The organism is Mycobacterium uberis, assembly GCF_003408705.1.
Lineage (GTDB): Bacteria > Actinomycetota > Actinomycetes > Mycobacteriales > Mycobacteriaceae > Mycobacterium > Mycobacterium uberis.
Window position 1 is genome coordinate 57,672 of record NZ_QAYL01000025.1, and the last position, 57,671, is coordinate 115,342.

At 57.0% G+C, this 57,671-nt stretch carries 36 protein-coding genes and 14 pseudogenes (1 of these 50 only partly in view); 19 read left to right on the plus strand and 31 right to left on the minus strand.

The window, feature by feature from the left end; genetic code table 11:
* Nucleotides 1-740 (plus strand): annotated as a pseudogene (locus MUBE_RS18385) (alpha/beta hydrolase) (its annotated part extends 298 nt beyond the left edge of the window); the annotation flags it as partial.
* Nucleotides 741-825: 85 nt separating this feature from the next.
* Here MUBE_RS18385 and eccE read toward each other — a convergent pair.
* From eccE to MUBE_RS16045, 13 genes are all read right to left on the minus strand, one after another.
* On the minus strand, nt 826-1,833 hold the full coding sequence (eccE, locus tag MUBE_RS12535; protein ID WP_116540778.1) for a type VII secretion protein EccE: 1,008 nt from the start codon (nt 1,831-1,833) through the stop codon (nt 826-828).
* Complete coding sequence (mycP, locus tag MUBE_RS12540) at nt 1,830-3,215, minus strand: type VII secretion-associated serine protease mycosin (RefSeq protein ID WP_207801712.1); 1,386 nt, start codon at nt 3,213-3,215, stop codon at nt 1,830-1,832. Before mycP ends, eccE begins: the two co-directional genes overlap by 4 nt.
* Nucleotides 3,216-3,253: 38 nt before the next feature.
* Nucleotides 3,254-4,669: a type VII secretion integral membrane protein EccD gene (gene eccD, locus MUBE_RS12545; RefSeq protein ID WP_116540817.1), complete on the minus strand. Its 1,416-nt coding sequence runs from the start codon at nt 4,667-4,669 to the stop codon at nt 3,254-3,256.
* Between the two features lie 179 nt (nt 4,670-4,848).
* Nucleotides 4,849-5,718, minus strand: coding sequence for an ESX secretion-associated protein EspG (locus MUBE_RS12550; protein ID WP_116540780.1), 870 nt, complete (start codon nt 5,716-5,718; stop codon nt 4,849-4,851).
* A gap of 10 nt (nt 5,719-5,728) precedes the next feature.
* Nucleotides 5,729-6,019, minus strand: a complete 291-nt coding sequence (locus tag MUBE_RS12555) for a WXG100 family type VII secretion target (protein WP_116540781.1) — start codon at nt 6,017-6,019, stop codon at nt 5,729-5,731.
* A gap of 33 nt (nt 6,020-6,052) precedes the next feature.
* Entirely contained in the window at nt 6,053-6,349 is a 297-nt protein-coding gene (locus MUBE_RS12560; RefSeq protein ID WP_116540782.1) for a type VII secretion protein EsxS, read from the minus strand.
* A gap of 65 nt (nt 6,350-6,414) precedes the next feature.
* The gene (locus MUBE_RS12565; protein WP_116540783.1) at nt 6,415-7,362 is read right to left on the minus strand and encodes a PPE domain-containing protein; all 948 of its coding nucleotides are present in this window, start codon (nt 7,360-7,362) and stop codon (nt 6,415-6,417) included.
* Between the two features lie 141 nt (nt 7,363-7,503).
* On the minus strand, nt 7,504-7,701 hold the full coding sequence (locus MUBE_RS12570) for a PPE domain-containing protein (protein WP_116540784.1): 198 nt from the start codon (nt 7,699-7,701) through the stop codon (nt 7,504-7,506).
* A 2-nt stretch (nt 7,702-7,703) separates the two neighbouring features.
* Entirely contained in the window at nt 7,704-8,012 is a 309-nt protein-coding gene (locus MUBE_RS12575; protein ID WP_116540785.1) for a PE family protein, read from the minus strand.
* 36 nt (nt 8,013-8,048) lie between these two features.
* Nucleotides 8,049-12,038 (minus strand): type VII secretion protein EccCa, encoded by a 3,990-nt coding sequence (gene eccCa, locus MUBE_RS12580; RefSeq protein ID WP_116540786.1) that lies wholly within the window; start codon nt 12,036-12,038, stop codon nt 8,049-8,051.
* Entirely contained in the window at nt 12,038-13,681 is a 1,644-nt protein-coding gene (eccB, locus tag MUBE_RS12585; RefSeq protein ID WP_116540787.1) for a type VII secretion protein EccB, read from the minus strand. The genes eccCa and eccB overlap by 1 nt, the downstream gene beginning before the upstream one ends.
* On the minus strand, nt 13,678-15,540 hold the full coding sequence (gene eccA / locus MUBE_RS12590; protein WP_116540788.1) for a type VII secretion AAA-ATPase EccA: 1,863 nt from the start codon (nt 15,538-15,540) through the stop codon (nt 13,678-13,680). Before eccA ends, eccB begins: the two co-directional genes overlap by 4 nt.
* A gap of 490 nt (nt 15,541-16,030) precedes the next feature.
* On the minus strand, nt 16,031-16,315 hold the full coding sequence (locus tag MUBE_RS16045) for a hypothetical protein (RefSeq protein WP_116540789.1): 285 nt from the start codon (nt 16,313-16,315) through the stop codon (nt 16,031-16,033).
* A gap of 174 nt (nt 16,316-16,489) precedes the next feature.
* Between MUBE_RS16045 and MUBE_RS19140 the strand changes: the two genes are divergently transcribed.
* On the plus strand, nt 16,490-16,624 hold the full coding sequence (locus tag MUBE_RS19140) for a hypothetical protein (protein ID WP_279386736.1): 135 nt from the start codon (nt 16,490-16,492) through the stop codon (nt 16,622-16,624).
* Nucleotides 16,625-17,473: 849 nt separating this feature from the next.
* Here the strand turns inward: MUBE_RS19140 and MUBE_RS18390 are convergent.
* The gene (locus MUBE_RS18390; protein WP_243633046.1) at nt 17,474-17,746 is read right to left on the minus strand and encodes a class I SAM-dependent methyltransferase; all 273 of its coding nucleotides are present in this window, start codon (nt 17,744-17,746) and stop codon (nt 17,474-17,476) included.
* Between the two features lie 223 nt (nt 17,747-17,969).
* Here MUBE_RS18390 and MUBE_RS12605 point away from each other — a divergent pair, with 223 nt between their 5' ends.
* Nucleotides 17,970-18,341: a hypothetical protein gene (locus tag MUBE_RS12605; protein WP_133297116.1), complete on the plus strand. Its 372-nt coding sequence runs from the start codon at nt 17,970-17,972 to the stop codon at nt 18,339-18,341.
* A 421-nt stretch (nt 18,342-18,762) separates the two neighbouring features.
* Here MUBE_RS12605 and MUBE_RS16050 read toward each other — a convergent pair whose 3' ends face one another.
* The gene (locus MUBE_RS16050) at nt 18,763-18,924 is read right to left on the minus strand and encodes a hypothetical protein (protein ID WP_165849856.1); all 162 of its coding nucleotides are present in this window, start codon (nt 18,922-18,924) and stop codon (nt 18,763-18,765) included.
* 1,376 nt (nt 18,925-20,300) lie between these two features.
* On the opposite strand from MUBE_RS16050, the gene MUBE_RS16415 reads away from it, so the two are divergent.
* On the plus strand, nt 20,301-20,582 hold the full coding sequence (locus MUBE_RS16415; RefSeq protein ID WP_207801714.1) for a hypothetical protein: 282 nt from the start codon (nt 20,301-20,303) through the stop codon (nt 20,580-20,582).
* A 485-nt stretch (nt 20,583-21,067) separates the two neighbouring features.
* Here the strand turns inward: MUBE_RS16415 and MUBE_RS12620 are convergent.
* Together MUBE_RS12620 and MUBE_RS12625 are read right to left on the minus strand one after the other, a co-directional pair.
* Nucleotides 21,068-21,644, minus strand: a pseudogene (locus MUBE_RS12620) (VOC family protein).
* A gap of 799 nt (nt 21,645-22,443) precedes the next feature.
* A pseudogene (locus tag MUBE_RS12625) lies at nt 22,444-23,104 on the minus strand (AMP-binding protein); the annotation flags it as partial.
* A gap of 74 nt (nt 23,105-23,178) precedes the next feature.
* Here MUBE_RS12625 and MUBE_RS18395 point away from each other — a divergent pair.
* From MUBE_RS18395 to MUBE_RS20510, 3 genes and pseudogenes are all read left to right on the plus strand, one after another.
* Nucleotides 23,179-23,599 (plus strand): annotated as a pseudogene (locus tag MUBE_RS18395) (DNA polymerase domain-containing protein); the annotation flags it as partial.
* Nucleotides 23,600-23,651: 52 nt separating this feature from the next.
* Nucleotides 23,652-24,638, plus strand: coding sequence for an ABC transporter substrate-binding protein (locus MUBE_RS12635; RefSeq protein ID WP_116540791.1), 987 nt, complete (start codon nt 23,652-23,654; stop codon nt 24,636-24,638).
* Nucleotides 24,639-25,040: 402 nt separating this feature from the next.
* A pseudogene (locus MUBE_RS20510) lies at nt 25,041-25,214 on the plus strand (allophanate hydrolase); the annotation flags it as partial.
* Nucleotides 25,215-25,867: 653 nt separating this feature from the next.
* Here MUBE_RS20510 and MUBE_RS19145 read toward each other — a convergent pair.
* A complete protein-coding gene (locus MUBE_RS19145; protein ID WP_116540793.1) occupies nt 25,868-26,122 on the minus strand; it encodes a hypothetical protein in 255 nt (84 codons plus the stop codon).
* Between the two features lie 340 nt (nt 26,123-26,462).
* Between MUBE_RS19145 and MUBE_RS12650 the strand changes: the two genes are divergently transcribed.
* From MUBE_RS12650 to MUBE_RS12665, 3 genes and pseudogenes are all read left to right on the plus strand, one after another.
* Nucleotides 26,463-26,759, plus strand: a complete 297-nt coding sequence (locus MUBE_RS12650) for a hypothetical protein (RefSeq protein WP_116540818.1) — start codon at nt 26,463-26,465, stop codon at nt 26,757-26,759.
* A gap of 1,111 nt (nt 26,760-27,870) precedes the next feature.
* The gene (locus MUBE_RS15235) at nt 27,871-28,050 is read left to right on the plus strand and encodes a hypothetical protein (RefSeq protein WP_133297118.1); all 180 of its coding nucleotides are present in this window, start codon (nt 27,871-27,873) and stop codon (nt 28,048-28,050) included.
* Nucleotides 28,051-29,280: 1,230 nt separating this feature from the next.
* Nucleotides 29,281-29,946: pseudogene (locus MUBE_RS12665) on the plus strand (2Fe-2S iron-sulfur cluster-binding protein).
* An 18-nt stretch (nt 29,947-29,964) separates the two neighbouring features.
* Here MUBE_RS12665 and MUBE_RS18405 read toward each other — a convergent pair.
* Both MUBE_RS18405 and MUBE_RS18410 read right to left on the minus strand, forming a co-directional pair.
* A pseudogene (locus tag MUBE_RS18405) lies at nt 29,965-30,315 on the minus strand (flavin reductase family protein); the annotation flags it as partial.
* Nucleotides 30,316-30,794: 479 nt separating this feature from the next.
* Nucleotides 30,795-30,923, minus strand: coding sequence for a hypothetical protein (locus tag MUBE_RS18410; protein WP_341537709.1), 129 nt, complete (start codon nt 30,921-30,923; stop codon nt 30,795-30,797).
* A gap of 347 nt (nt 30,924-31,270) precedes the next feature.
* Here MUBE_RS18410 and MUBE_RS12675 point away from each other — a divergent pair, with 347 nt between their 5' ends.
* Nucleotides 31,271-33,106, plus strand: coding sequence for an acyl-CoA dehydrogenase (locus MUBE_RS12675; RefSeq protein ID WP_116540795.1), 1,836 nt, complete (start codon nt 31,271-31,273; stop codon nt 33,104-33,106).
* 182 nt (nt 33,107-33,288) lie between these two features.
* On the opposite strand, the gene MUBE_RS12680 is transcribed toward MUBE_RS12675, so the two are convergent.
* Complete coding sequence (locus MUBE_RS12680; protein WP_116540796.1) at nt 33,289-34,614, minus strand: acetyl-CoA C-acetyltransferase; 1,326 nt, start codon at nt 34,612-34,614, stop codon at nt 33,289-33,291.
* A gap of 192 nt (nt 34,615-34,806) precedes the next feature.
* Here MUBE_RS12680 and MUBE_RS12685 point away from each other — a divergent pair, with 192 nt between their 5' ends.
* Together MUBE_RS12685 and MUBE_RS12690 are read left to right on the plus strand one after the other, a co-directional pair.
* On the plus strand, nt 34,807-36,171 hold the full coding sequence (locus MUBE_RS12685) for a 3-oxoacyl-ACP reductase (RefSeq protein ID WP_116540797.1): 1,365 nt from the start codon (nt 34,807-34,809) through the stop codon (nt 36,169-36,171).
* A 458-nt stretch (nt 36,172-36,629) separates the two neighbouring features.
* Nucleotides 36,630-37,472: a MaoC/PaaZ C-terminal domain-containing protein gene (locus MUBE_RS12690; RefSeq protein ID WP_116540798.1), complete on the plus strand. Its 843-nt coding sequence runs from the start codon at nt 36,630-36,632 to the stop codon at nt 37,470-37,472.
* 64 nt (nt 37,473-37,536) lie between these two features.
* Here MUBE_RS12690 and MUBE_RS18415 read toward each other — a convergent pair whose 3' ends face one another.
* The 4 genes and pseudogenes from MUBE_RS18415 to MUBE_RS12700 all read right to left on the minus strand — a co-directional run bounded on the left by MUBE_RS18415 (nt 37,537) and on the right by MUBE_RS12700 (nt 40,361).
* On the minus strand, nt 37,537-37,707 hold the full coding sequence (locus MUBE_RS18415) for a hypothetical protein (RefSeq protein WP_165849846.1): 171 nt from the start codon (nt 37,705-37,707) through the stop codon (nt 37,537-37,539).
* A 270-nt stretch (nt 37,708-37,977) separates the two neighbouring features.
* Nucleotides 37,978-38,229 carry a hypothetical protein gene (locus tag MUBE_RS18420; RefSeq protein WP_165849847.1) on the minus strand — a complete coding sequence of 84 codons (252 nt, stop codon included), beginning with the start codon at nt 38,227-38,229 and terminating at the stop codon, nt 37,978-37,980.
* Between the two features lie 321 nt (nt 38,230-38,550).
* A pseudogene (locus MUBE_RS16065) lies at nt 38,551-39,081 on the minus strand (TetR/AcrR family transcriptional regulator); the annotation flags it as partial.
* A gap of 116 nt (nt 39,082-39,197) precedes the next feature.
* On the minus strand, nt 39,198-40,361 hold the full coding sequence (locus MUBE_RS12700) for a glycoside hydrolase family 3 N-terminal domain-containing protein (protein ID WP_116540799.1): 1,164 nt from the start codon (nt 40,359-40,361) through the stop codon (nt 39,198-39,200).
* 156 nt (nt 40,362-40,517) lie between these two features.
* Here MUBE_RS12700 and MUBE_RS12705 point away from each other — a divergent pair, with 156 nt between their 5' ends.
* From MUBE_RS12705 to MUBE_RS20515, 3 genes and pseudogenes are all read left to right on the plus strand, one after another.
* The gene (locus tag MUBE_RS12705; RefSeq protein WP_116540800.1) at nt 40,518-40,691 is read left to right on the plus strand and encodes a DUF2613 domain-containing protein; all 174 of its coding nucleotides are present in this window, start codon (nt 40,518-40,520) and stop codon (nt 40,689-40,691) included.
* 124 nt (nt 40,692-40,815) lie between these two features.
* Nucleotides 40,816-45,024, plus strand: coding sequence for an alpha-(1->3)-arabinofuranosyltransferase (locus tag MUBE_RS12710; protein ID WP_243633052.1), 4,209 nt, complete (start codon nt 40,816-40,818; stop codon nt 45,022-45,024).
* 909 nt (nt 45,025-45,933) lie between these two features.
* Nucleotides 45,934-47,312 (plus strand): annotated as a pseudogene (locus MUBE_RS20515) (lipase maturation factor family protein); the annotation flags it as partial.
* A gap of 68 nt (nt 47,313-47,380) precedes the next feature.
* On the opposite strand, the pseudogene MUBE_RS20520 reads toward MUBE_RS20515, so the two are convergent.
* Nucleotides 47,381-49,053 (minus strand): annotated as a pseudogene (locus tag MUBE_RS20520) (thiamine pyrophosphate-binding protein).
* A gap of 82 nt (nt 49,054-49,135) precedes the next feature.
* On the opposite strand from MUBE_RS20520, the gene MUBE_RS12745 reads away from it, so the two are divergent.
* Nucleotides 49,136-50,509, plus strand: a complete 1,374-nt coding sequence (locus MUBE_RS12745; protein WP_116540819.1) for an NADP-dependent succinic semialdehyde dehydrogenase — start codon at nt 49,136-49,138, stop codon at nt 50,507-50,509.
* Nucleotides 50,510-51,149: 640 nt separating this feature from the next.
* Here the strand turns inward: MUBE_RS12745 and MUBE_RS15240 are convergent.
* The 4 genes and pseudogenes from MUBE_RS15240 to MUBE_RS19555 all read right to left on the minus strand — a co-directional run.
* The gene (locus tag MUBE_RS15240) at nt 51,150-51,362 is read right to left on the minus strand and encodes an alpha/beta hydrolase family protein (protein WP_133297119.1); all 213 of its coding nucleotides are present in this window, start codon (nt 51,360-51,362) and stop codon (nt 51,150-51,152) included.
* 483 nt (nt 51,363-51,845) lie between these two features.
* A pseudogene (locus tag MUBE_RS20745) lies at nt 51,846-52,177 on the minus strand (ferritin family protein); the annotation flags it as partial.
* Between the two features lie 12 nt (nt 52,178-52,189).
* Nucleotides 52,190-52,733, minus strand: a pseudogene (locus tag MUBE_RS18440) (TetR/AcrR family transcriptional regulator); the annotation flags it as partial.
* Nucleotides 52,715-53,718 (minus strand): annotated as a pseudogene (locus MUBE_RS19555) (acyl-CoA dehydrogenase); the annotation flags it as partial. The pseudogenes MUBE_RS19555 and MUBE_RS18440, both read right to left, overlap by 19 nt.
* Before the next feature lie 218 nt (nt 53,719-53,936).
* Here MUBE_RS19555 and MUBE_RS16425 point away from each other — a divergent pair.
* Nucleotides 53,937-54,870, plus strand: a pseudogene (locus MUBE_RS16425) (phosphotriesterase family protein).
* Between the two features lie 89 nt (nt 54,871-54,959).
* Here the strand turns inward: MUBE_RS16425 and MUBE_RS12780 are convergent.
* Complete coding sequence (locus MUBE_RS12780; protein ID WP_165849861.1) at nt 54,960-56,141, minus strand: acyltransferase family protein; 1,182 nt, start codon at nt 56,139-56,141, stop codon at nt 54,960-54,962.
* Nucleotides 56,142-56,342: 201 nt separating this feature from the next.
* Here MUBE_RS12780 and pgfA point away from each other — a divergent pair, with 201 nt between their 5' ends.
* Nucleotides 56,343-57,629: a cell envelope lipid trafficking protein PgfA gene (gene pgfA / locus MUBE_RS12785; RefSeq protein ID WP_165849862.1), complete on the plus strand. Its 1,287-nt coding sequence runs from the start codon at nt 56,343-56,345 to the stop codon at nt 57,627-57,629.
* Nucleotides 57,630-57,671 lie beyond the last annotated feature (42 nt).

The window sequence follows — 57,671 nt, forward strand, 5'->3', positions numbered from 1 at the left end:
AGTCGTTCCCGCCACCAACTTGCCCCAGGTCTCGTCGCGGCAGGCCCATCTGTCCGCCGAGCGGGTTGCGCCCAGCACAGTGGACAACACCACGTTCTCCAGCAGCTTGACCGCGATCAACCCGGCGATGCGCGCCGACGGGCCGCGTCCCACGCTTTGCGCCATCCACGGCTTCATGGGATCGTTGTATCTGCTCAACAGACGGTTCTTCTCGCTACCTTGGTACTATCGGTCCGTCCGGCTACGCCATTCTTCTATATACGTTGTCTTTCTATAGTCCGCGGGCAAAAAGTTGTCACCGTTCAGTGATTTCAGTTACGTTGCCTGCAGTCTCAGCGGTTTTACCGAAGCGATAGCCCAGGTCGTGCATAACTTCCATTCCATCATCAACTATTTGCGCCACACCGGTGTCTACCGCATCGTGTTGACCGGCATATCGCTGGTTGGTTATACCCCAGCACTGCTGGCTGCTGTCGAGAACCAACTCGCTGCCACCATCCCCAACTGCCCTGTCGCCGCTCCCACAACAAATAATGTTGGACGAATGGCTACCAGCCAACTTACCCCTTCGGTTAGGACTGTGACTATCCAAGATCAGCCATGACGAGCTCGTTGTCGGGTTTTCTCTATCGCTGTCTCGCCAGCATCGTCAAATGATCATCGCCAGTCTCGGCGATCGATTGGCTGCAGCACTTCAGGCCGCAATGCTGTGGAAGTATTGGGGCCATTGTACGGTGCACTGACTCTCCGGGAACCACATACTGTACGTGAGTCAGTTAGACTACTTTGCGGCTGAATGAGCAGCTTTTTGCACCAGGGTCATATTCAGCTAGAGGTTTTAGGTCGCGGTGCTCGATGGACCCCCACCGCCGGAGCAGGCCAACGTAGCCGAGTCAGCAAGTCCGCTGCCATATCCGTATGTCCGTCCAGTCGCTGCGTGGACAACAGATCCAACACCGCCAGTGCCGGCCGGTGATTTCCGAGTTGCGAGGTCAATCCTGCTAACGGCGCGGTACCTTGCGGCGCAGTGTCGGTTAGAAACACGCATGCGGCCGCGATGGTGTTGGAATTGCTTGATCCAGGGCCGGCGATCTCTAGCACCGTCCAAGTCACACGCGCTGGGTATGACCGAATCGCATCCAACGTACCGGGCAATGCGTCATCGATACTAATCCGGTATGCTGCAAGGTAATCCGATCCATTCTCAATCCCGTACCAAGTCTCGTCACCTTGCTCAGTGATCAGCCGTGGGACATCGCCGAGCCCTGCCGTGCTGACCTCCCAACCAATTTCACGAAGGTGGTCGGCAAGCCGACGCGCCGCTGCCTGGGCGGTCTCCCGTAGCGGGATCCGCGACGAACGCGCCTGCAGCGCTGCCAGGTTTTGCTCCGCCGACAACGTCAGCCCGATCCAGGTATCGCACCGCGCACCATCAGACTCGTTGTTACGGCTGGTTATTCGGATCGTGTCTGCACGGATGCCATAACAGTTTAAATATTGAGCAATCAGTGGCAACGGAAGCACGTCTGATTCGCCGGCCGATGGCCCCATCCGCAGCAGCACAGTTGTCCGTGTAGTGGAGTCGGATTCGCTGACGGGCCGACTGCGGCGCCATATCATGGCTAATCGTCGGCGCAAGATGGTGGTCAAGTACAGTCCCCGCCACCAGCCAAACAGCACGATCATAACAAGCGCAGCGATGCCAAGTAACCAGTAGCTTCGGGTCGACCCCCAAGGGTACGCCATCAACGCAGGCACGACGGCCAGCATCGCCAACGTGATCCGGCCAGTTCCCGGCCACACAGCCGCCGAGCGTGATCGGTGCACGCTCACGGGGTGGGATCCTTTCGCCGGCGCGCGACAATCGCGGCAGTCGAGGCGACGGCAGCAACAACCAAAGCCAGCGCGGCAGTCCCGACAAACGCGACATTCCGTGGTGTGTTGTCCTTCGGCGCCGGCACCGGCGGAACAGTGACTGGCTTTACCGGCGCTATAGGCGACTCGTTGGGTGCGGGCAAGCTCCAGGTCAAGGCTGCCACCGGGTCCAAAATACCTGCGCCTACGACATTAGAGGGTACCCGGGCGCCGGTATGAGCAGTCGCGGTGATACGACGCAACACCTGTGTAGCGGTCAGTTCTGGATACCTGCTCCGCACCAACGCCGCGACTCCCGAGACGTAGCCGGCCGCGTAGCTGGTGTCATTCAGCGCGATCTGTTGGTCACGATCGTTAGGCAAGCCGTTGGCCAAACCTCCATTGTCGCGGTTGCTCACCGAAACGATGTTTTCGCCCGGTGCCGCAATACCCACCCAAGGTCCGGGCATGGTGAATTTCGATGGCTGCCCATCCGGTGTCAGTGACGCCACCGACAGCACATACGGCTGCCACCACGACGGAATGGAGACCGAGGTGACGCTCGCCCAGTTCCGTGGATCGTCTGGATGGCCCAGATCAGTAAGCGGGTTGGACTCGCAATTCATGCTCCCACCACCCGTTCCGGTCGACCCAGCATTGCCTGCCGCAGCCACGATCACGGCGTCCTTGTCCACCACCGCATAGCGGATCGCAGCGCCAAGCTCGGACTGGTCAATGGGCCGATCGGCGGGCAAGCAAGTGATCGCAGAGATAGTGATCACTCGCGCGCCGAGGTCTGCGGCATGCACAATGGCCCGACCGAGCGTGGTTACCTTGAGGGACATCTGCTCAAGCTGCGGATCACCACCCGGCGATCGCAGCGAGAACTTGGCGGAGGTCACCCGGATGGACAGCAACAGCGCCGCGGGTGCGACCCCCGAAAAACTATCATAGCCAGCAGGATCGGGTTGGCCAGCGACGATACCCGCGACTAGGGTTCCGTGTCCGTCGCAATCGATTAAGCCGTCGCTCGACTCTACATAGTCGCCGCCGCCCTCGACGTTGGGTAACCGCGGTCCTGGCCGTACTCCAGTATCGACGATTGCCACCAGTTGACCCTCACCGCGGGAAATTTGCCATGCTGCAGTAAGGTTCAGCATCGACTGATTGGACGTCACGATGCCTGGATCGGTGCCTGGAATGACTCCGGAGATGCTACATGGGCTGCGTTGTTGCATTGTCTGCACAGGTCCCGGTGCACCGCTCGGTGGTGACACATCGGGATCGACTACCGGCGGACTAATTGCGAGTGCCCGCGGACAGAATCCCACCAGCATTGCCTGGAAAACAACCAGAGTCATTGCGAAGCAATCTAGTCCAATTCGAAATCCAGCCCGCATCATTGATTGAGTACCCAGCTAAAAAGACCAACCAGATATGCCATGGCGGGGATCAGTGAAGCGTCAAGGCCAGAGGCGACTATACCCAGCAGGCGACGCAGTGGCAGCGAATAGCTATCCGGTGAGGCTATATGCGGATTGAGTGCTGCCACCACCCATGCCAACACCACCACGACGAGCACCAGTACCACAACAAAAGCTACAAAATAACGTCCCGTCGCAGTGTATAGTACCAACAGCACGCTGATGACCAGATACAGCTGGGCAAGCAGCCAGGTTTTACAGACGGCCGAATCCCACACTCGGGCACGCAACGTGGCTGTAACCGCGGTTGCCGCGACCACGTACCAACCCACACTGCTAACCGCCTCAGGCCGCAACGCGATCGCCACCGAACCCAGCATGCCCAGCAGTGCAGCAGCGGCGATGAAACCACTCTGATGAGCGTCGCTGATGCGCACCCGCCGCGGCAAATCCTCAAGCACCTGCAACGACGGCGCCGACGGAGTCGGATCACCCGGTGCCGGGATCACCGGCAATGGGAACCGTGCCCACAATGCGGAGAGCTGAGGCGCCTCGACGGTGACCAGGAGAGCCACCCCAATCAATCCGCAGCCAATGGTCAACAACGTTAGTTGCCAAAGCAATTCGGCTCCAGCCGCCAATGACACAGCCGCTCCGATAACCGCTGTTGCGGTGAAGAAAGCTACAATCCGCTCGCGTTCAGGGCCAGGAACGATCAAAGCAATTAGCGACCACGCGGTGACGCCGGCAGCGGCCAACAACACCTGCGCTGGCCCGAATCTGCCAGGTACCGCCAACGCTAAAGCGGCACCAATAGGCACCAATGCTGCTATAAACAACACCATCCCGATGTGCGCCGCACGTGACCTAAGCGCCAAACCACCCAATACGATGAGCACCGCGATCGCAGCGACTACGAGCAGTCCGGTCAGTGCACCAGTGACTGTCCGATAGGTGACACCCAGACCGGTTGTCGCGCTGGCCGCAGCGATCGCCGCGGCCAGCGCCCCACGTCGAATATACGATTGGCCCCAAGGCTTGAGCCGACAGGTCGAGAAGATCATCGCGGCGTCCGCGATATCCTCAACAATGCCAGGCGCCGCCGGACCGACTGGTACCGGCTGCAATGCGAGCAGATCACCGTCGACGACTCCAACAGTGTCAAGGCTGGCATCCAAGCTGAATGGCGCTCCACCGATGGGAGCCAAGCTCAGTTGTGAACTTGCGCCGACTGTCGATGCGGAATCGCTATCCGACACTACTGGGACCACCATGCGCTGTACTGCGGGCAGGATTTCGCGCAACGGCAATTCGGCGGGCAGAGCCATTTCCGTCAACCGGCTGTCCGCGAGAATGGCAACACGGACGATCGGCATGACGGCGCCGGACATCACCGAGCCCTCGTAAAATGCTTCTGCAAAGGCTCATGCCACATGTAAGACATCGCTTCTCTCTATCTATAACGGCCGCATAATCTACGCGGCCATGATTTCCGCTACTGCTGTGTAAGCCGACTATTTTTAAATTGCCGATTTCTTAGCTCTGGCTTGCGGCCCGCGTCGTTACCCGACTACGAAGTCTGGCCAGAGAAATCTCGAGACAACCGCTGGTCGGGAAACCAGCGGCCCGCTGGCAAGGTGCCAGTTAGCTGCTCAATCCCGACAGCGATGGCAAAAGGGACCCCTGGACTGAACGTAGACACCCACTCGCCGTCGAATGCGCGGGACGGACTGATCAGCACTCGGCCTGCGATGGTGTCAACGATGCTCATCCCAACCTCGGTGGTGGCATGCTCTCCGTCGCGGTGACAGCCAGCAACGATCTCAACATAACTCCGAGGATTAGAGAACACCGATTCCACCACCGGCCGCGCCGATTTTGGAATACCCAGGTAGTCAACAACTTGCGCTAACGAGGCACCAGACCTCAATCGTTCGTCGGCTCGGACACCAACCCGCATCGGTATGCTGAACTCGTCGAAACGCGCCGGTGACCGCTGTACCAGGCCGGCACTGAGAATCGGCACTAGTCCGAACGGGTCATCGATATCCATTGCGGTGAACGTGATCAGCTGCGCACTACGCAGCGCAACCACAGTCTTGCCGCTGACTCCAGCGCGCTGTGCGACCATACCACGTAGCAGCTCACTGCTACCAGCGGACGACGCAGGCCCCAAATAACGGAGATCGAGCCATCGATCGGGGAAGCACACCACCCTGATCCACTCGGCGACTGCCCGGTTGACAGAGCCGTCTGCTGCCAACAAACCCATCTGTGTCAGCTCAGCCTTCTGACGTTCAACAAAGGCGCCCCGTTCCGCAGCATCACGATACGGGCTGGTGATCGCCAGAACCCACGGGAAGCTGCCCGCTCCAATGACTTCCGCAATAAACCACGCATGATCGACCGTCAACTCAACTGCGTTGGGATCGACGTTCATCGATACACGATTAGCCACCCCATTTGGCGGCTTCGTTCTGGTCACGAGCGAGCATAGTCAGGATGTTGTTTTGATGGGTGCTGGCCATTGACTGATAGGCGTGCACCATGTTTTCCAGAGCCTGACTCCACTGCACCTGCCAGGCCTGGTAAGTCATCCCGGTTTCGCCCTGCCAGCCAGCCTGCAGCGCGGCCCGCTCGGCCGAGATATCGGTGCCCAGCCCCTGCAAAGTAGCAGCATAGGCTGACATGTTCCCGGCGTGGGTCAACATTGCCGAATAGTTGTACATAATTTGTGACATCACAAATCCTTTCAGTTAATTAGTCTGGTTGGATCACACGCCGCTAGAGTAGGTCGTGGCAGCCGCGGCATCGACAGCCACATACATACCTGCAGCCTCACCCATATGTTGCTGCGCAACCTCGAGCAAGGTGTTGACTTTTTCGGCAGCATCGACAAACTGAGCATGCGCAGCCTGATACGCCGCCGCACCCTCTCCCTGGTGAAAAGCCCGTGCCGATATCGCTTCCTGCTCGGCCTGACTAATGGTGTGACGCATCAGCGCCGCCTTAGTACCGAACGCTGCCTCCGAGGCGACCAGCTGTGGGATGTGAGCATCCAAAAGACTCATAACAATTGCCTCCCTTTGTATTGTAATTACTAACGAGCACGTGATAAAATTACGTTGTTAACTGTTCAAACCGTCTCTCTAACATAATTGTGCAGGTTGGGTTTAGCAGAATCTTCCGAACCCTGGTCCTTAGGTACCTGAAACCACCGGCACTGGTGGGCCGCCACCAACTCATCACCAGCCAGTATGGCCAGTCCGCCCGCTTGCAGTTGGGCACCTCGGCGGACTTCTTTGTACGCGGTCCCAGCAAATCCGAGCATTCCAACGCCCTGGCCGGACGCCATGACGTTTCCATGCGAACGCGACGCCCACTGTTGGAATCCAGATACACCAGATACAAGAGTTCGCCACCATAATCGCGCACCATGGCACGCTGAGACGCCGTTCCGGTCGCAGGAATGGTCGCTGCCCACACCGTAGCAGCTATAACTAATTACGCTACCCCGACGACCAGAAGCCAACGCCAATAAGTCCAGACTGCTAGCCAACGGCACCAAAAATGACGAACGTAAGATCAGGCACCAGGTCAGCCGACCAATAATGTTAAAGGACAGTTGGTAACCAATCGAAAACAACAGCGGACCGTGTGTCACCAGCACCGCTTCGGGATTGGTCAGGAATGCCTTAATGATCATTGTGGTGTTGGCAATCGGATTCTTCAAAAATTCATAGATGTCCTGGTGTACACAGAGGGACGAGTCCAGATATGCGTTCCACAGCGCCTGGAACAGCTGACAGATCCACGACACAGGGTCGTTGTCTGCGGCGTTGTTGATTTCCCTGACACCAGGATTCGGCATGACTGGCGACGCGGTGATGCGCAGCGCTGATATCAAAGCCACACCCGCGGCCATTTGATAAGCGGCTGTAGTGGCGACAACCTGAATCCACATCGACAGATAGTCGACCTCATTGAATGCAATCAGAATCGCATTGATCTCGATGAAATTCGTAGCCATGAATACTTCGTGAATAATGATGTGGTTGGTAGCCAACTCAATTAACATAGGCATCGTCAACTATACGCACTGGCATATGTCGTTGCTGCGGCCTCGTGCTGAGCGGCGACCTCCGCTCTAGCTGCACTGGCCTGCTGCGACCACAACAGACAGGTAAAATACATGCTCGGCCACATATCGCTCGGCACTAGATCCCTACCGTACCCATACCGGGAAAACCTCAGTACCGCACTGAATTCTGCTGCTACCGAGCAGTATTCGGTACTCAGCTTTTCTCATGCAACGCTTGCTCCATGCGGCGGCGGTAGCCAGCATCGATACCTGCCCGGCATCGGCGCTCAACAACACCGAATGCACTTCCGGCAGCGACGCCATCCAGAAGGTCGCGCTCATTGTCAGTCGCCCGCTATCCCATACGTCGAAGCCGCAACGACATCACCGATTTCATAACTTGCGTGAGTTTCCCCCACACTGATGCCAGCGCGGCCCAGCTCTTCAGCACCTTGAGCTGTCGACACAGCGTGTTTTTGGCCTTGAGCGCTGAACGCGGTGGCGATCTGTACCGATACCGGATCCGCTGTCGACGATACCATCGCAGTGATCCGTGGAAACGCGGCGGCACGCGTAGCTACCAGCCGTACCATCAATGCCTCTACCGCTGCACTGGTCACGGCTAGCCCCTCAGGAACTACTCGCAACGTCATGACTAAACACTCCTTGTTATCGCGTTTTAACAATCATCAGCAGAACCCGCCATCGCTGACCCGTTCTGGCACCGACTCGCCGACCAGCGGATTGACCAACTGTATATACATCGGACTATCGCTGTCGCCCAACAGAATCGCCCTTCCGGCCGGTAGCCGGCTAAATTGCTGGCCCCGAATCTTACCACTGCAGGCCGGATTACCCGCCAACATCAGCGTAGTTGCCTGCAAATCGTTCAAGCGTCGCAGCAGCTGATTAGTCATCAGCGCATGTCCCGATCCAGTAGCACGCCCCGTGACGATCACCCGCAACCCCAAATCACCAGCCTGGCCGAGTATTCCGATGAGGTTAGTCCACGGCCGCTGTCCGACATATGGACCGCTCATCGCCGGTGAATCCGGTACCTGGTCGACATCGTCGATGAGCAGGTAATGGATGTGGCCTTTAAACGTCCAGCGGGATAATTCCGCTGCCGATAAACCTGCCGATGGCCGCCGTGCTTCGATGAGGTTGGCCAGCCCAAGCATCGCCGGTATGACCCGATCGATGTTGGTGGTGTATTCATTGTCGGGAAATAGCGGCTCGTCCACGAGATGCAGCCGACGATCGAGCACAGTAAACGCCACCTGGTCGGGAGAAGAGTGTTCGCGGATCGTGCGGATAATGTGCCGTAGCAGCGTGGTCTTACCAGACTTACTGTCTCCGAACACCATTAATAACGGGTTGGTGGCGAAATCTACGACGACTGGTGCTAGATCCTCTTCACGCTGACCTATAACCACTTGTTCCGGACCCCGATAGAGGGCACCGACAGCATCAGGCGCAAGGTTGGTGGGCAGCAACCGTACCGACGGCGCAGCTAAGCCAGCATAGCGAGCATTGATCACAGCCACCTGGTCTAGCTGTGGAGTCGCGAATAGAAAATGCTCGGCTGCCATAGTCAACCCGCGGCCAGGATGGTCATGCGGGACAGCGTCGGCCGGGCGACGCAGCGTGCCAACCACTCGCACATTGCTGTCCCGAGCATCATGTAGTTTGAGCTCCAATCGCAGCCCAAGCCCGTCCCGCATCGCCAACGGCACCTCTAACCAGCTCTGCGTAGTGATAACCACATGAATACCATACGCCAGACCGATATTGACGAGCTCAGTCACCTTGGCCAACAACGGGTTACGTGTATTGAACTGATCTGTGTTGTCACGACCGAAAGCATAAAGGTTGTCGATGACGAGGAAGACCTCGCCGAAACCATCATCGGGCGCCGAGCCACTGCTCTCCTTTTCCCGGAATACCTCCCGCTGCTGCCGCGACAGCAGCAACTGCTCGAGTTCGCCGAAAGTGCGACGGATTCGTTCGGGTTCTAGTGCCGATGCAACGCTACCGACATGCGCTAGATCCTGAATCGCTCGCAGCTGTCCGCCACCGTAGTCCAGACAGTAGAACGTCACGTCATGCGGCGAATGCAGACTCGCGGCCGATAGGATAAAGGTCTGCAGTGCAGTCGATTTACCAGATTTGAGACCGCCGTGGATTACCATATTTCCGGCCGACGAGGTGGCATCAAATATCAACGGTTCGCGGCGCATTTCGAAAGGTTTGTCGATCTCGCCGAGCGGCCAACGCCACTGTCGTTGCGGCACTCCGGCACTAGCTAGCATCGCGGTCAGCGAGATCGAATCATCAAGCGGCGGCAGCCATAGCTTCGGAGCCCGGGGTCCATAGCGCGCCAACTGCTCGCCGATTGTCGCAATCAGCTTGCGCGGTGGGGCGACCAACTCATCGTCATCTTCGTTAAGGATCACGATGGAGTGATCTGGCTCTACCGCTCCGGCAGTGAACAGCTTTGGTTCTAGCGTCGCTTGCACCACACGAGTCTTGGTTAATTGTGGAGGCTCGTAGATACCGTCAACGTAGGTGCTGCGGAACTTGATCGGCGCTGCGCCGGGCGCCGGCACCAAAAAACCCATGCCCTTGTGTTCTTTGCCCGACTCGATGTGATAAGCGTCCTCCACACCGATGATCTGGCGGGAAACACTGGCACTGGCCACCTTCAACCCGATTCGGTATGATGTGTTCTTGTCGATGTCTTTGATCTTGCCGACGTCCAGCGTCTGAGAAGCGAACAAGATGTGGATTCGGAAGGAACGGCCCTTGCGTGCCACGTAGTCGAACAGCTCCGCGTACTCCGGATGGTCGGCCAGCATTAGGGTGAACTCGTCAGCTACCACGAACAGTGTAGGGATCGGTGGCAAATCGACTGCGCCGGCCGCTATTGCATTTTCGTATTCGAGAACTGAGTTGAACGCACTACCTTGAACCCGGCGGCCGGCTTCGCGCAACAGTGTCTCCCGGCGGGCCACTTCACCGCGAAGTGTGTCAGCAAACCGTTCGGCCAGCGACTTCTTCTCCGCCATATTCGAGATCACCGCAACAACCTGCGGGAAGTTCCGGAAACTGTCGGCACCGGCCTCACCTTTGAAGTCAGCGTAAATTACGATCAGCCGGTCCGCCGAGTGAGTGGTTAACAGTGACAACAGAATCGACATTAGAGTCTGCGACTTACCAGATCCTGTCATTCCGATCATCAGGCCGTGAGGACCCATGCCGCCCTCGGCTTCGTCCTTGAGGTCGAACATCAGCGGTTCACCCGTGCCAGTAACACCGATCGGTATGCGTAGCTCGTCGTCGCGGCGTCGCGGCGCCCACAGTGCGGCCACATCCAGCCGTGACGCATCCGGAATTCCCAACAATGTCGTGAAGCTGGCGCCGCAGGTAGCCGCCGAACGCAGCCCGGTGTGCGTCGGGTTGGAGTCCCACCGCGACAGCCGGCGGGCCAGGTGGGCAGCTTCGTCGGCACCGAGTTGGTCGGCGGTGTCGATATAGGGCTGCCAGCCACCGGTCTGCCAGCGTTCAATGGCACCATGCACGATATGCAGGATCGGTTGTTCGGGATCCGAATACTGTTCGCGATGCGGCGGTGTAGTGGAGCAATGTACCACCGTGACCCCGGCTCGGCTCATCGCCAGCGGTGAGGCGTTCAGATCGTAGTCGGGGTCGTCGATCACAATCATCAGGTGGCGCAACGCATCAGCCGACGCGCCGGTGAACACCGGGCGGTCGGCAAGCGCGGCCCCCAGCAGCGAGACCAACTCGTCAGGGTCAGCCGATAAATAACGAGCTGAACCGACACCATCAAACTGACCAGGAATGTCGACGTGTGGCAACCATTTAATCCAGGACCAGTCGCTGCTCTCCAGATCACGGGTGGCCAGGGCCACCCCAAACAACGCCGGGTCGTGCCAGGTCACTGCCTGAGCGATCCAGGCACGCAACGCCGCACGCGCTTCATCCTTGGAGCTTTCAGTGTCACTAAATATAGTGATCCGCGAGACTTTACTCAGGTCGATTGCGGTCGGCACGTCACGAACAGTGCGCTGGGTGTCGAGTAGACTACGTAATGCGCTGTGCGACACCGGCTCGAGGTCAACCTCGTCCGCAGTGTCTTTGACTCGCAGTGCGACAACCAACGGTGCCTGATGTCGCCCAGCCCGCACGAGCAAGAAGTCGGAGTCATGCGGGTCCCGCTCCCACTGACGGCGGAATCCGAGCACGCTTGCCAACGCCGTCGGCTCAGGGTGGGACCACTGCGCAGCCGCGCGCTGCTCGGCGGCCTGGGTCCGGATGTTATCGCGAACCACCGACAAGTACCGCAGGTAGTCGGCCCGTTCAGCATCGACCTCCTCGGTACGCATCTTGTTGTCGTTGCCACGAAACAGCGAAGTAGCTGCCAACAGTAGCACGAACGGGAAGAACAGGGTCTGTGGCGAGATCAGCCGCATACCGGTGGCGACCATCGCAACAATCATGCCGACGATCAAGAACACCATCAGAATGGGCATCACACGCTGCAGCAGCGACGGCGGAATCACGCGAGGCAATTCGGGAGGCGCTTCAATGGTGATGGCCCCCTGGCGGCTACTCGGCGGAGGCAATCGCCGGCGTGCCTCGAAAATAAGTCGGCTCATCAGGGCTCTCCGTCTGCTGTCGTCGTCCGAATGGGCCTGGCATCAGACGCCAAGCCATCGTGTGCCAGCAGTGCGTCGGCGCGCGATAGCGTCGGACCGGCCGCGAACAGCGACAGTATTGACCAAGGGACGGGCACTGCAGGTGGTTGCAGGCCAAGAGCCCCAACAATTTTATCGTGCCCACCGGCGACTCCCGGTCCGATATCAGCTTCGGTGTCAATTCCATAGCGCACCCCGGTATCGGATATCCAGAACAATGACCCGGTGGCAGGCGCAAGCTCTCCGCCACCCACAGTTTGGGCGAAGTAGCCGGTGCCGGGCGCAAGCGCAACCCGGCTGGCCGTCAAGCCGTCTCCCTGGACGCTGGCGCTAACCAACTCGACGGCGTGCACTGTATCGGGCACCGGCAGTGCCGAACCGGACATCAGGCTCAGAAAGCTGGTAGCGGCCCCGGTCGACTTACGCCAATATATGCAGCTGACCGGATCACGGTCAGCGTCAACAAGACTGATCTGCTGGCCCGGATAACGCTCGGTGTCCAGCATCTGTGACACAGGCAACTTGTTCACCTCGTCGGCACCGAGCTGAGGTGGTTGCTGCAGCCCATAGGAATTGGTATTGCGCAGGATTCCGGCAAGTACCGGTGAGATACGCTGCAGACCATCCGGCAACACCGCGTAATACCGGACCGAATCGGATAGGTTCTTGTCCAGTGCCGCCAGACCGAAGGACATCACCACCGCTCCGATCGGTACGTGCACTCCAAAGCTCGGCGTGGCACCAGCATTCGGGATGGTGGGCGCGGTAAGCGGCGGTGCTTCGGGGATCGCGTTGAACAGCCCCACCGCGATAGCCCTTGGCGTATGTGCCTTAGAAACACCGGCACCAAATCCTAATGCGTCGGTCACTGCGTGGTCAGCCAAGTCGATTTCGCTACGCTTGCCATCCCACAGCAGCCAGGTGCTGCCGCCCCGCTCGGCCGGAGCGTCAACCAAAATGCCATGCGCAGGACCCAGCACGGCGGCCCGCGTGCCGTTGCTCTCAGGCGGGCCAACAATCACCGTGACGCCCGTGCTGTGAGCAACTCGCCCACCTTCACGGCTGACAACATCACATACCGTCCAGTTCGCGTCATGGGCGTTATTTTGCACCATCCGCTCCGGTGCTCCCGGAATACCGATCAGATTGCCGCGCGGGAAGCGGTTCAGCTCAATGCTTTTCACCGTTATAGGGTTGACTGGCTTACCGATAATCAGTCGAGCTGAGGTTAGGTTGAGCACTGGGTGCAGTTTGTCACCCACCCGTACATACAGTGCGGCGCTCGACTGATCGGCAAGCACCACATTGTTACCCACCGACCCATTGGGCCGCATGGAGGAGAGCACAAAGCACCCCAGCAGTCCAGTAATTGCCAACAGCGCGCCCATCAGCACCGCACGTGACTGTGCACGCAACGGATCGACAAACATCCGAGTATCATGCAAGGCGATACCGGAAGCGATCCGGCGTATCACGAACCGCCAGCCGGTCACTTGGTGACGGGTGACAAATCCACGGCGGTAGCCCACCTTGTCGGGATTCTCATTGACCGGCGTTCGCGAAGAGAACGAACGCCGTCCTTGATCCGACTCATTGGTCGTCATGCCGGTACCGTGAGTCCAAGACCGCGTAGCAGCGGCTCTACCGAACTCCGTACATCCTCGGACGTCACGGTCATGAGTTCTTCGTCGCTAAACTCAGCGGTACCAGCATGTTCCGAGTGGTCCAACCGGAATTCACGTTCTTCTTCGGAACGTTCGACGATGTTGCGGACAAATCGCCCGTTACCCGCGATGTCGAGGCTGCGCCGAGAAATTCCATTGGAATCAAGTGTCGACGATGTGGCCAATTTAGTGAACAAAACTTCCAACTCGTCGAGCGCGGCTTGCTCGAAGACGCTGTCTCGCTGTTCGGCCATCTTGTGCGCGATCTCAACCAGCTCATGTGATGCGTATGAGGGAAAATCGATATTGCGGGTGAACCGCGACCGTAGACCTTCGTTAGTGTCCAGGAACTTATCTAGATCAGCGCGATAGCCAGCTATAATCACGACTAACCGGTCACGATCGTTCTCCATCCGTGCTAACAAAGTGTCGATAGCCACCAAACCGAAGTCATTTTTAGCGCCCGTAGCCACCAGAGCATAGGCCTCGTCAAGGAACAGCACCCCGTCCAGTGCGCTGTCAATGACCGCGTTAGTCTTAGCCTCTGTCTCGCCGATATGCTGACCGATGAGGTCGACGCGATGTACTTCTCGGATATTCTCCTTCTTTAAAAGGCCTAAGCCGCAATAGATTTTGGCAACCACCCGGGCGATGGTGGTCTTGCCCGTGCCGGGTGGCCCAGCGAAGACGAGATGGTGGGCCCGTTGCGCTACCATAAGCCCACGCTGCTTGCGCACCAATTCCATAGTCACCGCACTCTTTAAGCGTGACACTTGGTTTTTGACCTCGTCCAGACCAATGAATTCGGTGAGCTGTTGCTCGGCCTCATGGAGTAGTATGGCTTTGCGTTCGTGGGCCGCGGGGTCGACGAAGTCTTCCACGCTGGGTTCGGTGTCTGGATCCCAGGGATCGGTGCGAGCATCGATCCGGGCCGCGGTAGTGGTCAAGATCCCAAAACTGGTGTCGGACAAAGCCTGTTCGATCTGTTCATCCTCCGGATGCGCTGCGTACAAATCCTGTAGTACCTCGCTGGCGGACTCCTCATCGATGTGTGCACGTAGCACCAGCGCTTTGGCTAACGCACCATCCACAGCTGCCACCGCGACCGGACCCGTAGGTTCCTCCAGATAAGACAGTGCCGGCGCAAACATGCCCAGCCGAGCTAGCGCGGTACCTAATACGATCTTGACGGCGTGCACATAAACCTCGCCGAGATTGGGGTCATTGACGATCGGCGTCAGCAGCTTGACGACATCTGACCAACGCCTAGCGCGATAGTGGATGACGGCGGAGACCCAACGGGCATTGCGCCAACCTGGCCGGCGGTCGATGATGCCAGTTACGATCTGGTCGGCTTCGGCATAGTGTCTGGGCTTCCCTGTTGACGCCAATGACGCCGCATAAGCGAGGTGGAAATCATCCGGGTCGGTGGCCCGGAACTGCAGGTACAGCCCAGTGTCATAGTGAAAGCTTAACGCGGTGGGAGCCAGCTCCACCTGGCGCTGCAGCATGCCCGCGGTGTCAACGGTACGCGAAATCGCTGCCAACACAGGCGTGGACACGTCGCCAGCAGCGGCTAATCCGGTCCAGGCGTCGCATTGATCATGAGCGATGCGGGTGAGTGCGGTGAAACCCGACCGAGCGGCAGCCAGGTCAGCTGGCCGCTGGCGATCGTATACCACAATGCCGAGTGTGCGGCAACAGGTAGCGAATCGGCTAACAACGTCGCCATCCACCTTGACGTGTGACCGAGCAATGGCAGACTGCACGCCAAGCTTGCCTGTGTCACTGTGTTTCACGTCCGCTTTGTCTCCCGTACCTAAGTATCGGCTAACCCGATCCGCCTGAAATTCGCATTGCATAAGATCACTGTCGAGCTGCTCATACCCGCTCGCTTCACAACTCAACTCCGGTTTCCGTGGCACCGATCAGGGTGTTATGCATTAACGTGTGGGCTGCTTTCACAGCGATATCGTCACCCAATAACCTTACTAAATATGATTATCATATTCAAAAGATTTCGTTCAGCTCTGGCCCTCCGCGCCAAGCTACCGTTGCTCAGCCTCCCAATGTACCGAGCCTCCTAGAAACCGCCAGTCCACTGCCGAATCCATCACCAGTCAGCATGGCCAATCCCACCGTCGCCTGACCGGCGTCACGAAGCATAGTTCCAGCAAAACCCAGAATCCACGCCTGTTGACCCAGCGCAATCGCTGCAGTGACCGACCTTTACCCAGCGGTACGCCCCAATCTGACTCAACCTGAACATCCATCTACATAAACTTGTCGCTATAGCCAAGCAGCTGGCTGGATGCGCCATCGCACCCAACTCCTGACGACAGCCGTCTCCGCAGCCACAGTACCGGGCGCAGGCACCTCTCTCTGCGTACTGATGCTCGCATCGATGCTGATGGACGCGCCCAACTCAAAGCCGGGAGGACCCACCGAACAGAGGTAACCAAAACTCCCTGGACCAACAAGCGGCAGCGTAGAAGCGCCCACCATGAGCACCATGGTTGGCGGAGCCAGGGCCGTAATCGGCGCGGAGGCAAAGGCGAGCACACCACTCAGCACCAGAGGTGCTAGTAACCACTGGCAGACCAGAAAATTGAGATGTCAATGTAGCGGCCACTGCGGCCGGAGCAACCTGAACCCCCACATATCAGACTGTAGTTGTACTACCACCCCGGCTAAATGTTGTGAAAATTCCAGTACATCTCTCCACAAAATTTCAGGAACCTCCAGGAAATGATTCGTCCACCAACTCAGCTCGTATGGATTGCCAGCGTCATCATCGGCAATGTCTTGATCATCGCTATTGGCGCCGCGGTCAGAGCTGTCCGGATTTTCGATTTGCAGCGCCAGATCAGCCTGTGGTGCTGATCGTTGATGCCACCACGCTAGAGACCGCCCGCTAAGTGGTCATCGTGGCGACCGCCTGGATCTACATCTACATACAGCCGGCCTTGATTTAGCGCAATTGGTGGGTATAGTCGCCATCTTGGGGCGATACTGAGCCCAAAGAAACTCGTAGCTATACATCGCATAGCTGATGGCCAGCCCCATCCAAGTCGGCATCACGGCCAACGTAATACTTTACACAGCGGCCCACGCTCTCTATGTTTTACCGCGATTCCCTCACTGTTGGTGCTAGCCCACATCAGCCACAGCACACACCAGCTAGACCACCACATCAGCAATTACCAGAAGCGTCATGGAAGAGACTCCTCATCGATAGAAGCGGACTCAACGATCGCGCCACCACACAACTGGTAGTCGGTGCTAAGCGCGGAAAAGCTCCGGCATGGGGGCACAATTCTCTCCTGAGTTCTCGCACTGGGGTAACAAAAACCCGACACTAAGCCACCCCGTCTCCTGGCAGCACTAACCACGGACTGGAGGTGACCATCAACCCAGCTTGGGCTTCGGGTCTGGCCATCAGCCGACCTGGCGCATATAACCTGCCAACGAAGTGCTGATTACAGCCCAACCTCGGGCGCCTAACCACTTGGTGGCCGATAGGTAAGCCATATAACACCGTGGCAATCTACGCAAACGGTACTATATTAATGTTCCGACGGTACTATATTAATATTATTATATTAAACCCACTGTTCCACAACTCTATAAAGCCAGTTATCGCGCAGACCGATCACGATCCCACAACGATCGGTACGCGGTTGGGTCCCCGGGCCGGTAAGCACCTAGCGTTTGAAGTCAATGACCTATGGATTAGGCCAACTCAAAAATTGCCGTCGCATTGTACCACGCCAGCCGGCAGGTGAGAGAGTCCAGTCCTGCCGCCAAGACGATCACCTGTCGCACATCGGCACTGACAGACAGCTCGCCGAAAGTACTCATCGAAGTACTTGGGTGCGCGCCCTGGAGGTTGATGAAATACTCGCCGAAGTCACTGGTTTTGAGTGGATGATCGGGTTCTTTGCCATCGAGAACGTCGACCGCGACACTACCAACGACACAACAAAATACTTTCACATAAGGCATCGACGGCCAGCGGATCAGGCCTCTGTACCTCCAATGCTCGCATGGTCACCACGAATAATACCACCGAGCTGGCACTTTAATACAGTCGAACCGACACTTGGAATGATATCCTACCTACTCATCACCCCAACTCACACTACAGATGTGACCGCAACATTTTCCCCTGCCCGGGACAACCACACCGGCCAACAGAGACGCAGCGGAGTAGTGAAGTCATGTGCTAGTGAGCCACGTTGTCGCTGTGCTCATAGGTACCGTATTGCCAGCCAATGTGGTTAAACCCGCCCCTTCAGCGACCGCCTTCTTTGGTTCGGTGCCGACGAACCAAAGATATTTCGACGCCCTGACCCGAGGCCACCGTCGACGCGATTGGCTACTCGATGAGCGTGGCGCCCCAGTCGGGCTCAACATGAACATTCATGTCTATAAACCCGTCGCCCGCCCCGCCCAACCCTACCCGCTGTCGTCGCCGCACTTGTGCCTGCTCGCACGGGCCGTCACCGCGGCTGCCCCGAGACCATCCGGCTCCGAGATCTTTCTCTTGGGACTGACATTCATCCCAAAGCCGAACCCCATGCCGGGAGGTGCCGCATAGCAAGACCGAAAACCCGTCCCACCCGTCGATGGCAGTGTCGGTGGCATAGAACCAGCAACAATACTCGACGCATGCCAAGGAGCGGACACCGAAACCATCGGTAGGGACACCGTGGGCGGGGCCGCTAGTCAGGGCTTCTCAGCAACCGGCCATGACATTTAGACGCGACAGCAACGGATGCTAACGTCGGTACCCGAACCAGGACCAGCGAACTCAACCAGCATGGCAAGGCCACCTCTAGACCCGGTCACGGAAATCGCTGCGCCGACCATCACCACACCATGTCTGCAGCTGACTCGCAACGCAATGTGATCTGGTCAGTTGAACGGCGCCGAGCTAAACAGGTACTGGAAAGCTGTCAGCGGATTTGTCCTTAAAATATTCGGCAAATTGTCTTGGAAATCCTCAAAAGTTCGAGGCTTCAAGCGGTCCAGTATATCACTTTACCCGGGTTTACATACGCGTGGTAGTCGAGCACGTTAACGGTGCTTTCGTCGGGGTCCCAATCGATCCTGACGTTCCATGTAATGTCGGGAATGACATCTCCTACCCAGTTATAGATCACCGGATCATACGCACCCATGGCGGTACCGCTGAGTTGTTATGCACTGAAGTCATCGCCCTAGTGGCAATGGCTAGTGCTTCATAATAACTCATCGTGACAGCACCCTGAATTCACGTCTGGCACGTACTGGATTGCGTTGAGCATAATCGGGTACGGTGTTGACCTCCAAGAAGCTGGTCGACACGAAGGCTCCATGGTAGGTCTTGGTTACCGTCCAGTTCAAGCGTGGCCGCCAACACCACAGCATTAGTCTCGTGTAGGGCAGTCTTTTCTGCGTTGGCCTGTGTAAACCACATCAGGCACGGGGCATGAACGAGCACAAACGATTCCACGCTTGGACCCTCTTACACGCTGGCCTGCACCGCTGCCAATAACGCGTCAAGTTATTGTGCCAATGCGGCATATTTAGCACTTAACAACTTCCATGTCCCTACCGTTGTTAGCAGGGGCCACGGTTCCAGATCGCTGCTAAGCAACGCTGAATACACCTCCGGCGGTAGAATCTATCCACATAGCGACGCCGACGAAGCTACCTGCAGACGGTCTCGCCACGCGTGATGCCGACCCGAGCGGTCAACCCATGAGCATTTACACCGGTGGCGACCAGACCGTTCAGTGTCCCAGCGTGGCGTGCCAGACTAGCGGATGCCTCGTCTTGACCTACCGATCCAGATCTCACAGCAACACGTTGAAAGAAAACTGCCGAACAGACCGCAGGATGAAGCTGGTTCGCAGTAGTCAATACGGGCTATCCACCGGTTGAATCACCGTTGTTCGACAGCTTCCCATAATAACCTCATCTGGCCGCGGAATCACTGCGACAAGAATCCGATGATAATCAACAGCGTGACATTCTCCGACAGTCGCCGCCCAGGATGTTATAAAGCGATGCCCTTGATACAGACTGCAGCGATCGGATACAGGTAATCACGGACAGTGTCGCCGATGTGCACTTTAGCCAACGATTCCTACCGGTACCAACCGAAGGCTTCCCGATCCGGTGGTCACATTCCAGATGACACCTGCAACGTTGTCACTAGCGTCATATCACCAGCTACCAGCATCCCCGTCACTTAATCCACCGATTAAGATGCGGTAAATATCAACCACGACCTTGCAGAAATACATCCCCACCTATAGCTACAATTTAATATCAAAATATAGTACTGCATCGGGCTTTCAGTTGTCAAATAGACTTGCGCATCCACGTGGTTCACCACGTGACAGAAGGCCGCTTTCTGAGCACCATTGCCGACGATGGCCACGACGAATAATAAGGCGAATAAAGTATTAAAGTACAGTGTGCACCCGTTTGACTGGGTGCAAGCTCAAGCGGCCACTGCCGACACGACTCTCTACATAAATCCTAGCCGACGCCGGGTTGCGCCAGTTTCATGATCACGTTAGCCGGACCGACCAGTAGCACCACACACACCAGTCCGTCGCGCAAACCGGCCAACGACTACCCTACAGTAGCAGCGCATTTCGTCGTCAGTGGCGTCAGACAAGCTGCCAGCGCCTGGCTGGCCGGCAACGTCAACCTTGAATCCAACCAATTGGTGTCGCTGCTCGACGAGCTCGCCGACCCCTACCTGTACCGTCCCCGTCTCACGCGAACAACGACATCTAACACAACCGCATCCTCGGCTCCAGCAGCCACAAACCTGTCCGGATGAGTCGCATGATGCAGTGCGCACCTGCGACCATCAGAATCGCCAAGGGAACCCCAACCAGCAGGGCCGTTATCACCAATAACCAGAGGTCATTGGGTCCAGCTATCATCAGGCTTAATCATGCGTCGCAGATCAGCAGCACCCTAGAGGTGGACGCAGCGAACGTAAGCAGCTGCCGGCGCAAGTATCTGATCAAGGCGATGGCCAATATGAACTCGACCAATTGAGATGTCGAATCTCACCCAGATAGCGGGCAAGTTATGGGCAATATCGCTCTGCGACAGTGTTATTGCGAGATATACAAATCCAGGGGACCAATATGATCGCACCACTGATTATCAGACTCAGTCGGATACGCCACATTCGGCTGCAGGCCACCGGATCCACCAGGTCGCTCAGCGGCCGCACCAGTCAAGAAACCAGCTCGTTCCGCTGCTCGAGAGACAATGCCGCGATCTGCGCATCAGTCAAAACACGATCAGTCATAGTTAGCGCTGAGCTACCGTGAGAGGCCGCCGGTAAGCAACCGTCTTCGATACAGACTGCACACCTATGTATACTGAACCGCTTTGTCCAGCAATAGAATTTCAGCGTAGTGCCATCGCGATTCTGTAAGTAGAACGACCAAAAGTGTACTCCTGGATGCACTGTCACAGAAACCTGTGTCTCGCTCTCGTCGTTATTGAGCACCAGGCAGACCCGCACGCCTTTGTCCTTAAGCCGTTGCCGGTACACGTCGAACTTCTCAGCAGATAGGTGAAACGCCAGATGGTTCATCGTGCTCACCGCGCTGGTGATGAGCAGCGATGCCTGCGATGATGCCCAGCGACGAGACGCTCAGGCGTCTCAGAAAGCCAGAATAATGCCACACAGTCCTCATTGCCGGTGTCGAAAAAGAAATGCTGGCCGTGCCTCCGGATAGATCGAGCAACTTAATCAGCAGAATGCCGAAGAAAGATGTTGCTATAAAAAATACACGGTACGCATCATGTCTGAAAACACCAGCGCGACATGGTTGATCCCGCCGAGATGGAACTCATTGTTGGTGTTATGCGGCTTGACCACCATTCGGCTCCCCTCGATCCGCGGTGAACTTAGAAACCTAGCTCTGGCCAGGTTCCACTAACATCAATTTCAGCCTTGCTCTAGAGATTCCCCGTGCACGAAACGCATACCACGCGCGAAAAGGGAGTGCCAGGCGTCAATCGCGACAGAACCTGGTGGCCGGACTAGCTGAGCGTTCGACACACCGCGGCCGACAAACATAAACAGCGATCGCCAACACCGTCCGAACCGTCATCATGTGCAAAGACATCCTCGCAACTACCATCGCTGGCATAGCCGCCGAAGCAGACCGTTCCATGGCCTTACAATACTTTACCACTACTACGACTCCAAGAAAATGATGGTCCGTCAGTTGGCCCTTACACTTTTGCAACGAGACCAAACTAGCGTGCACTTTCAATGACTTGACATGACCTGCTCAAACATGATGGTACATGCCAGGCCGCTGGGTTGGCCAGGCGTTACCGCAGTTAGCGATGGTCATGACCACTTCGGCTAGCACAGAGCCAAGATGTGCGCTATCTCGATCTCGTTTAGCGCCAAAACTGGAGTTCGAGTCCGCGGCCGGGGCTCTATTCAGGGTACAACTGCAGCGTACGTCTGGATCAAGCCATTGTTGCCGCGCGACATATCCCCGAGATCGCCACTAATGAATCTCGCAATTGTGCAGCTCGCGCTTGAGAAGCTTACCGGTGGGGTTACGTGGTCATTCTTCGAGGAAGATCACTTCCCGCGGCACCTTGTAGCGGGCCAGATGGTCACGGACATAGGTTTTGATCGCGTCCTCATCAATGGCGGCGTACTGCAAGATGCCACCAAGCGGCGTCAGTGTCCCCGAAGCATTGCGGTTGACCCCCCGGGGATTGCCTGGTCGTCCCGCTAGTCAGAATGATGACCGAGGTACGCTTAGCTATCTTAAGAACGGGCGCGGAACTGCTGCGCACGATGGGCTCCGCCAATGCCTCGTCAATACTATCAGACAGCTGGGATTCGTCAGAGTTAACACCAAGCGCCCCCAGCCTACCCGGCGGCGGCTCGGCCAAACTGACGGCCTAGGTGTATTCATCATCATAGATGATCACCTTGTGGCGCCCTCGTGCTCCGACACCTCTCTTGGATTTACGGACCGGAAAATTCGCTGTTGAGCAGAACATGCAGGCACCCGCCCGCGCAAAGCCGTAGTTCGCGATGACAAACCGGCGGTGGTTGCGCGCCAGGATGGCGATACCGTCCCCGCCGCAGACCCCTTTGGCAAGCAGTCCGTTGACTACCGCGTGAGCGGCCTGGTCGAGTTCCGTGTAAGTGCAGTGTCCCCTTTATCTCTTCTGTCGATGAACGTCGCGCTATGCGGAAATGGCCTTGCGTGCACCTCCAGCCGCATGACTATAATTGTCCCACTTTCTTATGCCAGCAGCCATCGCAGCATAGGTCAGCAACGGTTCGAACCTAAGCACGCCCGACGCGAACCCGAGGCGTTCATCATCGCCGCCGCGCCCAATACTGTTCACTGAAATCGGTACCCGGATGCCGGAGTGTTAACGACGCAATCGGGAGACTTGGCCTACTGCTGATGCTGGCCGAATAACTTGGGTCCCCCAGAGAAGACGTCTAAAGCGTCCGAAAAAACTGTAGGCCCCGGTAGCGGCCGGCGCCCAATCCTCAATACCACTTATCGAGATAGCTCGAACTAAAACCAGAGACGAGGCAATTACCAGGCTGGATGCGTGGCGCGACCGCTATTCCACCACAGCCGCCCGGTTATAGCCTGCCGATGTCTTAGTCAACGGCATGCGAGGGCCGAGTTCGATCTGGTATCGAGTCCGGATCAACCTGCAACATGCGCCGATCGACCTGCACCCATCTCAGGACGGCTAGTCGCCGATTACAACCAGTGGTGCGGCTACAAGCCGAAAACCTTTCGGAACCATCAAGCGGGACACCATAACTCGAGCTAGTCGCGCCGCCTATCGGGGCAGCTACGAGACCGCCACGCGATACGCTCACGCGATGCGAGACGGATGGGATCGGCGCGGGTTCCTGCAGCTCGCCGGCGCCGCAGGACTGCTGGGCATCGGGAGTTGCTCGTTACTCAAACGGCCGCCGGTGCCCCCCGGCGGTGAGGTGGTGACCATCACCCACCTTTTCGGTAAAACCGTCATCAAAGAGCCGCCCAAGCGAGTTGTTAGTGCCGGCTACACCGAGCAAGACGACCTGCTCGCAGTAGGAACTGTACCTATCGCGGTAACCGACTGGTTCGGTAATCAGCCGTTCGCGGTGTGGCCGTGGGCCCAACCTAAACTCGGCATCGCACAACCGGTGGTGTTAAATCTGGACAACGGTATCCCGGTCGACCAAATCGCCGGACTAAAACCCGACCTGATTGTGGCGATCAATGCTGGCGTGGACGCCGCTACATACCAGAAACTGTCGGCGATCGCCCCGACTGTCCCGCAGTCGGATGGCGACGCGTTCTTCGAGCCGTGGAAGGATCAGGCCACCACGATCGGACAAGCGATGTTTCAGGCCGATCACATGAAGTCGCTTATCGATACCGTCGATAAGCGGTTCACCGACATTGCCCAGCAGAATCCGCGATGGAAGGGTAAGAAAGTGTTGTTGATGGAAGGCACCTTACGGCAAGGCACTGTGGTCGCAACCATCGCGGGCTGGCGGACCGACTTCCTCAATGAAATGGGTTTGGTCATCGCCGACAGCATCAAACCGTTCGGCGACGATCATCGCGCGGTCATCCCACGCGATCACATCAAAACTGTGCTCGATTCCGCTGACGTGGTGATCTGGTTGACCGAGGGGCCAGATGGCCAAAAGACACTGCTGGCCGACCCCGACGTGGCAGCATCGCAAGCGACAGCACAAAACCGCCACATTTTCACAACTAAGGACCAAGCCGGCGCAATAGCTTTTTCGTCGACATTGAGCTACCCGCTGGTCGCCGACCAACTACCGGCACAAATCGGCAAGATTCTGGGGTAGTCTTAGCCAGATTACCTGCCTTTGAGCGTTTTCTAAGGCGTCTCTGGCAGTGCTCCAAAATCCCTCCCCATTCCCTCGTTCCTACCCTGATTCTGGCGTTACCGCCGAAGAAATTAAGCGTTACGGATCTGGCAATCAACCATGCGCAGGACCTATCTAAGGGGTTGGTCGTGACCAGTAACGTTCGCGACTATGGCGATCAAGCACATACGCTGCCGATACGGCAACACCGTTTAGGTATTGGCGTGGGCGGCTGTGTTGCGTACGGCAGCAGTGCCCAGTATGGGCAACCTTGCCCCGGGCGCCCGCACCGTACTGGTGAAGCTCGACGAACCCCACATCCAAGGAGTCATCCGTTAGTAGCTACACAAGCTACAGGTTACTCCGGAGGCAACTGCTCCGGCCGATCGCGGCGCCAACGTGATGATCGACGTCGTCTACGACTGCCCGAACCTCATCAAGGCGGTCGGCAATACTAAATTGACGACCACACAGGTCATCATCGCCCATATTGACATTTTGTCGCGGATTAGGTTCAGCGGGTTCGCACCAAGCTTCGTATGTAAGGCAAGGTAAATTTAGTAAGGACATCGAGCCGGCTAACAATCATCGACCCCGCCGCTGCCATTAGCTCATCGCACGCCTGGATACCCGCCGCGGGTATCACCACCCCGACATCAATAACCTTTTGTTGTTCTGGCCGTCGATCAAGCACACCTGAAGAAGCTAAAACCATCCGAATGTTCAATGGATTCAATTGATTCGGTGCCGGTTCTGACATACACGGCGATCCCGAGATCGGCGATCGTCCGAGTCAGAAACACGCCAATTAGGCCATCAAACACGGCATCATCTCGATGACGCGCGTCTGCAACCTAAAATGATGCAGCTCAAAATGACACAGCGCATTTGCGGCTACGAATTACGTTAAACTATTCGAGTGTGCTGTAAACGTGACACTAAGGCAGGTCGCGGTTGGACGCCGACTAAACGAAATCGTATAATCCGATTATCGACATCAGAGCATCACAAATACGCTACTCACTCTCAGCGATGAACACCAGTTTTGTCGCACATCTGATTTCAGCGACAAACGTTGTTGAGCAGCAACCGAACCCGATTGTCACCGGTGTAGTCGTTTCCAGACAACGCCAGCAGGCCATGATCCCAGCTATCGATATAGTGAGGTCAAGCCAACACAGTCGTAAGCCCAGCCTTCAATCCGGCAACTAATCGCCAAGGATGGCGACGACGCAGTGGTTCGTCTCGACCTGTTGGATGTTGACGTGAACAATGATGTCAACGTCAAGGTCGACCGTGTCCTCCTGGGTTATTAACGGCAAACGCTGCGATGAGCACACCGGCAAAGCGCTGACCACACCGCTGTGTGAAATCCGCTTGGGTCGTTCCAGCTGCCCGTGCATGTCACCAGCGAGGCCATCGAGGCTTCCTACTGCTGCCGGTGTATTGACGGTGCGAGTCACCAGTGCCTACAATGTCCCGACCGCAGACCAGGTACAGCGCATAATCATCACAAAGTAATTTCGGAGCGAAAACAATGAAGATGAATTCGTCGGGGTCACAAACTCCGCTGAATTCATTGAATCAACCACCGGACAACTACCCGCGGTGAGAACGGCAAACCAGGCGTCTGTTTCAACAACGCTATCATCCGGTCAGCAAGCTTGGTCTGACCCGATGAAGTTCCCAGTGATTCAACTCCCTAAGTTGCGCGATGTAGCCTGGCTCATATCAGGGCCGCGCTGCGGATAGCATCGGAGGCATAATTGTGATACATAACACCGTTTGCCGAAGGAGATTCGCTTGTCCGTCACCATTGAACTCGCCGAACTTCATGACCTCATCAGCAGAATGCGGCGGTCCGTAGCCTCATTGAAGGCGCGATACGGCGACAACCCCGCGATGCGTCGCATCACCATCGACACTGATCGGATCCTCAGCGATGTCGAGTTACTTGATACTGACATCTCCGAACTGGACCTGACTCGCGCCACCGTCCAGCAGTCGGGCGAGAAGATCGCTATTCCCGACACCCAGTACGACAGCGACTTCTGGCGTGATGTTGACGACGAAGGCGTCGGGGGCCATAGCCGGTCCTGACAACCAAGCCCCTCGAAAATCCGGAGGCGCTTTCTGTGTACCCTTCGACCGGGTAACGACCCCAATAGATTTAGCAGCCCGTCTTGCTACCGTCGTTTTCTCGGCTACCCGGGCCCAAGTACTACAGCTAACACTCCGAGCTGACCGGTGGTGACTGCCACCGCTGATAACCAGCTTCGATTTTTCTACGTTTATTCTTTATGCCACCATCCGAGCGTTCTCAGAGTAGCAGCTATTAAGTAGCTGAATATCACTACCTAACGCCGTTCTATTCGCTGTCTATCAGCTCCTCCCGCGAACCCGAAAACATTCATCTAGGCGTTTATTCTGATCATTTCCTGTGGTGGATTACGTTGGTAATATTGGCATTATCGTTCCTGCTTACGTTTCGACCTACCTGCTACTAGCTCAAGACTTGCTACGGGTCACAGCGCGACAATCATCAACCAGCTGTTCAGTGCCCGAACCGCACGCTCACGACACCTGCGAAACCCGTTTTCTTCTGATCAATATGTATTAGCCACCGACACTTCTTCTATTTGACACTAATGGTCTCAGTGATCAACAAATACGGTGCAATAGTGGCGTTCTATTCACCCTTCGATTTCGACTTCTGTTTGGGCAAAAATATTTTGGTGATAAATGTTCTTTTGTTGCGATAGCACACCATAGTATGCTATTCTTTCCGGCACGTTACTAGCGGCCAGATCGATCATTTGTCCAAACATCTAATTTGGTACTTTAATCTGGATGAAAGTCAACAAATTTAACACCAGAAAAATGCAATTAGTATGGGTACTACTAGGCACAGTTTAATTTATAAATTTATACATAAAATAGTAGCTAACTACACAATTAAATACATCAGATTTGTTGGTTGATAACCCATTTCAACAAGTATCAAGAAAGGGCTAGGTGAGATTTCATAATTGAGGTTGAACGCCACTACTATGACGTAGTGGTGATTAACGCCGGCTGCGTGGGACTACGGGCCGGTCATCTCGGTACGTAAACGGGGGTTGGGGGGTCGTGGTTCGGCCTGGAGTTGATCCACATCATGCAGCAGAAGGAGTACGCCAAACTCAGCGACTAGGAAGCATGGGTCACGGGCATGCGCCGAATGTACGATTACTGCGCTAATTTAAAGACGGTCTCAAGAACTGGGGAGCGAGTCGCCGGCGTGTTCGGCTACTGGCGCGAAAACGATCGGTTCGTCGTGTTCGAGACGCCTGCGATGATGCTGGCCACCGGCGGCACCGACAAGATATTCAAGGCGACCTCGAATTCCTAACATTACCGTGGTAACGGGCAAGTTTTGAAACTGAGAGTCGGCACACCCACAGTTTGTCTAATTTCACCCAACGGCATAGTGTAGCCCCAGCGTGAAGGGAATCCTGATCACCGGGATGCTCGCGGCGATGGTGGGATCCTGAAGAACTCAGATGGCAAGCGGCTCATGTTCGACTACATCCCACCGGTGTTCAAAGGCCAGTATATCGAAACCGAACATGAGGCCGACCAATAGCTCAAGAACAATGACCCCGCCCGTCGCATCCCGAACCTGCTGCCGCGCTATTAAATTGTGCATGGCATGCGCACAATATGCTGTAATGTCACAGCCGACTGAAGCATATCCCACACGGCGGAATTTACTTCGACATTGCATCCCGTTTGATACCCGCGGACATCAAGCGGGAGTTGCCGTCGATGTATCTCCAGTCCATGAATTTCGCCAAGGTCGACATCACCACGCAGCCAATGGAAGTCGAGCCCACCGGTCACTGGTCATCGGCACTATCGAAGTCGATGCGGATGCCAGTGCGGCGACAATTCCCAGTCTGTTCACCGCCGGAAAATGTTCCGGCTACATGTACGGCTCAAACCGGCTGGGCAACAATTCAATGTCTGATCTGCTGGTTTTTGGTCACAGCGCCGGCCTGGGAACCACCGACTACGTGCGGGTGCTTAGTAGCCGTCCGGCCGTCTCACCGGAGACTGTCGACACCACTGTCAAAACTCTTCGAGTGATCGAAAGGCGGCTCAAGTACTGGAAAATCCGTACACACTACACATGGACTTGCAGTATTTGATGAACGACTTGGTCGGCATCATCCGCAACCAGGAGGAGATAGCGCGGGCACTGATTTTGTTGAAAGAGCTGTAGGCTCTCTATCGGCACATGCTTCTTGTGAAAGGAGATTGGCAATACAACCAAGGCTGTAATCTTGCCATCGACCTGCGCAACAGGCTGCTGGTCAGCGAGTGCGTGACGGCGGTTGAGGCATCCACACCCTCGACAACCATCCCGATATGAACCCAGCTCGGCGCAAGACCTTGCTAGTATACTCGCGCAACTCAAAGCATCAACGGCGAAGCTGAAAGTTCGCACGTCAGCATCACCCGCGAACTCCAGGTACCTATGTGGCCCGACTTGTTAGAGCTCTTTGAGATCTCGAAGTTGGCAACTGAAAAGCTGGCCGAACACCCAGGGTAGACGGGCTAAATAATCTAGAACGCGAGGATGCGGGTTTGGCGCGGCGACGAAGGCGGTGGCGCACTCTGCAACTTCATCATCGAGGTCAACGAGGGCGAGATCGTGCTTGACACCAGTCTCCGACTGAAACAGACGCAGGCTTCTGATCCTGCTGGTGGGCTGGAACTTAACTTGCGAGGCAGGCAAGTGCGGATCCTGCTCGGTGGAGATCAACGGCAAGCCTAGGTTGATGTGCATGACTCGGATGCCGACCTGCAGCGAAGACAAAGTCGTCACCGTCACCCCGATGCGAACATTCCCGGCAATTTGCGATCTAGCTACCAACGTATCATTCAACTACCAGAAGACGTAGGAAAACCCATCGTGCACGCTGCCCACGGAACTACAGCCTGGCGAATGCCAGATGAAGCAAGTTGATGTCCAGGGCTCGCAGAAATTCCGCAAGTGCATCGAAATATTTCCCGTGCCAAAAACGTCTGCCACATAGTTATGAGATCATGAGAAAAATAAGCAGGCGTTCACCGGACTGCGATCCTTGAGGCGGATCACGGGGGCTGAATATGCATCCACTGAACCACGCAACCGACGTCAACAGGCATAGGAAATGCATTGATCCCGATGCTGAAAGAGCGGAGAGCCGACCGCAAGCACGCCCCTGTGGTGTGGTTGGGTAGCAAGTTGTTCCGTCGATAAGCGCCGATGGTGCTGACTTCACACGCCGAGCCGACAAAGCATACTGTGGTGGAATACAGTAAGAGCCGCGTCAGGATCCACGGTGACCTGGCTTACCCGCACGGCATAGACGATGGCGTGCTCACCAACCGAAGTCAACAAGCCGATTGTACTCTCTAAACCACAGACTGGCGGCCGTGATGAAGACCGCACCGGTGTCGTTGGACACCGTTTCCAAATCGGCGAGCCTGTCCCCGGTCTTGACAGGCCAACGTGCACACCACCTCGTCATAAACCTCGCCCAGCACACTGATGCCCAGCATTGGTACGGCTTTGAACTTGAGCCACGGTGTCGAAAATGTTCTGCACGCAAAACAACACCAGCGGCGGACACATCCAGGTGGACTCGCAATCCGCTCTTCCAGGCATTACGACCGTAGACCGAGAAAATCTGGTCGGACGGGTCTTCAGGCGAAGCCAACCGGGCAGCGATGCGGGCTTCCAGTTCGGCGAGCAGCGATAATATCGGTATGTGGGCGTCCAACCGTGGATTGAAGAAATACGGCATTGCAACTCGGTCAACTGCCTTCCGCAGTTGATGAGCGTGACGGGTGTTCCGTCAAAGACTGAATCCAACACATCAGGCGGGTCGCCCAGTAATGCCGCTCAATGTCTCAGCAAGGCACGGACCACACCGGACAGCGCGAGCGTCCCATTCACCAAATCATCCCGGGCAACTCAGACAACGCTGCCAACCACTGATTGGGGCCCTTCAACCACAGGTAGTCTAACTTGCCGTACCCAGCGATCAGTGAACCCCCTACATGTCAATTTGCCCACACCAGTCTACCTCGCCGTATGTTAGCTCTTCATCCAGCTGGCGTATAGCCACGGAAATGTGGACTGCTCGCCATAGCGATAGCATCTTTGTCTGCTTGAGGCAGCTCGACAAGCCGATGCGCTACCTTTAGCACCCTGCCCTTCGAGGCGTCGTACACATGACGGCCAGTCAGGTAGAAAAGCCCACCTTGTGGGCTGCCCCGCGGAAGCTAGTGCACAATAATTCTCCCATAAATCCACACACAGGCAGCGCCATGGTGTTGCGCACACTGATCATTTTGTACATAACCATCACACTCAGCAATCGCACTTGACAGGTGCGCCAAGTGTTGCGGAAAGGTCCTCGCTAACCAGTTGGTCAGTTAGCAAGCGTAATGCCGCTCATACCGACTTGCGTGAAACTACTTGATCGATATATCTTTATCAATACTATATTACTAATGGGTAACTTAATCTGATGAGGTACCCGACCTCTTTGGTGGTTTTCTCGACGAGGAGGACCATAGTGAGCCACTACAAAAGCAACGTCCGCGACCAGGTTTTTAATCTCTTTGAAGTGTTAGGCGTTGACAAGGTGTTCGGTACCGGTGAGTTCAGCGATCTGGATACCGACACCGCCCATGAAATATTGACGCAGGTCAGCCGTCTGGCCGAGGGACCCGTCGCTGCGTCGTTCGCTGAAGGTGACCGCAACCCCCCGGTATTTCACCCCGAAACTCATTCGATCACGCTACCGGAGTCGTTCAAGAAGTCTTGCAGGGCGGTGGCCGAGGCCGGTTGGAACAAGGCTGGTATCGACGAAGCGCTCGGTGGCATGCCGATGCCCAAGGCACTGGTATGGGCACTACACGAGCACCTTCTGGGCGCTAACCCGGCGGTATGGATGTATGCCGGCGGCATCGGCTTCGCTAACATTCTTTACCACCTCGGTACCGAAGAACAGAAGAACTGGGCTGTGTTGGCTGCCGAACGCAATTGGGGCTCCACCATGGTACTCACCGAGCCGGATGCCGGCTCGGATGTGGGTGCCGGCCGGACCAAAGCCGTTCAGCACAAGGACGGCTCTTGGCACATCGATGGGGTTAAGCGTTTTATCACCTCGGGTGACTCCGACGACCTCTTTGAGAATATCTTTCACCTCGTGCTAGCCCGCCCCGAGGGCGCCGGGCCAGGCACCAAAGGCTTGTCGCTGTTCTTCGTGCCCAAGTTCCTGTTCGACTCCGAGACCGGGGAGCTTGGCAAGCGCAACGGCGTGTTCGTCACCAACGTCGAGCACAAGATGGGTCTGAAGATCTCGGCCACCTGTGAGCTGTCTTTTGGCCAGCACGGCGTGCCTGCCAAGGGCTGGCTGGTCGGCGAGGTGCACGATGGCATCGCGCAGATGTTTGAGGTCATCGAGCAAGCACGCATGATGGTCGGCACCAAGGCAATTGCCACCCTGTCGACAGGATACCTGAACGCGCTTGAATATGCGAAGTCCCGCGTGCAGGGCGCCGACCTGACCCAGATGACCGACAAGAACGCACCGCGGGTTACCATCATACATCACCCTGACGTGCGCCGATCGCTGATGACTCAGAAAGCGTACACCGAAGGTCTGCGAGCGCTGTACCTCTACACCGCCACTTTCCAAGACGCGGCAGTCGCCGAGGTGTTACACGGCGTAGACGCTAAGCTGGCGGTCAAGATCAATGACCTGATGTTGCCGATAGTCAAGGGCGTAGGTTCCGAGCAGGCTTATGCAAAGCTCACCGAGAGCCTGCAGACCCTCGGTGGTTCGGGTTTTCTGCAAGACTACCCGATTGAACAGTACATCCGTGACGCGAAAATCGACTCGCTGTACGAAGGCACTACCGCCGTCCAGGCGCAGGATTTCTTCTTCCGCAAGATCGTCCGCGACAAGAGCGTGGCTCTGGCCTATGTGTCGCACCAGATCCAGCAGTTCGTCGACAGCGAGACTGGTAACGGCCGGCTTAAAAGCGAGCGCGAGCTGCTGGCCAAGGCTCTAGCCGACATCAAGGGGATGACAGCTTCGCTGACTGGCTACCTGATGGCAGCGCAGCAAGACGTCGCCAGCTTGTACAAAATAGGTCTGGGGTCGGTGCGCTTCTTGATGAGCGTTGGCGATCTGATCATCGGCTGGTTGCTACAGCGCCAAGCCGCGGTGGCCGTGCAGGCGCTCGACGCCGGCGCCACTGACGCTGAACGGTCCTTCTACGAAGGTAAAGTCGCGGTGTCATCGTTCTTTGCGAAGAACTTCTTACCGCTGTTGACCAACACTCGCGAAGTGCTTGAGACATTGGACAACGACATCATGGAGCTTGACGAAGCCGCGTTCTAGCCAACGACCGAGAAAACTGTAAAGTCACTGCGCTTCCCCGCTGAAGCGGGGACCTTACTTCTGATGGTCTCTAACTCTCTAAGGTGGAATCACTAGCCAGGCTAGGGCAGCTGGCGACCGACTAAACTACTGTCGGGTGGCAAACCCGGCGACGCCTAGCTTCGCCGCACTGACGATCGCCGCTAGGCTTCCAGGATCGCGGCCACACCTTGGCCACCGGCAGCACAAATCGAAATTAAAGCCCGCATGGGCTTGCCCGCCGCGCTGCCCTTCTGTTGTTCCTCCTTCTGCTCGGCAAGTTGCTTGGCCGTCTGCGCGAGGATACGCCCGCCGGTAGCCGCAAAGGGGTGGCCAGCAGCCAATGACGAACCGTTGACATTGAGCTTGGATCGATCGATAGACCCAAGCGCGGCATCGAGCCCCAGACGCCCCTTGCAATACTCTTCGGACTCCCACGCTTGCAGATGCGCCAACACCACAGAGGCGAACGCCTCGTGTATTTCGTATAGGTCGAAATCCTGCAAGCTCAGCCTGTTGCGGGCTAACAGCCGGGGCACCGCGTAGGTCGGTGCCATCAGCAAGCCATCATTTCCACTAACATAGTCAACCGCGGCAGTCTGAGTATCTACCAGGTAGGCTAGCGGGGTCAATGAATGTGCGGCAGCCCACTGCTCGGTGGCGAGCAACGCAACCGAGGCGCCGTCAGTCAGCGGAGTGGAATTGCCCGCCGTCATCGTCGCGTCACCGGCCTTGACTCCGAAAACCGGGCTCAATGTGGCCAACTTCTCCACATTAGAGTTAGGCCGCAGATTATCATCGCGGTAGAGCCCCAGAAACGGTGTGACCAGGTCGTCGAAAAAGCCCCGATCGTAGGCATCGGCCATATTGCGATGGCTAGCGGCAGCCAGTTCGTCTTGGTCGACCCGTTTAATCCCCATTTTCTTGGCGGTGATGGCCGCGTGTTCTCCCATTGACAGCCCAGTGCGGGGCTCACTATTTGCAGGTATCTCGACCCCGATGCTGGCAGGCAGCGCGCCCACCAGCTTCAGTCGTTGCACGTTGGACTTAGATCGGCGCAGCTTCAGCAGGTTGCGGCGCAGGTTGTCACCCAGGCCGATCGGCGCATCCGAAGTGGTGTCCACCCCGCCGGCAACGGCCACCTCATAACGGCCAGTTGCAATGCCATCGGCCGCGGCAATCGCTGCCTGCAGACCAGTTCCGCAGGCCTGCTGCATGTCGAGCGCAGGTGTGTATGGCGACAGGTGTGACCCCAGCACACATTCGCGCATCAGGTTGAAGTCCCGACTGTGCTTGAGCACGGCGCCGCCGATCACCATGCCCAATCGCTGGCCGGCCAGCCCAAATCGGTCCACCAGACCACCTAGAGCCGCCGCGAACATGTCCTGGTTGGTCGCCTCAGCGTAGGCGCCATCTGATCTCGCGAACGGGATGCGATTGCCACCCAGCACGGCAACCCTTTGTTTAGCGGGCGTGGGCCCAGAACTCATCTGAGACGTCTTGCTGGTTGCCGCAGAACTTGCAGAGGCCACTGATAATCTCCGTGTGTCGCCGGGCTTATCCATTTGGAAATCAGCTGTCAAGTGTCATACTACCCGCATGTTCTTACTTTCAAGATGAATTTTGTTTTTCCTCGATACAGTTGCCTCTCATATGGCACACCCAACACGGAAGGCAGCTCTGTGGTCCCCAAGCGCTCATCCGATCTGTTCTCACAGATTGTCAGCTCCGGTCCCGGATCGTTTGTAGCGAAACAACTGGGCATTCCGCAACCTGAAACACTCCGCCGCTACCGACCGGGCGATGCACCGCTATCTGGATCCCTACTGATCGGCGGTGACGGCAGGGTGGTCAAGCCGTTGCGTGTGGCGCTAGAGAAGCACTACGACCTGGTAAGCAACAACCTGGGCGGTTGCTGGGCCGACTCATTCGGCGGGCTTGTCTTCGACGCGACCGGTATTACGACGCCCGCTGGACTTAAAGGATTGCACGACTTTTTCACTCCCCTGCTGCGCAACCTTGGCCGCTGCGCGCGCGTCGTGGTCATCGGCACCACACCCGACGCGGCCACGAACACCGACGAACGGATCACGCAGCGCGCGCTGGAGGGCTTTACCCGCTCGCTAGGCAAGGAGCTGCGCTGCGGTGTCACGGCAGCGCTGGTGTATCTCTCACCGAATGCCAAACCGGCCGCTACGGGCCTGGAGTCCACCATGCGGTTCATTCTGTCGGCCAAGTCGGCCTACGTTGACGGCCAGGTTTTCTATGTCGGGGCGGCCGACTCCACTCCACCAGCAGATTGGGATCGGCCGCTGGATGGCAAAGTTGCCATCGTGACCGGCGCCGCACGCGGTATTGGCACTACCATCGCCGAAGTGTTCGCCAGGGATGGCGCCCGGATCGTCGCGATAGACATGGAATCCGCGGCCGAGACCTTAGCTGAAACCGCCAGCCGTGTTGGTGGTACCGCATTGTCGCTGGACGTCACCACGGATGATGCCGTCGACAAAATCACCGAGCACCTGCGCGACCATCACGGCGGGCATGCCGACGTCTTGGTCAACAACGCTGGTATCACCCGCGACAGACTGTTGGCCAACATGGACAATGCCCGATGGGATGCCGTCTTAGCTGTCAATCTGCTTGCTCCGCAACGCCTTACCGAAGGACTCGTCGGGAACGGCAGTATCGGCGAAGGCGGCCGGGTGATCGGCCTGTCGTCGATTGCCGGTATCGCCGGCAATCGCGGGCAGACGAACTACGCCACCACCAAAGCCGGGATGATTGGCCTCACCCAGGCACTAGCACCAGGGCTGGCCAAAAAAGGCATCACGATCAACGCCGTCGCGCCGGGATTCATCGAAACCCAAATGACGGCCACCATCCCGCTGGTCACCCGCGAGGTGGGGCGCCGACTGAACTCATTGTTCCAAGGCGGACTGCCCGTCGATGTTGCCGAGACCATTGCCTACTTCGCCAACCCAGCGTCAAACGCCGTAACAGGAAACATTATCCGTGTCTGCGGCCAGGCGGTACTCGGCGCGTAGCCCTATCGAGTCGTTCAACTCGGCGCTGAAAGGGAAGCCTCGCCTTTGATCGGGACGGTGTGCAACAAACTATGGTAACAGAAAACGGTTAGGATCCAACGATATCAATCAGTGAAAACGATTGTGTTGGCTAGTAAAACACCGTGAAACGACGTGGGTCACGTTGAGGTCAGCTCTTTCGGGTTTCTTGCGGCTTTTCGAAGGAGCATATCGCAGCGTTATCCGCTGAAATCCTATCAGCACCATACTGATTCATTTATCTCATGTGGATTCTTTGATCCTGCATGAAGATGCACGGGTACCTTGCGGGTCACGCAAAGTACGCATGATGTATACCTAATGTCAACACCCCAACAGCGGGTCACATATGATAATATCACTAAACTTGCTTCTTGGATCCTGTGCAAACTCAATGTTCTGTTGGTTCAGAAGGCATTTTCCCGTCAAGGAGAACACTAGTGAGCCAGCCAGGCAGCCTGAAAAATATACTGTGCGCGGCTGTCGGAGCATTACCGCTTCTGTCCCGGACAGACCAGCTGCCCAACCGAACGGTGACCGTCAAGGATCTATCCATAGACCACACAAACGTGGCGGCCTATGCGTCGGTTACCGGTCTGCGCTACGGCAATCATGTGCCACTAACATACCCGTTCGCGTTGACCTTTCCCGCGATGATGGCGCTGGTGACCGGATTCGACTTTCCCTTCGCTGCAATTGGATCAGTACATACTGAGAATCACATCACGCAGTACCGGCCAATAGCAGTGACCGACGTCGTCGGCGTGCGGGTGCATACCGAAAACCTTCGCGAACACCGAAAAGGTCTGCTGGCAGACCTGGTTACCGACGTCAGCGTCGGTAACGACACTGCGTGGCATCAGGTGACCACCTTCCTACACCAGCAACGCACCAGCTTGTCCGACGAGCCCAAACCGCCGCCACAGAAACAGCCCAAACCTCCCCCACCGAGCGCCGTTCTGCGGATCACCCCCGGCCAGATCCGCCGCTACGCCACCGTCGGCGGTGACCACAACCCAATCCATACCAACCGGATCGCCGCCAAGCTATTCGGATTTCCGACTGTCATTGCGCACGGAATGTTCAGTGCTGCAGCGATATTAGCTAACATCGAGGCTCGACTTCCGGATACTGTGCACTATTCAGTCCGTTTCGCCAAGCCGATAGCGTTACCTGCGACCGTAGGGCTCTACGTCGACGAAGGCGCTGGAAGCTGGAACCTCACACTACGCAATATCGCCAAGGGGTACCCTCACCTGACCGGTACCGTGCGAGGTGCGTAGCACGCTCAACCAGCACACTGGCCGGACTTCGGCATAGCACCACTGCGATCCCGAAGCAGTACCTTCAGTCTTTGCGCAACACCAGCGGTAGCAAGAAAACAAGAAATAGCCAGAGCGGTGGACAGACGAAGACCGGCGAGCCCTGGGTAACCCCAAATACCCCGGCAGCACTGGCCAGCGAGACCACCAGCACGTGCAGGTGCGTCCCGGAAAGACCGTCAATCGACAATATCAACCCTGCTCCCGCTACCGCATCGGTGGCCAGCGCCGGAGTTAGCGTTTCGCCGACCCCGATAGCCAGTCTGACCGTTAGAAATCTTCCGCCCGTTATCTAGTAATTGGGGCCACAAATGCAAATGAATGCCCACAACCGGCCCTGCGTCGAAAAGTGCAAAGACTAGCAGTCAGATTCATATCACGACGGCTAGCCGCGCCACTGCCACAATCGAGTTAAATGCCAGTCCCACCGCGAAGGACAACAACACTCATACCAGCTCGTGCGCGGTCAGCAGATACATCTACTCCACACCGAACCAGTCCAGAACAGGTCAATCAACCCGTGCTGATCGAAACTGATTGCGACGACACGGCTAGAAGTAATCATCGCGGCACACAGCTGCTCACTATACAGCAGGATCCGCGCGCTGAATAGTGCACCGTCCAGCGGAATAGCATAAACTGCATCGAGCCCGACCCCGGGTGGGGAGCTCCTTCGACTTAGCGATGCACCGGAGTCAACCAGCAGCGCTTGCAGCACGGTGTCGATGCTCTATGAAAACCGCGGTTCCAGATACCACGAGCAATGATTTACGCGAGTGACGACACTTCGGTGCTGCGTCGCAAGATCCACCACCCGACAGTTGTTAATGCGCCACCGATCAGCGGTCCCAGTGCACGGCAGACTGGACTGCTGGCAGTGACGTCGGCGAGTAAACAAACTCAAGGCGGGGGTATACGTCAGGTGCTAAACGAAGCGCAGGACGAGTGTTGGCGCCGAACCGACGATCCCGGTCAGCACTCCGACGATAACCAGAAGTCTTAGGTCACGGCAGCTGACCCGTCGGCTGGCAACGCGGAGATCCGCGGGTGCGCCCTTGAGTCCGTGCCAGAACATGTTGATCATCAAGCTCGAAGCCTTATCGACGTCGATATTGCCGGTCGTGAGCCAGGTGACCATTGCCTCACCAACGCTACGACCATCATCTTGTTATTCATGGTCGGTTCGCGGTCTGCTAGTGCCTGCCCGCATCAGCCCGACTACCAGCTCAGTGATCTGATTCTGATCGTGTGCCTCACGCACCGTCTAGGCGAACACTGGAGAACGCATCGCCTAAATGTGTACATCACGATCCAGAATGCCCAATTGGCATCAATAAAACGTGATTGTGCTGCTTAGCAAGTCTTTCGAGCTTTGCGTGAAGTCGATATCAGCGGGTGCCACAGCGATTGAATCGTTTCATATCACGGCTCAGACAGGCACCGAAAAAGCACTCCTTGGACCCGTAGTGTAGGAGATTGGCTCGAAGATCTGCGCTTCGGCGAGGAGAGCCTCCATTGAGGTCTCGTGGTAGCCGTTGACCGAGAACACCTTTACCACGACTTCGAACATTTGCTACTCGCGAAGAGCACATGGTATCTGCTGAATACCATCTGCCATCGCATGCTCCTTTAGCCCGACTATCCGACTCCAGAATAAGCAACGGTGCAGCTAACACTCAAGCCATGCTAGCGCCCGCACCCCTGGCCAGGGACCTTTATAGTGGCCACCCGCACAACTGAGGCGTCGACAGCCGGCATCGCTAATTCGCCCACAGACACCGCCTGCTCTAGCCGGTCTAAGACCGCAGGCACCGCCTCAGTGTTGACCCAAAGCGCGACATCGGTGCCGGCTTGCAAGGTGCGCAACACCGCGTCGACCACCCCGTATCGGTCAGAGATCGCGGCCATGCCGGACACATCGTCGCTAAAGACTGGGCCGTTGAAAGGCGGAGCCTCGTAGTTGGCACCGGTGCGCAGTAACTGCACCGCGGCCGAGCTCAGACTGGCTGGATCGTCGCCGGTCAACCCAGGAACCTGCAGATGACCGAGCATCACTCCGACCGGGGCATCGGATACCAACGTCCGGTAGGGAACCAGGTCGGTGGTTTGCAGGTCCTGCAGCGGCGGCGTGGTTACGCCACCGGTGTGCGAATCGCCCGAGCCATGCCCATGACCAGGGAAATGCTTGAGCACCGGCAGCAGGCCAGCGTCGCGCAAGCCCCGCGCATAGGCTCCGGCATAGGAAGTAACGACGGCCGGGTCGGAACTGAACGAACGGTCCCCGATCACGCTGTTGTCAGGGGCATCGATCACGTCGACGACGGGGGCAAAGTTGATGGTAATGCCCAGCTCGCGCATCTTGCGGCCACGGTCCAGCGCCATCCCGTAGACCTGGTCGACAGTGCTGGTTTGTGCCAGCATCCGGGCAGACGGCGCCGTCCCAATCAGTGACTTCAACCGAGACACCCGGCCGCCTTCTTCGTCGACGCTGACCGCCAGCGGTAGCGGCCCCACGCTGCGGGCAATGTCAGCCGGCGCCCCGTTGGTCAGCATCGACAAGTCGGTCTCGCTGCCGATCATGATGCCACCGACGTGATGATTGGTGACCACGTCCTTAGCGTCGACCGCATCGCGTACACCCACCATTAGCAGCTGGGCTAGCTTGTCGCGGATGGTTAGGGCCCCCGGCACGGATGCTGGGGAACCGCCGCACGCCAGTGGCGGCGGGGCGGCGGTCGGCTTGCTAGCTGCGGTCGATAAGGAGTTGGGAGCCTGTGCTGTGTCATGGCCACAAGCTGCGACCAACGCCGACACGGCAACAAGCACAACGAGGGTTCGCGCAAAAGCCATCGAAGCATGGTGTCATGGCGGGTGTTCATGCGGACACCGCCTCACCCGGCGCTCATTCGACATCCGCCGACCAGGTGCTGCGACGACCACGTTTATACTGGCCGAACTTCTGCTAGGTTGCCGCTAACTACGACCACACACCCCGAGGAGCGATCGATGAACCGGATCGTTGCGCCGGCCACCACGAGCGTAGTGGTTGGTCTGTTGCTTGGCGCGGCCGCGGTCTTCGGGATCACGTTGATGGTACAGCAGGACACGAAGCCGCCACTGCCCGGTGGCGATCCGCAGTCATCAGTTCTCAACAGGGTCGAGTACGGCAACCGCACTTAATCCGGCGACGATGCGGGCGGGTACCGCGGCACAGGAAAAAGCCGGGCATGCTAGCTCGGGCTCGGCCGCAGCGACCACTGAGGCAAGGCCGGCAAAAACACCGTCGGGCTCCTTGGCGGTGCCGGTGTCGCATTGGTGGTTGACGTTGGTCGGGACAGTAACGTTGGCGTTGACGTTCGCGCAATCCCCGGGACAGATCTCCCCCGACACCAAACTGGACCTCACCACCGACCCGCTACGTTTTTTGGCTCGCGCAACCAACCTATGGAACAGCGATCTGCCGTTTGGTCAGGTACAGAATCAGGCCTACGGCTACCTGTTTCCGCACGGCGCCTTCTTTATCATCGGCCAGCTATTGGGGTCGCCCGGATGGATAACCCAGCGTCTGTGGTGGGCACTACTACTCACAGCCGGTTTCTGGGGGCTGCTACGAGTCGCCGAGACATTGGGAATCGGCAGTCCGACATCACGCGCTATTGGCGCGGCAGCGTTTGTGCTATCACCGCGAGTGCTGACCACACTGGGATCTATCTCATCAGAAACCCTGCCGATGATGTTGGCGCCTTGGGTGTTACTGCCCACGATCCTGGTGCTACGAGGAACTTCGGACAAGCCGGTGCGGACACGCGCCGCACAGGCGGGACTGGCAGTCGCGTTGATGGGTGCGGTCAACGCGATTGCGACGCTGGCAGGTTGTCTACCGGCGGTGATCTGGTGGGCCTGTCACCGACCGAACCGCTTGTGGTGGCGGTATACTGCATGGTGGCTGGTGGCTCTGTGTTTGGCAACGCTGTGGTGGATGGTGGCTCTAGGGCTGCTGCACGGCGTCAGTCCACCGTTCTTGGACTTCATCGAATCCTCCCGCGTGACAACGCAATGGTCGTCGCTCGTCGAGATACTGCGCGGCACGGACAGCTGGACACCTTTCGTAGCACCAAACGCCACCGCAGGCGCGCCATTGGTCACCGGGTCGGTGGCCATCTTGGGTACCTGCCTGGTCGCGGCGGCCGGGTTGGCCGGGCTGGCCAGCCCCACGATGCCGGCCCGAGGACGACTGGTGACGATACTGGTAGTCGGGGTGGTGTTGATGGCCGCTGGTTACAGCGGTGGGCTAGGCTCGCCTTTAGCGCAGGCGGTGCAGGTGTTCTTAGACGCCGGCGGCGCACCGCTGCGCAACGTGCATAAGCTGGAATCGGTGATCCGAATCCCGTTGACACTGGGCATCGCCGAGTTGCTGGGCCGGATCCCGCTGCCGGGCAGTGCACCGGTGGTAGTGTGGCTCAACGCCTTCGCCCACCCTGAGCGCGACAAACGGGTTGCCGCGACAGTTGTGGTGTTGACCGCGCTGGTGGTCAGTACCTCATTAGCGTGGACGGGTCGGCTCACTCCGTCAGGCACGTTCAGCGCGATACCTCCGTACTGGCATGACGCCACCGACTGGCTGAGCGAGCACAACACCGGAACACCGACACCTGGACGCGTGTTGGTGGTCCCGGGCGCGCCATTCGCCACTCAGGTGTGGGGCACCAGCCACGACGAGCCACTGCAAGTGCTCGGCAGTAGCCCGTGGGGAGTACGGGACTCTATCCCGCTGACTCCGCCGCAGACTATCCGGGCGCTGGATTCGGTGCAGCGACTGTTCGCCGCCGGGCGACCGTCGATTAGCCTAGCTGATACTCTTGCCCGCCAAGGCATTTCCTATGTGGTATTGCGCAACGATCTGGATCCTGACACGTCGCGTTCAGCGCGCCCGATCCTGGTACACCGGGCCATTACGAGGTCGCCGCGGCTGGAAAAAGTAGCACAGTTCGGTGCACCGGTGGGCACCGGCATGCTCGCAGGCTTCGTTTCCGACAGTGGACTGCGCCCCCACTACCCTGCGGTGGAGATCTATCGGGTAACCGTTGGCGATGCGGACAACCTCGGCAAACCCTACTTCGCTGACGCTGACCAGCTCCCCCGCATTGACGGCGGACCCGAAGTGTTGCTGCGTCTTGACGAGCGGCGCCGACTCCTGGGCCAGCCAGCGTTAGGTCCGGCGCTGATGACTGCAGATGCCCAGATCGCCAGTTTACCACTACCCAGCTGGGCTGGGGTCATCATCACCGATACTCCGGTAGCACGTGAGACCGACTATGGCCGAGTAGACCAGCATTCGTCGGCTATCCGCACAGCTGACGAAGCCCGGCATACCTTTAACCGAATGCCCGACTATCCAGTTCCAGGTGCAGAGATGGTATTCGGCGGTTGGAGCGGTGGCCGAGTCACCGCGTCAAGCTCGTCATCGGATGCCACAGCGATGCCCGATGTAGCTCCGGCAACCTCACCGGCTGCCGCGGTCGACGGCGACCCGGCGACCTCGTGGGTATCCAACGCACTGCAGCCCGCCGTCGGGCAATGGCTGCAAGTAGATTTCGACCACCCAGTAACCAACGCCGTCATTACCATCACCCCCAGCGCGACTGCCGTCGGAGCCCAAGTTCGCCGCATCCAGATTGAGACCGTCAACGGCACGACCACGTGTGCGTTCGACGAGGCCGGCAAGCCGCTCACCGCGGCGCTACCCTATGGCGAAACCCCGTGGGTGCGGATCACCGCGGCCGCCACCGACGATGGGTCCTCCGGGGTACAGTTTGGCATCACCAACTTGACAATCACCCAGTATGACTCGTCCGGATTCGCCCACCCAGTCAATCTGCGGCATACCGCGCTAGTACCCGGGCCGCCGCCGGGGTGGGCGATCGCGAGGTGGGATCTGGGATCGGAATTGCTCGGCAGACCGGGCTGTGCCCCAGCACCTGACAACGTCCGCTGCGCGGCGTCGATGACGCTAGCACCAGAAGAACCCGTCAACTTCAGCCGCACGCTCACCGTTCCCAACCCGATCTCAGTGACACCAACCCTGTGGGTGCGGTCCCGGCAGGGGCCCCGGCTGGCAGATCTGATCGCCGCGCCGAACACCACCCGAGCCTACGGTGACGCCGACACGGTCGACATCCTTGGCTCGGCCTATGCGGCCACCGACGGTGATCCGGCCACATCGTGGACGGCACCGCAACGGGTGGTAGAGCACAAGACCCCGCCGACACTCACCGTCGTCTTACCGCAGCCCACCGAGGTCGCCGGGCTGCGGCTAGCACCCAGCCGGTCGACACTGCCCGCACACCCGACGATGGTGGAGGTCAACCTAGGCAACGGCCCACAAGTTCGAGAATTACGGCCCGGTGAACCACAGACACTCTCGCTGAAACCCTGGATCACCGGCACCATCACGATCAGCCTGCTCGACTGGCGTGACGTCATCGACCGCAACGCCCTGGGTTTCGATCAGCTCAAACCGCCGGGACTGGCCGAGGTCACGGTGCTCGGGACCAGCGGCAAACCGATCGCGCCCGCCGATGCCAGCCGCAACCGCATCCGTGAGATCACCGTCGACTGCGACCACGGACCAGTCATAGCGGTCGCAGGCCGGTTCGTACACACCTCGATCCGGACCACGGCGGCAGCACTGCTGGACGGCGAACCGGTCTCCGCAGTCCCCTGCGAACGCGACCCGATCACACTGCCGACAGGTCAGCAAGAGTTGTTGATCAGCCCTGGCACTGCGTTCATCGTGGACGGGGTTCAGCTCTCGACTCAAGACGGCACAAAATTGCCCAGCGCCAAAACCGTTTCCGCGAATACCGGCAGATGGGGTCCCAGTCACCGCGAGGTGCGCGCCCCCGCGTCGGCCACCTCCCGAGTGTTGGTCATGCCCGACAGCATCAACCCTGGCTGGGTGGCGCGCACCAGTACCGGAGTCCGGTTGATGCCTATCTCCGTAAACGGGTGGCAACAGGGTTGGGTGGTGCCGGCGGGTAACCTCGGCACCATCACGCTGACCTTCACCGCCAATTCGCTGTACCGACCGGGCCTGGCGGTGGGGCTGACATTGTTGCCTCTGTTGACTTTGCTTGCCTTATGGCGCAGGCGGAGCGGACACGCCGATAACACAGCCGTTCAACCATGGACGCCCGGGGCCTGGGCTACGATCGTAGTGCTAGCTGCTGGAGCGGTGATCGCTGGTGCAGCAGGGGGTGTTGTGGTCGGTGCCGCCCTCGGTCTACGGTACGCGCTGCGTCACCGACCGCGGTGGCGCGATGGCCTTTCCGTTAGCTTGAGCTCGGGTGGGCTGATTCTAGCCGGCGCGGCACTGTCCCGACAGCCATGGCGATCGGTCGATGGCTACGCCGGTCATTCCATGATTGTGCAACTACTGGCATTGGTTTCGCTTGCCACGTTGACCGCGTCCGTGGTGTCACCGAGGCACGACCGCACGGGTGAATCTACTTGATGAGCGGAGGAAACGCACATAACCTGCAATATTCGCATATCACTGAGCGGATTGCTATGATATACAGGGAGTTTATTTCTTTTAAGCTTGCCGATGAATAACATGGGCATGTTCTACGAGGCGGCAGAGGTGGGATTCGTTACATTGAGACAGATATTCTCGTGCCGCCTATAACAGGATAGCTGTAGATTCTGCATGATCCCAGATTTGGGTCGGCGACGGGAGTACCAAGCGTAGTCAAACAGTTGTCTTGGTGAGATATCTGCAAAGCAGATTTAGTTGCCGAGTAGACGATCGCGGCTTTGGAAAAATTCCTTGCCGCATTCCCAGATAGTGTGGGTCAACATCGATATCAAAGCTTCCTCGACCATCAATCCGACTGTCGATATCATTGAGCGGATGGGTAACATACAATCAGGTACTAGATTGGTTCGTTCTCCGATCGTTGTCGACGGAGCGCGGTGCATCTGCTGTCCAGACGGGTTGCTAACGCAGCAGGTACAGGCACGCTCCTGGCGTTCATGATGGCACAAACAACCCACATCCGGGCAGTTATCAAGTGGATGTTGCACAACAGTCACTGTTTACAATTGCCTGCACAACCTTGGGGTGTGCCTATCGTTGCACCGGCACTGGTGCAACGATGCACACTGGCACTGCCAAGCTCATGTCTGGACGATCAACGAACCAGCTACAACGCACACACTTCTTGACATAAATGTGGACAGTACCATTTCCGATCACGCGGATCTACTTCATATTCATAATGTTCTTAATTTCTTGAGGCTAGTGGTAGCGGCACTCGCCTTGTAATGTTAACTCCCGATTTGCGGGCTAGTTAATTGGATCTATGATCTCCGTCCGAGGAGTTGGGGTCAGGGGGTATAGTTTTCGGCACTCGAATATTGGCTGGGCGAATCGGTGCTCGAGCGTGATGTGGCCGCCATCTACCTTGTCGCATTCGTGGCGGCCGCGACGCAGTTTCAGGCGCTAATCGGAGGAGCACAGAATTCCGCTAGTGCCGCGATTTCTGGCTGGGCGGTCCTTCTGGAGATCACCAAGTATCTTTCAGGTCCGCTACTACACTAGGCTGCTCGCCTCTGTCTGCTGTTTTAGTACAGCGCTTCCAGCAGCGATCGTAATAGGAGCAGCCAACTTAGCGCCGCTGGGGCCGGCACTTTAAGTCCTCTACCTGTCAATCGTCAACTTCGGTCAAGTACGCTACCGGTTTAGCTGGGAACAGTTACTGCTAGCGGTCGAGTTTCTGGTGATCTTCCCTGGCAACGCCCACGTCACGCCCCGGTGCTGACGTTATGGATGGCGCGACTACTACTGTTCTGCTTCGAATTCAATACCGAACGGATCAAGATGCACGGCAATACCTGCTGGCGCAACACAACCTACTTATTCCGCTACAATAACACATAGCCAATACCGAGGCCGTCCAGCTGTTGTTACATAATCTACCCAAGCCACTACAACGAATCGAGTCGGCGGGTAAACATTTTGCTAAGAGCTCATCGTGCCATTTGGGTTGTTCACACCATAGTCGGTTGCCGGCGTGATCGCAGCAATTACCGTCATCATCCAGCTGTGGCTGGTGGTATCGAGCAACTTAGCCTGGCTCAATTGGCTGGCAATCACCCTAGCATGCAGCGCGATCTACCAATCTTATCTCCACCGATGGTCTGCAACCTAGTTGCCTAAGTAACTGTTGCTGCTGGCACCGCCATCGTCGTTCACCATCTTCATCGTCGTGGTTCTATCCTTAAGCTACTAGCCGGCGCACAACATAGGGTCATCTTGTCGAAGAATGAACATGTTGTTCAACTTATTTCACCTAGTGAACACCTACGGGGTTTTCGGCAGTATTGACCGCATCTGTCGGGAAGTGGTGGTCGAAGACACCCGAAAAGACAGCTATCGGAAAGCAGACAAGTCCGGAAGGAATACGAGTTCCAAGATAAACCACAGAGCAGTGCGTCGGCTGCTCCGTCAACGGGTGCACTACACATCTACGACTGGGTCGCCTGATGGAGTTCGATACCGTCCCACCGGCTACGCGCAGACATGGCTGAAGCCGTTCTTGCAGCGACTGCTGCAAGAACGCTCAGACAGTGGTGTATCTATTCTAGCGTAACACGAAACCTTTCCGGTATTACCACCCTAGGTATGTACGCGCACAGCTTTACAAGTATCGATTTACCAGCATAGCGGAACTGCGAAACAATCAGGCACAGTGGCATCGCACGTTGTTGGGTCCGCACCTCTGGCCGATGACGTTGCAGAATAGTCACGTCCAAGCAATAGGATGGAATCACAACGTTTCGTTGAGCTCGTCCAGTCGTTCGGTCAGTCACAAATTTTCCGAGTAGCCGACTAGACAACAGATATAGTGATACACCGTCATCGTCGAGTGCAGCCTTCAGCATGGGTAGCAATTAGTCTGCGCTATTAATAGATTTCCGCGTAGGCCACAGTGTTGGGATTGCCAAACCGTACATAATGCTGTGCATCGAATTCAAGATCCATCTTCTAACTCAATCAGGCCATATCCACCATCCTCCCAGATCAACACTACCAGCGGTATACGTTCCCGAAAGACAGTCTTAATATTCTGCGAATTCATCATGAACGCACCGTTACCAATAACTGCAAACACCTTTGATTCTGATTTGGCTAGATTAACCAAAAGTGCACTTGGAAAATAAAGGTATCTGTTGGACAATATGTTTTAAATAAGAGAGATTTTTTCTAATGTATCGGATACAACCACGCCATTCACATCTTGTTGACTTGGAAAATAAAGGTATCTGTTGGACAATATGTTTTAAATAAGAGAGATTTTTTCTAATGTATCGGATACAACCACGCCATTCACATCTTGTTGACGCCGATGTCCAGCGGTACAACTTCGCTGCATACCATTGCCGCATCAATAACGGTTATCACTCGCTGCGGAGCCAACGGTAACCTCGAATCATGTTTTCCCCAAGCGAATTCCCCAGCTATCAGACCGGATCTCAGCACCGTGTCGTCGTTGAAACGCTGTCTCGTTAGCTCGACCGTGAATGCGTAGAGAGAGGAAGTGATGTCGCCGATGGTCCCGACACTCACCGAATAGTGCACGTCGACCTCGGCCGGGAAACAATGCAGTTAGATGATCTTCTTGTAGCCCCGCGGATTGATCCAGACGAGGTCAAATTCCTGCAGCTTGTATCCGACCGCGATGATGACGTCGGTGTTGTCGAATCCAAAACTTACGTAGTCATTCCGCATGACCCCTATGGTCCCTAAACTGTCGGAGTGGTCACCGGGCATGACCCTCTTGCCGTGGAAGATGTTAGCCACACTAATGCCGAGTTCGTCGGAGAACCGCACCAGCGCCGCGGTCGCGTCGGCGTTAGCGGCGCCTGCCCGTACAGCGCGACCGGTCACCACATCATGCACAGTACATCGACATGGCTGAATAACAGTGTACCGGCGCAGAAGACGTTGCACAGCAACAGTTTCAATCCGTGTTAGTACACAACGTCAGTATCTGGATGTTCGGGCACGGCCAGATAAAACGCCGCCGAGCATTCGGTCTCGGCAAGCTTGAATGCTTTACGAAACATCTCCGGTAGGGCGCGTGTGCGGCGGGTACACCGGTAGTTCGGCAAGTGATCAGAGCAAACCCGACACCGGGTCGACATACTGGTGCGACTCCTCGAACTGGTAGTCTCGGCCGACCTGCGTCAAAATCGCGACCATCGGTGTGCTGTTGATGGTGGCGTCAGCGACACCGAGCTGCATGTTTATCGTGCCTGGCCCCGCAGTAGCAAAAAACCACGGCTGCACGACCGGTTACCGGCCTATACATCTCCGCCATGAATGTCGACGCTTGCTCGTGCCGGGTGAGCACATGCGAATGTGTGACACCGCCAATGCCTGCACGAAGCGTATGTTCTCCGCACCAGGAATCCTAAAAATGACCGAGAAACGTTCGCTTTCCAAGCACTTGACCATCAGTTGTGCGACCATGCTCATCCGACACCTCCCCAGGTCCACGATAATGGCAGGCTGGATTCAGACGTTTCATCAGCCAACCCTCGATGAAGGAGAGGTCAGCGTGTCGATCGCCACTATCAACCCGGCTACCGGAGAGACGGTAAAGACCTTTACCCCAACCACCCCGGATGAAGTCGAGGCTGCGATTGCTCGCGGCTACGCGCGGTTCGACGACTACCGTCACACCACCTTCGCTCAGCGCACCCAGTGGGCCAACGCTACCGCCAAACTGCTCGAAGCTGAAGTCGATCAAGCCGCCGCCATGATGACCCTTGAAATGGGTAAGACGCTGGTGTCAGCTAAAGTCGAGGTAATGAAGTGCGCCAAGGGTTTTCGTTACTATGCCAAGAACGCAGAAGCTATGCTCGCCGATGAACCGATCGACGCCGCCGCTGTAGGCGCATCCCAGGCATTCGCCCGCTACCAGCCGCTCGGGGTGGTGCTGGCCGTGATGCCGTGGAATTTTCCGCTGTGGCAGACTATTCGTTTCGCTGCACCGGCGCTGATGGCCGGAAATGTCGGCCTCCTCAAGCACGCGTCAAACGTGCCGCAGTGCGCGTTGTACCTCGCTGACGTCATTGCTCGTGGCGGCTTCCCGGAGGGTTGTTTCCAAACGCTACTCGTCTCGGCCAGTAGTGTCGAAGCCGTCCTACGCGATCCCCGGGTTGCGGCGGCCACCCTTACTGGTAGCGAACCGGCCGGCCAGTCGGTTGGCGCTATCGCAGGTGACGAGATTAAGCCCACCGTGCTAGAGCTCGGCGGCAGCGATCCTTTCATCGTGATGTCTTCGGCTGATGTAGATTCGGCTGTTGCCACCGCTGTCATCAGCCGGGTACAGAACAACGGTCAATCCTGCATCGCCGCCAAACGATTCATCGCCCACGCCGACATTTACGATCAGTTCGTCGACAAGTTCGTCGCGCGGATGGAGATGCTGCGGGTGGGTGACCCAACCGACCCAGACACTGACATCGGTCCGTTGGCCACCGAGTCGGTCCGCGCCGAAGTCGAACAGCAAGTCAACGCCGCCGCCACGGCAGGTGCGGTGATCCGTTGCGGTGGTAAGCGTCCTGACCAGGCGGGGTGGTTCTACCCGCCGACCGTGGTTACCGACATCACCAAGGACATGGCGCTTTATACCGAAGAGATCTTCGGTCCTGTCGCCTCGGTATACCGTGCTGTCGATATCGACGAAGCCATCGAGATCGCCAACGCCACGAAATTCGGATTGGGTTTCAACGCCTGGACACAGGACGTAACCGAGCAGCGGCGCTTCATCGACGACGTCGTAGCCGGTCAAGCCTTCATCAATGGGATGACGGCATCTTACCCCGAATTGCCGTTCGGCGGTGCCAAACGGTCAGGTTACGGCCGAGAACTGTCGGCTCATGGGATCCGCGAGTTCTGTAACACCAAGACGGTCTGGATTGCATAACGTGACCTAACCGCCCATCAGTTTACCCTCGGTTGTCGCATGATTCGAGAAACGCATTGACAACGTCGAGGAACAGTTCCTGTTCCTCGAGATATGGCGTGTAGCTGGAATGCTCGAATTTTGTGTACTGGACCCGCGAAATCCGCTGAAAAAAGGAGCGGCGCACAGGTCGGTCGTCTCGTCGTAGCACCCATCGACGACCGGAGTGGACATGGTAATCGGGGATCCGATTGACTATCAAACACGATTTCAATGAGCCCAATGATATAAAATTCATTGAGCATCGCCATAGCGTGGTAAAATACTTAATTGTCTTGTGCTAAGCCAAAACTAGTAATCGACTCTGACGAGTTGGGAATCACTCGGCATACATGGTGGTCGTAAAATATCTGTTGGGCGCTGAGCTACTACGCGGAATCTATTGTGCTGTTACTCTTGTGCATGCTCAATATTTTTCGCACGACAGGTGGAAGTTCGTACCGCAACTGGTTGATGTCGTCCACCCATAACAACATCGACGCAAATGTATTAGCAAAAATCATTCCCCAAAGTCCGTAAGACGAGCCTACGGTGTACTCGGCGGCAAGCATACATCCCTAGGAACTAACTCAACAGATAGCATTCATCGGCGATCCCGAGATCAGTAGATACGCAAGTCGACTCGTCGAGGAAAAAGTTCGACCTTCCAGAATTCTGGACCGGTATTCAGGAGGTAGGTTGATCGCTCTAACCCAATCTGATCGTAGTAGATAACTGCGAATGCGCGGTCGGACAGCCGAACGAGCCGCAGCAGGTAGTCGTGTGACACGCCCGGAACGCCGTGGAGAACGACCCCCGGTGCTTGTCTCCGCACTACAGCCTACTTCAAGCTCGTCAGTGATGCGTAACCAAGTATGTCCATGGGGACCTTCGGTGTAACCCTCCGACGTACTCAACGAGATCATCATTCACTCTTCCAATTAACTAACGTTGGGAAGCCTCGTTTGACTCGTCGGGTTGCAGCCACTCACGTTAACTCACCGCGAAACCCGGCCCACATTCGTGTACTAACCCATCCCATGTGCACGCTATAAGAGGACCGGCGTTGTTGATTACAGAACTGCCGGAATCCGCTCGTCTTCAACTGCGAAGGTGTCCTCCAGCTGCAACTACGAATAGTTGACGTTGATTTCCTCCAGCGGCCGTCTGCGAACGCTGCTGATGGTCCCAAACCGTCACATCCCTGTGTCGCTGGAGTACTACGATGAACTCGTCAACCGACAGGCCGAACGGGATGTCGTAACTGTAGAGCGCAAAACTTTCTTCGATAGACACAATACCAAACGGCATCCAATCACAAGCGTACTATCTGCGTGTGTTTGGGCTTCCTTATACGCGAACTGGTTCAGGTACATCTCGTCGCCTAACCGTCCTTCGGTGTGCATCGCGCTCATGAACGGCTAGATGTCCTTAGTAACAGTTTCTTCGCCGGCAATGAACTCAACGCAGAGTCAGACAGCATAGTCGGGTTTACGGTTTGACAGCGACTGTCAATACTGGCTATTACGGGAGTAAGTCTATATCGGCTGGGTTCCAAAATTTCGCGTTGTCACCGGCAAACAGCTTCAACCGCAAACCTTCCCAGTTGAGACCACATGTAACGGACGACCCCATACATGTGCGTATCACGGTGTTGACCTCCTAGAATTCTGTCAGGATCTGTTGTTTTGCTGCAGGTTTCGATAAAACAACGAAGATCACCACCAGCACTGCGACGACTCGGCGCACGGCCAGTTCCTGCTGTTCGATATCCAACTCATCCAGCCCGAGTATGGGATCCAAACCGCACAGGCATAGGGCCAAAGTCTGATGCGGAAAGATTATCAACAGCAGCGACAAAGCACGTCGGTGTCTCACTGGGTATGCAGCGCACTTTGCGCTACGGTGTCATGCACTAATGGCCGCAGCAAGTCCAGATAGCAGCAGTGGTGGTGATCACGGTCCGCAACTACTGACCCGGGAACCGGTGTTGACCTCTAACGCCACCACAGCATGAAGTGCACGTTCGTGTAAGTGAATTGGCAAAGTAGGCAACCCCGGTGTCGAACAGACTGGTGAGAAATTCGAAGAACGGCCTACTGAGGTCCCACTCGCGAATGAAATTTTCGACATAAGAACGCACACGCTAACTGGCAATGTCGGCGACGAACGCATAAAGATCGTGTTTGTCTGCGAAATATTGGTAAGCGGGCTGTAAAATAGATAACAAAGGTCCTTCACTGAGGCACTGCACATGGTAGTCGCAGACTCGGGTAGGCGACCAGCTTCTTGACCACCAGCCTCACATAGGTGTCGGCGAGCAGCTTCCACATGTGAGTGAAGTCAGTGACGACAGTCCCGTACAGGCGGCGGCTGGACGTGTGGGCGACGGCTTCGTACATAGCGTGCATGTACATGTCGACAGCGCCTTCATCCCAAGTTGTATTCGCAGACGTTGACCGTGTTGAAGGCGGCATGGAAGGCTCCTGGGCCGTGGTGCACTATATCGGCTTCGGTGACCAGGTAATCATACAGCCCGTAATCAATTGGCGACATAGCTCTACGCTTTCACCACATTCTTGATCAGGTGATACCGCTCATGCTGGAAGTCGGCAACAAAGAAAAATATTTGTCAGTCCCGGCAATCCAATCGAAGATGAAAATCACCAGGGCGACGTTGGCGTTGCCGACGTAGTACTTCTTGTCATTAGCAATCTAGCCAGCCTGTCCACCTTGACTCGGTTGCAAGATCATGTCGGTCTGGTAGACATCGGTACCGTGTGTCTGCTCCGACAGACCGAAGGCTAACACCTCACCAACTTGTAGCTGAGCGGCGGACTAGCGCTTGGCGTCCTCGTCGGCGCTCATTCACATCGGGCCCAGACCGAGAGCAATCACCTGAAATGGAGTACCAGTAGTGCAGTCCTATAAAAGCCCATAATCTCGGCGAACTCGCTAATCCGGCAGGTATCCCAGCGGCAATCCGAACCGCCCTCTTTGGCCGATGTCAATAGAGAGGCAGAGAGCCCTCCCTATGAAACCCAGAAGACTAGAACGCCATACGCGCTCGCGCGCGTCGAACTTCAACCGAGTTTTCCCCGGTACTGGAAAAAGTCCACCGTCGCGGCCATGATCTCCCCCGAGCGACGGTCTGGGTGCTGACGTTCCAAGCTGTTGAGATTGAGCAACATGACGATATCTTTCGAGACTCCCGGGCAGTGGTTCGGACAAGAACGATGTGTAGACGGTGCTACCGTCGCGCGTCAGGCGAAAAACCCGGCCAGCAAATTAGCCAGTAGCGACACCAACCAAACCCAAATATCACCCGCCGGGTCTAGCATCGGTTACGTGTTAAAAACAAAATACGACTAGGGGTCCAATAAGCACCGCCGACCTGAGCGTCACGCTCATGCGCGAGCACGTGTTCATCATGACCACTGAGATCGCACAGAATTATCCGGAAGCCTAAGGCAACGAAAAGGAGCGAGTGGCTGACGCCGTTGCCTGGCTGAGTGACCTCAAGGCCCGCAATGTGGATATCATCGTCCACCTTATCGTGATCAGGCTGGTTCTCTAACATCCCACGCATCATCTACGTCGCGGCGGCCACTGAACTCAGCATTGTTGTGGCGATCGGTTTATACACCTAAATTAACGGAGGTACCGTTCTATTTCCACTACGTGGACTTCCACTTCTTGGACCCGGGCGTGCCATTGGACAGTCCAGAAATCATGACCATCACGTTCGTCCGTAACATCGAGCAGAGTATAACTGACACTGGCCTCAAGGCCGGCGACCCTCAAATGCGCCACTAATTAGCCCGATGTCACGCCAGGTGCTGCGTGCGGTCACCCAGGAACACGAACATACCAGGGCGTCAATCGCCACACACCCACACGCAGGCAAGCTACAGCACAAACTCGAGCAACAACACAATTTTTACTGAAGAAGACGTCGTCTGAGCCGCGTGATCATCGGCTGTTCCGGTTACAACACCGATATTGGCCACCTCGAGGAACTCACCAACAACGGCTCCTACATCAAGATGGACCGATTCAACCTCGATGTGATCTCGCCGTTCGAGGATCGAGTGAACATTGTGGCGCAGATGTGCGAGCGTAGGCACGCAGACAAGATGATGTTGTCCCACGACGCCAATTACTCTTTCGACGCGCTGCCGAAGGCGCGGCACCCGGTGGTCGCACCCAATTGGCATTACCGGCACATCCATAATGACGTGAACCCCGCACTGAAAGATCGCAGTGTAACCGACGAACAGCTACACACCATGTTGATCGACAATCCGCGCCGCATTCTCGAACGCCCGGGTGCCTATGAATGAGCCGGTTCCCTCCGATCAGCTCACAGACTTCAGAGGCATATTGTACTCGCTCCCGGCGAGCTTGAGGTAGCATGGGTGCACCCGGACGATCATAGCGTGATTGCGTTCGCTTCAGCAGCTATCAGCTGAGGTGTTTCGGCCGGATTGTTCCTGTGCTCCCAGCGACGCAGCATTTCCCGACAAGGCGACTCGACCAACGAGTAGCTGACGGCGGCGATTGCGAAACCGAAGATCAATGTTAGCACCAACACCATGGGCATCCGGCCGGTAAACGGGAACGTTCCGATCACCGGGAACACCATGGCCAGCGCGGCCAAGTGCCACACGAACAGGCCGTATGACCAGCGACCCAACGTCACCATACCGATACTGCCCAGTACACGGTGCGGCGTCTCGGGCCGGTCCAGAACCAACGGCGCCACCAACGCGAACGCCACCAGGGAGCCCATCGCCGTCTTCACTGTGAATTGCCTGGCAGTGCCCAAAACCAGCCCCTCCGGCCCAGCTAATGGGGAAGCTGCCACAAGATAGGCCAATATAGTCACGACGGCCATCGCCACGCGGTGGCGCGCCAACCGGTGTGGCAAGCCGATGCGGCTATACGCCCACTCCGCCAGCAACATGCCCACCGCAAACCAAGAGAAAAACGCCGGCGGCCAAGTCAGCGGATTGACGCCCGATCCAGTGTGCACCGGCACCCAGCCCCAGGTCCAACTGATCACCGCCACGGCGGCGATCACCGGCACCCGAGCACGGACCGAGATACGACGGACCAACAACGCCAGAATAGGCAACACCAGATAGAAACTGGCCTCGACGGACAGGCTCCACATCTGGGTTAGGCCAGCGGTTAAGGTGAGCGGAACGTAGATTTGAGTAAGCGTCAGATTTGCCAGCCATACGGTCAGGCTGGCGTGATCGGCATCGGGCAGCAGGGACAGGATCACGACGACCGCCACCAGATAGGCTGGCATGATGCGTACCAATCGTGACCGCAGGTAGTGGCCGGTACGTGGACGCTGACCCTTGGACCCCGGTTCCCGAGCAGCCGCGGCGTGTCCGCGCCACAACAGGAATCCCGATAGCGCAAAGAACACCGCCACAGCCAGGTCGAAGCGACCTAAAAGTCGACCCACAATACCGCTGGAGTGCCCCGTCTGAAAAGCGACATGAGTAACGACCACACCGATGGCCGCGCACGCTCGCATACCTTCCAGAGCGGGTAGAAAACTGCGGATCCCACCCACCTGCTGGCCGTCAGTCACGATCAAAGTTTGCCTAAAGTGCGTTACCCGACAAACTGAGTCTACCTCGAATAGGCGCCGTATTGCCCAAATAACCACCGATAAGTTCGTACGTAAAGACCGTATCTTCTGCTGTTAGGGTCAAACGGGTTTTGCCTCGCTGCTTGGTCAGGTCGGAGCGGGTCGCGACCGACAAGTCCAGGGACTAGTAAGGAGGAGCACAGCAACGTGAACCGAGCAGTCATGTTGCGGTTCGCCGCATGCGGGATCATCGGACTCGGCGCCGCCCTTTTGATTGCTGCATTGCTGCTGTCGACGTACACCAGCAGCAGGATCACCAAGGTCCCGCTCGATATCGACGCAACTTTGGTTAGTGACGGCAGCGGAACCGTGATCGACTCGGGCTCTTTGTTTAGTGAGCACATCATCGTCAACCAGAATGTGCCGCTAGTGTCCCAACAGCAGATCACCGTCGAGTCGCCGGCCAACACTGACGTGGTAACGTTTCAGATCGGCGCCTCGGTCCGGCGCACTGATAAGCAAAAGGACACAGGACTATTGCTGGCAATCGTCGACACCGTCACTCTCAACCGCAAAACGGCGATGGCTGTCTCAGACGACACGCACACCGGCGGCTCCGTCCAGAAACCACGTGGATTCACTGACCAGAATCTGCCGACCGCCATACCGCTGCGGCACGACGGGTTGTCCTGCCGGTTCCCCTTCCGTACCGAGAAGAAAACGTATCCGTACTTCGATCCGATCGCGCAGAAAGTGTTTGACGTCAACTACCAAAGTCAAGAAGATATAAACGGCTTAACCACATACCGCTTCACGCAGAACGTCGGTTATAATGCCGATGGCAAGCTAGTGGCTCCAGTACCCTATCCGTCACTGTACGCCGGCGCTGAAGATAGCAAAGTTACCACCACTGCGGCGATGTGGGGCTTACCTGGTGATCCAGCGGAGCAGATTACCATGACCCGTTACTACGCTGCGCAACGCACGTTCTGGGTGGATCCAGTATCGGGTAGCATTGTCAAAGAAACCGAGCACGCCAACCATTACTTTGCTCGCGATGCGCTAAAGCCCGAGGTGACGTTGGCTGATTATAAGGTCACCTCCACCGAAGAGACCATCGAATCGCAGGTCAACTCGGCCCGCGATGAACGCGACCGGCTGGCGCTCTGGTCAAGGCTATTGCCGATAACGTTCACCGCAATCAGCATAATCGCGCTGGTCGGTGGTGGATTGTTAGCCTCATTCAGCTTGCGGACCGAGAGCGCACTGATCAAACCCGGTTTGGACCGAGCGGACCGCGACGCCTTCGGCGGCCGTGGCCGTGCCGAAGAACCAGTGCCTGGTGCTGAAGCCGAGACCGAGAAACTACTCACTCAACGCTCTGAACTGCGTGCTTCGAGGAGACACAGCACCAATCCGCCCCAACTAGGTTCAAGTGAGTCGGTGCCGCCCGATTCGGCTGGACCCGAATCGGGCTCCCCCGAGCGGGCATAGGTCGGCTACGATACGGGCCAAAAATGGCCCGGGTGGCGATAA

What these genes read in the sequence shown, in the direction of transcription:
- mycP (WP_207801712.1), bottom strand. Translation starts at nt 3,215, where the DNA reads ATGACTCTGGTTGTTTTCCAGGCAATGCTGGTGGGATTCTGTCCGCGG.
- eccD (WP_116540817.1), bottom strand. Translation starts at nt 4,669, where the DNA reads ATGTCCGGCGCCGTCATGCCGATCGTCCGTGTTGCCATTCTCGCGGAC.
- MUBE_RS12550 (WP_116540780.1), bottom strand. Translation starts at nt 5,718, where the DNA reads ATGAACGTCGATCCCAACGCAGTTGAGTTGACGGTCGATCATGCGTGG.
- MUBE_RS12555 (WP_116540781.1), bottom strand. Translation starts at nt 6,019, where the DNA reads ATGTCACAAATTATGTACAACTATTCGGCAATGTTGACCCACGCCGGG.
- MUBE_RS12560 (WP_116540782.1), bottom strand. Translation starts at nt 6,349, where the DNA reads ATGAGTCTTTTGGATGCTCACATCCCACAGCTGGTCGCCTCGGAGGCA.
- MUBE_RS12565 (WP_116540783.1), bottom strand. Translation starts at nt 7,362, where the DNA reads ATGCCTATGTTAATTGAGTTGGCTACCAACCACATCATTATTCACGAA.
- MUBE_RS12570 (WP_116540784.1), bottom strand. Translation starts at nt 7,701, where the DNA reads ATGAGCGCGACCTTCTGGATGGCGTCGCTGCCGGAAGTGCATTCGGTG.
- MUBE_RS12575 (WP_116540785.1), bottom strand. Translation starts at nt 8,012, where the DNA reads ATGACGTTGCGAGTAGTTCCTGAGGGGCTAGCCGTGACCAGTGCAGCG.
- eccCa (WP_116540786.1), bottom strand. Translation starts at nt 12,038, where the DNA reads ATGAGCCGACTTATTTTCGAGGCACGCCGGCGATTGCCTCCGCCGAGT.
- eccB (WP_116540787.1), bottom strand. Translation starts at nt 13,681, where the DNA reads ATGACGACCAATGAGTCGGATCAAGGACGGCGTTCGTTCTCTTCGCGA.
- MUBE_RS19140 (WP_279386736.1), top strand. Translation starts at nt 16,490, where the DNA reads ATGATTCGTCCACCAACTCAGCTCGTATGGATTGCCAGCGTCATCATC.
- MUBE_RS18390 (WP_243633046.1), bottom strand. Translation starts at nt 17,746, where the DNA reads ATGCCTTATGTGAAAGTATTTTGTTGTGTCGTTGGTAGTGTCGCGGTC.
- MUBE_RS16050 (WP_165849856.1), bottom strand. Translation starts at nt 18,924, where the DNA reads ATGGGTGCGTATGATCCGGTGATCTATAACTGGGTAGGAGATGTCATT.
- MUBE_RS16415 (WP_207801714.1), top strand. Translation starts at nt 20,301, where the DNA reads ATGATCACGTTAGCCGGACCGACCAGTAGCACCACACACACCAGTCCG.
- MUBE_RS12635 (WP_116540791.1), top strand. Translation starts at nt 23,652, where the DNA reads ATGCGAGACGGATGGGATCGGCGCGGGTTCCTGCAGCTCGCCGGCGCC.
- MUBE_RS15235 (WP_133297118.1), top strand. Translation starts at nt 27,871, where the DNA reads ATGCGCCGAATGTACGATTACTGCGCTAATTTAAAGACGGTCTCAAGA.
- MUBE_RS12680 (WP_116540796.1), bottom strand. Translation starts at nt 34,614, where the DNA reads ATGAGTTCTGGGCCCACGCCCGCTAAACAAAGGGTTGCCGTGCTGGGT.
- MUBE_RS12700 (WP_116540799.1), bottom strand. Translation starts at nt 40,361, where the DNA reads ATGGCTTTTGCGCGAACCCTCGTTGTGCTTGTTGCCGTGTCGGCGTTG.
- MUBE_RS12705 (WP_116540800.1), top strand. Translation starts at nt 40,518, where the DNA reads ATGAACCGGATCGTTGCGCCGGCCACCACGAGCGTAGTGGTTGGTCTG.